General features: G+C 72.4%; 54 protein-coding genes, 1 tRNA gene and 1 pseudogene. 13 read left to right on the top strand and 43 right to left on the bottom strand.

The features are described 5' to 3' along the window. The coding region (locus tag WD250_00695; GenBank protein ID MEX2618712.1) for a hypothetical protein at positions 1-897 on the top strand (897 nt) is incomplete at its 5' end. 24 nt (positions 898-921) lie between these two features. Then, on the top strand, positions 922-1,305 hold the full coding sequence (locus WD250_00690; GenBank protein ID MEX2618711.1) for a J domain-containing protein: 384 nt from the start codon (positions 922-924) through the stop codon (positions 1,303-1,305). A gap of 288 nt (positions 1,306-1,593) precedes the next feature. On the opposite strand, the gene WD250_00685 is transcribed toward WD250_00690, so the two are convergent. From WD250_00685 to WD250_00675, 3 genes are read right to left on the bottom strand one after another with little or no spacing between them, the layout of a single operon-like run. After that, positions 1,594-2,058, bottom strand: coding sequence for a hypothetical protein (locus WD250_00685; GenBank protein MEX2618710.1), 465 nt, complete (start codon positions 2,056-2,058; stop codon positions 1,594-1,596). Beyond that, complete coding sequence (locus WD250_00680; protein MEX2618709.1) at positions 2,055-2,552, bottom strand: hypothetical protein; 498 nt, start codon at positions 2,550-2,552, stop codon at positions 2,055-2,057. The genes WD250_00685 and WD250_00680 overlap by 4 nt, the downstream gene beginning before the upstream one ends. Further along, positions 2,545-3,399, bottom strand: coding sequence for a 5'-3' exonuclease (locus tag WD250_00675; GenBank protein MEX2618708.1), 855 nt, complete (start codon positions 3,397-3,399; stop codon positions 2,545-2,547). Before WD250_00675 ends, WD250_00680 begins: the two co-directional genes overlap by 8 nt. A 68-nt stretch (positions 3,400-3,467) precedes the next feature. On the opposite strand from WD250_00675, the gene WD250_00670 reads away from it, so the two are divergent. The 3 genes from WD250_00670 to WD250_00660 all read left to right on the top strand — a co-directional run bounded on the left by WD250_00670 (position 3,468) and on the right by WD250_00660 (position 5,984). After that, positions 3,468-4,220: an SDR family NAD(P)-dependent oxidoreductase gene (locus WD250_00670; protein ID MEX2618707.1), complete on the top strand. Its 753-nt coding sequence runs from the start codon at positions 3,468-3,470 to the stop codon at positions 4,218-4,220. Continuing rightward, the gene (locus WD250_00665) at positions 4,217-5,272 is read left to right on the top strand and encodes an ATP-dependent DNA ligase (GenBank protein MEX2618706.1); all 1,056 of its coding nucleotides are present in this window, start codon (positions 4,217-4,219) and stop codon (positions 5,270-5,272) included. Before WD250_00670 ends, WD250_00665 begins: the two co-directional genes overlap by 4 nt. A 100-nt stretch (positions 5,273-5,372) precedes the next feature. Continuing rightward, a complete protein-coding gene (locus WD250_00660) occupies positions 5,373-5,984 on the top strand; it encodes a TetR/AcrR family transcriptional regulator (protein MEX2618705.1) in 612 nt (203 codons plus the stop codon). Between the two features lie 77 nt (positions 5,985-6,061). On the opposite strand, the gene WD250_00655 is transcribed toward WD250_00660, so the two are convergent. Together WD250_00655 and WD250_00650 are read right to left on the bottom strand one after the other, a co-directional pair. Then, positions 6,062-6,721: an HAD family phosphatase gene (locus WD250_00655; protein MEX2618704.1), complete on the bottom strand. Its 660-nt coding sequence runs from the start codon at positions 6,719-6,721 to the stop codon at positions 6,062-6,064. A 40-nt stretch (positions 6,722-6,761) separates the two neighbouring features. Beyond that, complete coding sequence (locus WD250_00650) at positions 6,762-7,709, bottom strand: acyl-ACP desaturase (GenBank protein MEX2618703.1); 948 nt, start codon at positions 7,707-7,709, stop codon at positions 6,762-6,764. Positions 7,710-7,812: 103 nt separating this feature from the next. Between WD250_00650 and WD250_00645 the strand changes: the two genes are divergently transcribed. Then, positions 7,813-8,424 (top strand): 2,3-bisphosphoglycerate-dependent phosphoglycerate mutase, encoded by a 612-nt coding sequence (locus tag WD250_00645; GenBank protein ID MEX2618702.1) that lies wholly within the window; start codon positions 7,813-7,815, stop codon positions 8,422-8,424. An 82-nt stretch (positions 8,425-8,506) separates the two neighbouring features. Further along, on the top strand, positions 8,507-9,991 hold the full coding sequence (locus WD250_00640; GenBank protein ID MEX2618701.1) for a leucyl aminopeptidase: 1,485 nt from the start codon (positions 8,507-8,509) through the stop codon (positions 9,989-9,991). Positions 9,992-10,025: 34 nt separating this feature from the next. On the opposite strand, the gene WD250_00635 is transcribed toward WD250_00640, so the two are convergent. From WD250_00635 to WD250_00570, 14 genes are all read right to left on the bottom strand, one after another. Continuing rightward, a complete protein-coding gene (locus WD250_00635; protein ID MEX2618700.1) occupies positions 10,026-10,811 on the bottom strand; it encodes a SurA N-terminal domain-containing protein in 786 nt (261 codons plus the stop codon). A 50-nt stretch (positions 10,812-10,861) separates the two neighbouring features. Continuing rightward, on the bottom strand, positions 10,862-11,638 hold the full coding sequence (locus WD250_00630; protein ID MEX2618699.1) for a DNA-formamidopyrimidine glycosylase family protein: 777 nt from the start codon (positions 11,636-11,638) through the stop codon (positions 10,862-10,864). Positions 11,639-11,641: 3 nt separating this feature from the next. After that, the gene (gcvPB, locus tag WD250_00625) at positions 11,642-13,126 is read right to left on the bottom strand and encodes an aminomethyl-transferring glycine dehydrogenase subunit GcvPB (GenBank protein ID MEX2618698.1); all 1,485 of its coding nucleotides are present in this window, start codon (positions 13,124-13,126) and stop codon (positions 11,642-11,644) included. A gap of 2 nt (positions 13,127-13,128) precedes the next feature. Beyond that, positions 13,129-14,463, bottom strand: a complete 1,335-nt coding sequence (gene gcvPA / locus WD250_00620) for an aminomethyl-transferring glycine dehydrogenase subunit GcvPA (protein ID MEX2618697.1) — start codon at positions 14,461-14,463, stop codon at positions 13,129-13,131. A gap of 92 nt (positions 14,464-14,555) precedes the next feature. Beyond that, a complete protein-coding gene (locus WD250_00615; protein ID MEX2618696.1) occupies positions 14,556-15,110 on the bottom strand; it encodes a MerR family transcriptional regulator in 555 nt (184 codons plus the stop codon). A gap of 137 nt (positions 15,111-15,247) precedes the next feature. Beyond that, positions 15,248-15,718: a bifunctional nuclease family protein gene (locus WD250_00610; protein MEX2618695.1), complete on the bottom strand. Its 471-nt coding sequence runs from the start codon at positions 15,716-15,718 to the stop codon at positions 15,248-15,250. 101 nt (positions 15,719-15,819) lie between these two features. Further along, positions 15,820-16,968 carry a D-alanyl-D-alanine carboxypeptidase family protein gene (locus tag WD250_00605; GenBank protein MEX2618694.1) on the bottom strand — a complete coding sequence of 383 codons (1,149 nt, stop codon included), beginning with the start codon at positions 16,966-16,968 and terminating at the stop codon, positions 15,820-15,822. Positions 16,969-16,975: 7 nt separating this feature from the next. Beyond that, the gene (locus WD250_00600; GenBank protein ID MEX2618693.1) at positions 16,976-17,755 is read right to left on the bottom strand and encodes a MerR family transcriptional regulator; all 780 of its coding nucleotides are present in this window, start codon (positions 17,753-17,755) and stop codon (positions 16,976-16,978) included. Positions 17,756-17,769: 14 nt separating this feature from the next. Next, on the bottom strand, positions 17,770-18,279 hold the full coding sequence (locus WD250_00595; GenBank protein ID MEX2618692.1) for an FHA domain-containing protein: 510 nt from the start codon (positions 18,277-18,279) through the stop codon (positions 17,770-17,772). A gap of 94 nt (positions 18,280-18,373) precedes the next feature. Further along, entirely contained in the window at positions 18,374-18,754 is a 381-nt protein-coding gene (gene gcvH, locus WD250_00590; protein MEX2618691.1) for a glycine cleavage system protein GcvH, read from the bottom strand. 63 nt (positions 18,755-18,817) lie between these two features. Next, the gene (locus WD250_00585; GenBank protein ID MEX2618690.1) at positions 18,818-19,591 is read right to left on the bottom strand and encodes a DUF881 domain-containing protein; all 774 of its coding nucleotides are present in this window, start codon (positions 19,589-19,591) and stop codon (positions 18,818-18,820) included. Positions 19,592-19,649: 58 nt separating this feature from the next. Beyond that, complete coding sequence (locus WD250_00580; GenBank protein MEX2618689.1) at positions 19,650-19,982, bottom strand: small basic family protein; 333 nt, start codon at positions 19,980-19,982, stop codon at positions 19,650-19,652. Further along, positions 19,979-20,803: a DUF881 domain-containing protein gene (locus tag WD250_00575; GenBank protein MEX2618688.1), complete on the bottom strand. Its 825-nt coding sequence runs from the start codon at positions 20,801-20,803 to the stop codon at positions 19,979-19,981. The genes WD250_00580 and WD250_00575 overlap by 4 nt, the downstream gene beginning before the upstream one ends. A gap of 30 nt (positions 20,804-20,833) precedes the next feature. Further along, positions 20,834-21,460 (bottom strand): CDP-alcohol phosphatidyltransferase family protein, encoded by a 627-nt coding sequence (locus WD250_00570; protein MEX2618687.1) that lies wholly within the window; start codon positions 21,458-21,460, stop codon positions 20,834-20,836. A gap of 69 nt (positions 21,461-21,529) precedes the next feature. Here WD250_00570 and WD250_00565 point away from each other — a divergent pair. After that, positions 21,530-21,605, top strand: a tRNA-Pro gene (locus WD250_00565). 703 nt (positions 21,606-22,308) lie between these two features. On the opposite strand, the gene WD250_00560 is transcribed toward WD250_00565, so the two are convergent. Both WD250_00560 and WD250_00555 read right to left on the bottom strand, forming a co-directional pair. Beyond that, the gene (locus WD250_00560; GenBank protein ID MEX2618686.1) at positions 22,309-22,944 is read right to left on the bottom strand and encodes a cation transporter; all 636 of its coding nucleotides are present in this window, start codon (positions 22,942-22,944) and stop codon (positions 22,309-22,311) included. 32 nt (positions 22,945-22,976) lie between these two features. After that, a complete protein-coding gene (locus WD250_00555; protein ID MEX2618685.1) occupies positions 22,977-23,309 on the bottom strand; it encodes a metalloregulator ArsR/SmtB family transcription factor in 333 nt (110 codons plus the stop codon). Between the two features lie 159 nt (positions 23,310-23,468). On the opposite strand from WD250_00555, the gene WD250_00550 reads away from it, so the two are divergent. The 3 genes from WD250_00550 to WD250_00540 all read left to right on the top strand — a co-directional run bounded on the left by WD250_00550 (position 23,469) and on the right by WD250_00540 (position 26,122). Further along, positions 23,469-24,296 carry a maleylpyruvate isomerase N-terminal domain-containing protein gene (locus WD250_00550; GenBank protein ID MEX2618684.1) on the top strand — a complete coding sequence of 276 codons (828 nt, stop codon included), beginning with the start codon at positions 23,469-23,471 and terminating at the stop codon, positions 24,294-24,296. Positions 24,297-24,416: 120 nt separating this feature from the next. Then, positions 24,417-24,776 (top strand): PadR family transcriptional regulator, encoded by a 360-nt coding sequence (locus WD250_00545; protein ID MEX2618683.1) that lies wholly within the window; start codon positions 24,417-24,419, stop codon positions 24,774-24,776. An 8-nt stretch (positions 24,777-24,784) separates the two neighbouring features. After that, entirely contained in the window at positions 24,785-26,122 is a 1,338-nt protein-coding gene (locus WD250_00540; protein ID MEX2618682.1) for a permease prefix domain 1-containing protein, read from the top strand. Positions 26,123-26,529: 407 nt separating this feature from the next. Here WD250_00540 and WD250_00535 read toward each other — a convergent pair whose 3' ends face one another. The 4 genes from WD250_00535 to WD250_00520 all read right to left on the bottom strand — a co-directional run bounded on the left by WD250_00535 (position 26,530) and on the right by WD250_00520 (position 29,103). Then, a complete protein-coding gene (locus WD250_00535) occupies positions 26,530-27,720 on the bottom strand; it encodes a phosphodiesterase (GenBank protein ID MEX2618681.1) in 1,191 nt (396 codons plus the stop codon). Then, entirely contained in the window at positions 27,654-28,235 is a 582-nt protein-coding gene (locus tag WD250_00530; protein MEX2618680.1) for a PAS domain S-box protein, read from the bottom strand. The genes WD250_00535 and WD250_00530 overlap by 67 nt, the downstream gene beginning before the upstream one ends. 32 nt (positions 28,236-28,267) lie before the next feature. Beyond that, positions 28,268-28,477: a hypothetical protein gene (locus tag WD250_00525; GenBank protein MEX2618679.1), complete on the bottom strand. Its 210-nt coding sequence runs from the start codon at positions 28,475-28,477 to the stop codon at positions 28,268-28,270. A gap of 467 nt (positions 28,478-28,944) precedes the next feature. Next, the gene (locus tag WD250_00520) at positions 28,945-29,103 is read right to left on the bottom strand and encodes a DUF6131 family protein (protein ID MEX2618678.1); all 159 of its coding nucleotides are present in this window, start codon (positions 29,101-29,103) and stop codon (positions 28,945-28,947) included. 155 nt (positions 29,104-29,258) lie between these two features. Here WD250_00520 and WD250_00515 point away from each other — a divergent pair, with 155 nt between their 5' ends. Further along, positions 29,259-29,975, top strand: coding sequence for a hypothetical protein (locus WD250_00515; protein MEX2618677.1), 717 nt, complete (start codon positions 29,259-29,261; stop codon positions 29,973-29,975). Positions 29,976-30,062: 87 nt separating this feature from the next. Here WD250_00515 and der read toward each other — a convergent pair whose 3' ends face one another. From der to WD250_00425, 18 genes and pseudogenes are all read right to left on the bottom strand, one after another. After that, a complete protein-coding gene (der, locus tag WD250_00510; protein MEX2618676.1) occupies positions 30,063-31,466 on the bottom strand; it encodes a ribosome biogenesis GTPase Der in 1,404 nt (467 codons plus the stop codon). Beyond that, positions 31,463-32,155: a (d)CMP kinase gene (cmk, locus tag WD250_00505; GenBank protein ID MEX2618675.1), complete on the bottom strand. Its 693-nt coding sequence runs from the start codon at positions 32,153-32,155 to the stop codon at positions 31,463-31,465. Before cmk ends, der begins: the two co-directional genes overlap by 4 nt. Next, positions 32,152-33,429: a 3-phosphoshikimate 1-carboxyvinyltransferase gene (gene aroA / locus WD250_00500; protein MEX2618674.1), complete on the bottom strand. Its 1,278-nt coding sequence runs from the start codon at positions 33,427-33,429 to the stop codon at positions 32,152-32,154. Before aroA ends, cmk begins: the two co-directional genes overlap by 4 nt. A 16-nt stretch (positions 33,430-33,445) precedes the next feature. After that, the gene (locus WD250_00495) at positions 33,446-34,558 is read right to left on the bottom strand and encodes a prephenate dehydrogenase/arogenate dehydrogenase family protein (protein MEX2618673.1); all 1,113 of its coding nucleotides are present in this window, start codon (positions 34,556-34,558) and stop codon (positions 33,446-33,448) included. 4 nt (positions 34,559-34,562) lie between these two features. Continuing rightward, positions 34,563-34,937, bottom strand: coding sequence for a chorismate mutase (gene aroH, locus WD250_00490; GenBank protein ID MEX2618672.1), 375 nt, complete (start codon positions 34,935-34,937; stop codon positions 34,563-34,565). Next, positions 34,934-35,725 (bottom strand): pseudouridine synthase, encoded by a 792-nt coding sequence (locus WD250_00485; GenBank protein ID MEX2618671.1) that lies wholly within the window; start codon positions 35,723-35,725, stop codon positions 34,934-34,936. Before WD250_00485 ends, aroH begins: the two co-directional genes overlap by 4 nt. Before the next feature lie 66 nt (positions 35,726-35,791). Beyond that, positions 35,792-36,448 (bottom strand): SMC-Scp complex subunit ScpB, encoded by a 657-nt coding sequence (gene scpB / locus WD250_00480; GenBank protein ID MEX2618670.1) that lies wholly within the window; start codon positions 36,446-36,448, stop codon positions 35,792-35,794. Next, positions 36,445-37,245 carry a segregation/condensation protein A gene (locus WD250_00475; protein MEX2618669.1) on the bottom strand — a complete coding sequence of 267 codons (801 nt, stop codon included), beginning with the start codon at positions 37,243-37,245 and terminating at the stop codon, positions 36,445-36,447. The genes scpB and WD250_00475 overlap by 4 nt, the downstream gene beginning before the upstream one ends. A gap of 58 nt (positions 37,246-37,303) precedes the next feature. Further along, positions 37,304-38,548 (bottom strand): thymidine phosphorylase, encoded by a 1,245-nt coding sequence (locus WD250_00470; protein MEX2618668.1) that lies wholly within the window; start codon positions 38,546-38,548, stop codon positions 37,304-37,306. A 30-nt stretch (positions 38,549-38,578) separates the two neighbouring features. Further along, on the bottom strand, positions 38,579-38,929 hold the full coding sequence (locus tag WD250_00465; GenBank protein MEX2618667.1) for a TraR/DksA C4-type zinc finger protein: 351 nt from the start codon (positions 38,927-38,929) through the stop codon (positions 38,579-38,581). Continuing rightward, positions 38,919-39,881, bottom strand: a complete 963-nt coding sequence (gene xerD / locus WD250_00460; GenBank protein MEX2618666.1) for a site-specific tyrosine recombinase XerD — start codon at positions 39,879-39,881, stop codon at positions 38,919-38,921. Before xerD ends, WD250_00465 begins: the two co-directional genes overlap by 11 nt. A 31-nt stretch (positions 39,882-39,912) precedes the next feature. Beyond that, positions 39,913-41,034 carry an alanine dehydrogenase gene (ald, locus tag WD250_00455; GenBank protein MEX2618665.1) on the bottom strand — a complete coding sequence of 374 codons (1,122 nt, stop codon included), beginning with the start codon at positions 41,032-41,034 and terminating at the stop codon, positions 39,913-39,915. Beyond that, positions 41,034-41,603, bottom strand: coding sequence for a DUF2269 family protein (locus tag WD250_00450; protein MEX2618664.1), 570 nt, complete (start codon positions 41,601-41,603; stop codon positions 41,034-41,036). Before WD250_00450 ends, ald begins: the two co-directional genes overlap by 1 nt. 10 nt (positions 41,604-41,613) lie before the next feature. Continuing rightward, positions 41,614-42,177, bottom strand: coding sequence for an NUDIX hydrolase (locus WD250_00445; GenBank protein MEX2618663.1), 564 nt, complete (start codon positions 42,175-42,177; stop codon positions 41,614-41,616). Between the two features lie 12 nt (positions 42,178-42,189). Continuing rightward, positions 42,190-43,881, bottom strand: coding sequence for a CTP synthase (locus tag WD250_00440; GenBank protein MEX2618662.1), 1,692 nt, complete (start codon positions 43,879-43,881; stop codon positions 42,190-42,192). 117 nt (positions 43,882-43,998) lie between these two features. After that, positions 43,999-44,769: a hypothetical protein gene (locus WD250_00435; protein MEX2618661.1), complete on the bottom strand. Its 771-nt coding sequence runs from the start codon at positions 44,767-44,769 to the stop codon at positions 43,999-44,001. Between the two features lie 249 nt (positions 44,770-45,018). Continuing rightward, the gene (locus tag WD250_00430) at positions 45,019-45,471 is read right to left on the bottom strand and encodes a hypothetical protein (protein ID MEX2618660.1); all 453 of its coding nucleotides are present in this window, start codon (positions 45,469-45,471) and stop codon (positions 45,019-45,021) included. A 96-nt stretch (positions 45,472-45,567) separates the two neighbouring features. Continuing rightward, a pseudogene (locus WD250_00425) lies at positions 45,568-45,774 on the bottom strand (IS3 family transposase). 345 nt (positions 45,775-46,119) lie between these two features. On the opposite strand from WD250_00425, the gene WD250_00420 reads away from it, so the two are divergent. After that, positions 46,120-46,309: hypothetical protein (locus tag WD250_00420; protein ID MEX2618659.1), on the top strand; the 190-nt coding region annotated here is incomplete at its 3' end.

Below are 46,309 nucleotides of genomic sequence, written 5' to 3'. Positions count from 1 at the left end.
GCCGATCCGGCCGTCGTCCGACAGCGGGGGTGGGCCGCGCGCGGGCCCGGGGGCACCGTCCGCCGGGCCGAGCCCGGCCCGTGCGGGCCCCTGGTGCTGGCGGCCCGCCCGACGCATGACGGCGTGGCCTGCGAGGTCTGGGGACCGGCCCCCACCCCGGCCGACGCCGTCGAGCAGGCGCTGGCGGCGGCGGTCGCCTGGACGGGCGGGCACGACTCGGCCGAAGGGTTCGGCGAGCTGGTCGTGCCGCACGTGACGCTGCGGGGGCTGTACGCAAGGCTGGGCGCGCCGGTGCTCTCGCGCATGCCCCGCGTGGGGGAGGCGCTGGGGCGGGCCGTCATCGCCCAGCTGGTCCAGAGCCTCGAAGCGGTCCGGTCGACCGCCCAGCTCGCGGCCATGGTCGGCGAGCCCGCGGCGGCCGGCGACCTGTGGTGCTGGCCGACCGCGGCCCGTCTGGGCGCGACACCGGCCTGGTCGCTGCGCCGGTGCGGGGTGTCGCTGCGGGGGGCGCGGGCCCTGCACGCCGGTGCCGTCGCCGACCACCGCCTGGAGGCGGTGGTCGGCGACTGGGCACTGCTGGACCGGCGCCTGCGCGCGCTGCCCGGCGTGGGCGTGTGGACCAGCGGGGAGACCCGTCTGGCCCTCGGTGACCCGGACGCGGTCAGCGTCGGCGACTACCACCTGCCGAGCCTGGTGGGCGGCGCCCTCGACGGCGGCCCGGGCGACGGCCCTGACGGCGCCTGGACGGACGCCGGCATGCTGGCGTTGCTGGCGCCCTACGCCGGCCAACGGGGGCGGGTGATCCGGCTCGTGCTGGCCGGCATGCGTGCGGGCCTGGTCCGCCGGCCCGCACGTCGCGCTCCACGCGCGGCGCTGTCGCGCCACCGCTACTGGTGAGGTCCGCCGCTACGCTGGCGCCCGATGCCGACCGACCACCACCTGGCCCTCGGGGTGCGCCCCGACGCCGGCCCCGAGGAGATCCGCGCCGCGTACCTGCGGGTCATGCGCGACCACCACCCGGACCGCCGTCCGGGGGACCCGGTGGCCGCGGAGACCGCTCGTCGCGCCAACGTGGCGTACCGGGCGCTGCGCGACCCGCCCAGGGCCCCCGCAACCGATGGCGGTGGCCGGCTCGGCGGGAGGGTGACCCCGGCGGGGGCGGCGGCCCTGCGGGCGACCGCCCAGGCGGATCGCGCGTACTCCGCCGCGCAACGGGAGTACCGGCAGACCTTCAGCCGCGCGTGCCTGCGCGTGGGCGTGGCGGTCCTGCTGGCCGGGGCGGCCCTGCTGTTCGCCGTGACATGACCGGGCACGCCACCAGCCGGGTATCGACCCGCCCTGGACGTCCGCCATCGCCCGGAGGCCCGGGATTCCCGCGCCCGCGCGGGAATCCGCATGGGAGGCGGGCGTCACGGACGGCATGGAGCGGCCCGAGGCCCGGGTTTCCCGCGGCCGGCTTCGGCGGGGCAGCTGACGGTCGCGCGACCGCCACACCGGGCACGTCCCGCCGGCGGCCCCGGCGACGAACGCGGCGACCGGCTCGGCCGTAGCCGGTGCCATCGTCCACCAGCGCCTCACCGGTCGGTCGGTCGGTCAGTCGGTCGGGAGCACCCCGCCGAGGGCATCGGGCGGCCCCGCGGCGTCCACCGCCTCTTGGAGCGGGGCGAGGAAGGGCATCGCCGCCGGGTCGAGCTCCTCGGCCGGGGTGAACGCACCGACGCCGTCGGTGTCGAGCGGCGCCGCGGTGACGTGGCCGTGATGGTGGCGGGCGGAGTAGGCCACGACCACGACGTCCACCTGAGCACCGTCACCCGCGTCGAGGGCCGCCTCCGCCAGGAAGCCGAAGCAGGAGGCGTTGGCCGGGCGCACCGCGTCGGCGGCGAAGCGCTCGAGCAGCGCGGCGCGTCCCGCGTCGTCGGCGGGGAAGTCGGGGAAGGTGGTGACCTTGTTGGTGTCGGGCAGAGGCAGCACCACCGCGGCGGGCACGGGCCGCCCCTCCCGCTCCACGACCCCCCGGGCCGCCTCCCGGCACACCGCCTCCAGCTCCTCGAGCCTCACTCGACCAGCTCGCGCTCGATCTCGTCGATGGCCATGGCGAAGACACCCGGCCAGTCGTTGACCTCGGCCAGCACCGGCGCCCGCTCCTCCGCGACGCGTTCGCGCAGCCCCCGCGGCACGGTGACGGTGCCGGCGGGCTCGAGGCCGAAGAACCGCTCACGGGTCCGGTCGTCGGTGCTGGTGAAGTTGTCGGGGGCCGCGACGGCGACCAGGGCGATGTCGGCGCCCCACTCCTCGACGACCAGCTGCCCGGCACGCCGGCTCTCCCCCAGGCTCGCCCGCGGCGTCTCGTAGGTGACCGCGACGATGTCCAGCCCCTCGTCGGCGAGCGCGTCCAGGCGCTCGGCGACGTCCGAGCCGTCGAGGACGCCGGCGGTGTCCAGGATGTGCTGGTCGGGCGCCCGTGCCGGCAGATCGAGGTCGACGTCGGGCTCACCGCACCCGCCCAGGGCCAGGACCGCAATGGCCAGCGCGGCCACCAGTCGCCTAGGCATCGAGCGCCTCCCGCAGGCGCCCGATCGGGCCTTCCAGGCCGTGGCGGGCGGCCAGGTCGTCCAGCAGGGCGTCATCACGGCGTCCCGCGCGGGTGGTGAGGGCCACCCCGGTCTCAACGGGCACGACCGAGCGCATCGCCTCGACGTAGGGCCCGGCGACGGCGAGCCGCTCGGCCATGCGGGGGGTCTGGGCCTGCGCATCGGCGAGCAGCGCCTCGAGGTCGGGGTAGGCCGCCACCAGCGTGCGCGCTGTCTTGTCCCCGATCCCGGGCACTCCGGGCAGCCCGTCGGAGGGGTCACCGCGCAGGATCGCGTAGTCCACGTATCGCGATGGCGGAACACCGTAGCGGGACTGGACGCCGGCCTCGTCGAAGTCGGCCAGCTCCGAGACCCCCTTGACGGTGAACAGCACCCGCACGTGGGGGTCGCGCACGAGCTGGAGGAGGTCACGGTCGCCGGTGACCACGGCGATGCGCTCGTCGCCCGCGGCGGCGTGGCACAGCGCACCGATCGCGTCGTCGGCCTCCCACCCCGGGGCGTGCACCTGCACCTGGCCGAAGGCGTCGAGCACCGTCGGCAGGAGCGCGAACTGGCCGGTGAGCTCGGCGGGCTCCTCGGCTCGGGCGCTCTTGTATCCGGCATACGCCGCCACGCGTGGCGCCGGCCGCCAGTCGTCGTCGAAGACGTGCACGACCTCGTCGGGTCCACGGTCGACAACCAGACGAGCCGTCATGTCCAGGTAGCCGCGGACCGCGTTGACGGGGGTGCCGTCCGGGGCGGTGATGGACGCCGGCAACGCGAAGAAGGCCCGGTAGAGCAGACTCGAGGTATCCAGCAGAAGCCGCATGGCGCCAGGATACGGTCACGCACGCACGGCGTTGTCCCCCCCGCCGTCTTATCGCTAGCATCATCGCCATGGCTGACACGATCACCTGGATCACCGGCGCGTCAAGCGGCATCGGCGCAGCGCTGGCCGCGTCCGTGCCCTACCCCGACGCCCGCATCATCGACGTCTCCCGCTCCGGGCCGTCGGCGACCCCGCCCGAGGGCTCGGTCATCGAACACCTGCCCGCCGACCTGTCGGACCCGCAGTCATGGGCGGTCGTCGAGGCGCACATGAGGGCGCAGCTGGCCGACTTCGCCGGGCAGCGCGCGGTGTTGGTGCACAACGCCGGCACGATCGACCCCATCGGGTTCGCCGGCGAGGTCGACTCGGCCGCGTACCGCCGCAACGTGCTGCTGAACTCCGCCGCGCCCCAAGCGCTCGGCCACGGCTTCCTCACCGCTGTCAAGGCGTCCGGCTTCGCCGGCGAGGCCGTCGTGGTCATGCTCACGTCGGGGGCCGCCTCGAGCCCCTACGAGGGCTGGACGAGCTACTCGGCGGGCAAGGCCGCCGTGGACATGTGGGTGCGGGCCGCCGGCGCCGAGCAGGATCGGCGTGGCGGCCGTACGCGCGTCCTGGCGGTGGCCCCCGGGGTGGTCGACACGGGCATGCAGGCGTACATGCGCACGATGGACGAGGCCGACTTCCCGCAGGTGGGAAAGTTCATCGACAAGCACGAGTCCGGCCAGCTCACCGAGCCCGCGGATGCGGCGGCCGGCATCTGGGCGCTGCTCGACCGCGACCTCGACAACGGGGCGATCACCGATCTGCGCGACCTGTCGTGACGTGGCCGTTCGAGGCGCCCCGCACGCCCATGGAGGCTCGGGTCCGCACCACCCTGCCCGATCCGCCGGGCTGGGCGTACGAACCGAAGTGGGACGGGTTCCGTGCCCTCGCCTGGGGCGGGCCCGAGCCGCGCCTGGACAGCCGCAAGCAGCGTCCGCTGCTGCGCTACTTCCCTGAGCTCGCGCCGGCGCTCGAGCGGCTGCCCGGCGGGGCGGTCGTGGACGGCGAGATCGTGCTCGTGGTGGACGGGCAGACCAGCTTCGATGCCCTGCAGCAGCGCATCCACCCCGCCGATAGCCGCATCCGGCTGCTCGCCGAGCAGACACCGGCCGAGCTGGTCGCCTTCGACCTGCTGGCCGTGGACGGCGAGGACCTGCGGGAGCGCCCCTTCGCCGAGCGCCGGGAGCGCCTCTCCGCCCTGGTCGCCGCCCTCGGGGAACCCGCCGAGGGGCCCGCCCGCTGGCACCTGACCCTGTCCACGACCGACGTCGAGGAGGGTCGACGCTGGTTCGACGAGTTCGAGTCGTCGGGCTGCGACGGCATCGTCGCCAAGGCCCTCGACGGGGTGTACCAGGAGGGCAAGCGCGCGATGGTCAAGGTCAAGCACCGCCGTGATGCCGACGTGGTGGTCGGCGGCTACCGCGTGCACAAGGAGGGCGACCGCATCGGCTCGCTGCTGCTCGGGCTGTACGACAGGGGTGATCTGCACTTCATCGGGCACTGCTCGGGCTTCGGTGACACCGACCGGGTTGCCCTGCTCGAGCGGCTGCGGCCCCTGACCGTCACCGCCGAGGACGCCGCCCTGGGCGGCGGCGGGGCGGTGCGCGCCCCGGGCGCGGAGAGCCGCTGGTCCGCCGGCAAGGACCTGTCGTGGGTCCCGGTGCGCCCGGAGCTTGTGTGCCAGATCAGCTACGACCAGCTGACCGGCGACCGCTTCCGCCACGCCACCCGCTTCGAGCGCTGGCGGCCCGACAAGGACCCGACCGACTGCACGCTGGAGCAGCTCGAACGTCCCGAGGGTCCCACGTTCGCCGACGTCGTCGCGACCTGACCGTCCACGGACCCCCGCTCGCACCGCCACACAGGGGCGGGTTGTGTGGGCATGATGGCCGTGGTCGGGGTCGGACACGCACCGGTGCTACGTTGCACCGATGAGCGAGGGGCGCATGACCGCGAGCCAGCGCCGCAACCAGCTCGTCGGCGTCGCCAAGCAGGTGTTCGCCGAGCACGGCTACCTCGGCGCCTCGATCGAGGAGATCGCCGCGCGGGCGAAGGTCTCCAAGCCGATCGTCTACGAGCACTTCGGCGGCAAGGAGGGCCTGTACGCGGTCGTCGTCGACCGCGAGACCCGCCGGCTGCTGGAGATGATCACCGCCCGGCTCGGCCCCGACATCGGTCCCCGCGACCAGGTCCAGGCCAGCGCGGCGGCCTTCCTCGACTACATCGAGGCCGACCCCGACGGCTTCCGGGTGCTGACCCGCGACTCGCCGTCGGGATTCGCCGGGGGTGGGTTGGCCGGACTGCTGTCCGACGTGGCGTCGAAGGCCGAGGACGTGCTCGCGGGCTTCTTCGTCGCGTCGGGTCTGGATCCGGCGACCGTGCCGCTCTACGCCCGTGCCCTGATCGGCATGGTCGTGCACGTGGGCGCATGGTGGAGCGAGGTGCGCGAGCCCGACAAGGAGACCGTGGCCTCGCACATCTCCGCGCTGGCCTACGTCGGGCTGTCCCGACTGCCGCGCGACCCCGCCACCCGCCCCGGCTGATTCGTGAATCGGCCGAGCTTGCGAGGCCGATTCTCAGCTGTGCCGGGTGGGGCGGTCGCGCAGCGACCGCCATGGAGTTACGGAGCCAGCACGGCCGCGTCGACGTCGGCGAGGCTCGCAACCACCACATCCGCTGCCGGCAGGACCACCCCCGGCAGGGAGGGGCAACCGATCACCCACAGGCCGGCGCGCTGGGCGGCGTGCGAGCCCGCCGGGGAGTCCTCCAGCGCCACCGACCGCCCAGGCCTGGCGTCGCAGTTGGCGCACGCGAGCAGATAGGGGTCGGGGGCCGGCTTGGGCGCCGCGACGTCGTCGGCGCACACCAGCGTCTCGAACCAGCTCGAGAGCGCCACCGATTCCAGCGCCCGCTCGGCCAGCACCCGCACGGAGTTCGTCGCCACCCCCAGCGGCAGGCGCCCGTGCAGGGCCCTGACCAGGGCCAGGGCACCCGGACGGGCGACCAGCCCGTTGGCGAACTCGGCCTCGGCCGCCGCCAGCATCCGGGCGGCGACCGCCTCCGGGTCGTGGCCGCCGCCGAGGTAGCCGGCGACGATGCGGGCGGCCTCAGCCGGCCCCGAGCCGAGCAGCCGACGGTGCACCGCGTCCTGCCAGCACCCACCGAGGTCCTCCACCACCCGGCGGCTGGCGCGCGCCCAGGCATCCTCGGAGTCGACCAGCAGCCCGTCGAGGTCGAACACGACAGCGTCGGGGGGAAACGGGGGCGCCGGCGGCGGCATGGCCGCACAGCCTAGCCGAGGTGCTCACCCTGCCCTGCGGTCAGGCAGACGCCTTCTCGGCGGCCCTGGCGGCGCGGGCGGCGCGCTTCTCCTCGAAGCGGGTGGCCGACTTGTCCAGGCTCTCGAGGTGCGCAGCCAGCTCCTGGCGGGCCTTCTCGCCACCCTCGTCGAGACCCTCGAGGCCGAAGATGCCCCAGTGGCGCAGCAGCGGCCACAGGATCTCGTCGTGGTGGATGCGCAGGTCGTAGATCCCGGCGTTGGCGATCTGCACGGCCTTGCGCTGGAAGCCCTCGATCACCGCACCGGGCATCGCGAAGTCCAGGACCTCGGCCGTGACGGCCTCGACCGTGCGCGAGGGGTCGATCCGCAGGGCAGCGTGGAGCATGTCGCGGTAGAAGATCATGTGCAGGTTCTCGTCGGCGGAGATGCGCGACATGATCCGGTCGGCGACGGGGTCCTGGGAGTACATCCCGGTGTTGCGGTGGCTGATCCGGGTCGCGAGCTCCTGGAAGGCCACGTAGGCCATGCCGCGCAGCGCGTCCTTGTCCTCGCGGTCGTAGCCGGCCTCCATCGTCTTCATACGCTGGCGCTCGAGCTCGACGGGGTCGATGTTGCGGGTGACGACCAAGTAGTCGCGCAGGACGATGCCGTGCCGGTTCTCCTCGGCCGTCCAGCGGTTCGCCCAGTTGATCCACGCACCGTCGCCAGCACCGAACATCTCGTGGATCTCACGGTGGTAGCTCGGCAGGTTGTCCTCGGTCAGAAGGTTCACCTCGAACGCGGTCTGGGCCACGCCGGTCAGCCGAGGCTGATCGGGGGTCCAGTCGTCGCCGCCCTCGAAGAAGGCGGGGAAGTCCCGACCCAGGCTCCATGGGACGTACTCGTGGGGGAACCACTCCTTCGCCACCTTCTCGTGGCGGTTGAGCAGCTCGGCCGCTTTGGGCTCCAGCTCGACGAGCAGGTCCCGGTCGGTGGTTCGCGTTGGCATGTGGGGCGCCTCCTGGCGTGGGGCGGAAGAAGTGGTTACGCAACCGTAACCTACGCGTCCGTAGGTTCGCGCGCAACCGCCTACATGGGTAGGGTTCCCGTTCATGGCCCAACTCATCCTGATTCGCCACGGTCAGTCCACCTGGAACGCCGAGAACCGCTTCACCGGCTGGGTCGACTGCCCGCTGTCCGACACCGGCCGGCAAGAGGCGCAGGGGGCGGGCGCGCGGCTGGCCGCCGAGGGACTGCGCGTCGACGTGGCCTACACCTCGACGCTGGTCCGCGCCATCGACACCGGGCGCATCGTGTTGCAGGCACTGGGCCAGGACGAGCTTCCGCAGATCCAGGCGTGGCAGCTGAACGAGCGCTTCTACGGCGCCCTGACCGGACGCAACAAGGACGAGGCCCGCCGGGAGTTCGGCGAGGCGCAGGTCCACACCTGGCGGCGGGGCTACGACGTGGACCTGCCGGGGGGCGAGAGCCTCAAGGACACGACCACCCGGACGTTGCCGTACTTCGACACCGAGATCGTCCCCGCGACCATGGCGCACGACGTCGTCCTGGTCAGCGCCCACGGCAACTCCCTGCGGGCCATCGTGAAGGAGCTCGACGACCTGGATGACGAGGCGGTCACCAGCCTGGAGATCGCCACGGGCGTGCCGCTGGTCTACGAGATGACCGCGGGCAAGCCCGTGGGCAAGCGCATCCTGGCGTAGGTGGACGCCCGGCCCTCGGGCTGCGGCACGGTCGTCGCGCCTATACTTCCTCGCCCCCAACCGAGATCGAAGGGCCTGTGTCGTGCTGAAGGTGACTGCCGAGGCGGCCGACCCCCGCGAAGTGCGCGCCGACGTGGTCGTCGTCCCCGTCTTCAAGGGTGGGATCGAGGGGCCTGGCGCGAAGCTCGCCCTGGCGGCCCTGGGGCTCGAGGACCTGCCGATCACGCCCGACTTCCGCGGCGATATCGGCCAGCACCTGCTGCTCGCCGCGCCAGCTGACAGCGACGCGACGTTGCGGTGCCACGGGGTGCTGTTCGTCGGTCTCGGGCGGATAAACGAGACCGACCCGGCCCGCCTGCGCCGCGCCGCCGGGGTGGCGGCGAGCGCCTGCACCAGGTTCCGCCGGGTTGCCACCACCCTCGCCGAGGTCCACAGCACCAGCGCGGCGGTGGAGGCGGTGGCCGAGGGCTTCCACCTCGGCGCCTACCGCGACCTGCGGTTCAAGAGCGACCCGGAGCCCGTCCGGCTGCGGGAGATCATCATCCTGACCCCCTCCGGCCGCCTGTCGGAGGCCCGGCTGGCCGTGCGTCGTGCGGACATCTACGCCCGCGCGACCCTCGCGGCACGCGACCTCGTCAATCTCCCCCCGGATCGCAAGCGCCCGGCGGCGCTGGCCGCAGCGGTCGCCGAGCTCGCCGCCGAGTGCTGCGAGGCGGTGGTCCTCGACGAGGATCGCTTGGCCCGCGACGGGTTCGGAGGAGTCCTCGCGGTCGGGGCCGGGTCGGCTGCCCCGCCCCGGTTGGTGGAGCTGCGGTACCGCCCCCCCGACCCGCTCGGCCACGTGGTCCTGATCGGCAAGGGCATCACGTTCGACACCGGTGGCCTGTCGCTCAAGCGCGACGGCGCCATGGACGAGATGAAGGCGGACATGGCCGGCGCGGCAGCGGTCGCGGCGACCTGCTCCGCCCTGGGCGACCTCGGCATCCGCCTGGACGTCACGGCCGTGCTGCCCCTCGCCGAGAACATGCCCGACGGCACGGCCCAACGACCGGGCGACGTGGTCACCATCCACGGCGGCCGCACCGTCGAGGTGCTCGACACCGACGCCGAGGGACGCCTGGTGCTCGCCGACGCCCTGGACTACAGCGCGGGACTGGAGCCTGACGCCATGGTGGACCTCGCCACGCTCACCGGGTCAGCCGTCGGGGCGGTCGGGCGCTACGCGGCCGCGCTGATGGGCACCGATCCCGACCTCGTCGCCTCCCTGCGCCAGGCCGCGGAGATCGCCGGCGAGGACGTCTGGCCTCTGCCCCTGTGGTCGTCGCTGGAGCACCTGCTCGACAGCCCCGTCGCCGACTGCAACAACACCGGTGACGGCGCTGGGGGCGGCGCCATCATCGGCGGGCTGTTCCTGCGTCGGTTCACCGGGGACCGGGCGTGGGCGCACCTGGACATCGCCGGTCCGGCGTTCCTGCCGACCGAGCTCGCCGGGGGGCACCTGCCCCCGGGCGCCACCGGGTTCGGCGTGCGCACCCTGCTGGCCTGGCTGGAGCGCCGGGCGGCCTGAGGCGCCCGGGGCCCCTGGCGGCCCGCCCGCGTGCCTACTCCGGCGCGGGCGACTGCTGCTGCGGCTGCGGCTGCTGCTGCGGCAAACCACCCGGCGGCGTGACCTGGCCGGTCTGGGCGTCCCACGTGCCGATGTCGTCGTTGATGACGACGTCGGCGCTTTGCAGGCGCTCCTGGATGAACCGCTGCGCCAGGGTCTCGGGGTCGTCGCCCTCCTCGGCATCGCCCTCCTCGCCCTCCTCGGCATCGCCCTCCTCGCCCTCCTCGGCATCGTCCTCGTCGGCGTCGCCCCCCTCGGCGAGCGCGGTCTCGATGTTGCGCAGCGCGGCGAGCGCACGCAGCTGGACCGTGAGCTGGTCCTCGCTCATCCCCTCCGCCTCCAGGGCCGTCGCCAGGTTCTCCGCTCCACCCGTCTCGTCCTCGAGCTCGCCCCGAGCCGCGGCGATGTCCTCGTCGGTGACCGGGTTGTCGAGGTCCTCGGCTGCCGCGATGGCCAGCTTGTTGATGATCATCGTCGAGACCACCTGTGCCCGCAGGAGCTCCAAGGTCTGCTCGCCCTCGGGGCCCTCCAGCGCCTCGGCGACCTGCGGGTTGTTGGCGAAGGACTCGACCTGCTGCTCGACGTCATCGAGGCTGATCTCATCGTCGTTGACCACCGCCGCGACGTCGTCGTCGAGCCCGGCTGCGGGTCCGTCGTCCTCGGGCGCGGAGACCTCGTCGTCGTCGCCCGCGGGGGTCGTGTCGTCCGCGGCGTCGTCACCGCAGGCAGCGACCGCCAGTGCCAGCGCCGCGAGCACCGCGACGTACTTCGCCATACGCATGAACAAGCCTTCTATCGTGATCGGAGGGCCCACCGTACGCCAGGCCGCGCTCAAGTGCCGCGTTGGCAGGTGGGACACGAGAACAGCGTGCGACCTGCCACCGTGTGTCCGACGACCAGCGCCCCGCACCGACGGCACGGCTCCCCGGCGCGCTGGTACACGTAGCGCCCGTCGCGTCCGACGGTGGCGATGCGCCCCTGGCGGACGCCCTTGCGCAGCATCGCCACCAGGGTCGCCCACAACGCGTCGAACGCCGCGCGGTCCAGGCTGTTCGCCGGCCGGGCGGGATCGATGCCGCAGACGAAGAGCGCCTCGGCGCGGAACACGTTGCCCACGCCGGCGACCACCGCCTGGTCGAGCAACGCCGCGCCGATCGGGATGCGCCGGCGCTGCAACGCGGCGTACGCGACGGTGGGGTCGGCGTCGCGGCGCAGCGGATCCGGGCCGAGCCGTGCCCGCAGACGCGCCTCCTCGTCAGGATCGGTCAGCTCGCAGGCGAGCGGTCCCGTCAGGTAGACGGTCACCTGACCGCCATGCAGCGCGAGTCGGGTGCCCGCCGTGGGTGGCGGTGCCGGCCCGCAGAAGCTGCGGAAAGCGCCGATCAGCCCCAGGTGCACGTGCAGGGTGTCGTCGCCGGATCCGTTGCCCCCCGCCCAGCGGTAGAACAGGTGCTTGCCGTGCGCCTCGACGTCAACGAGCACGCGCCCGTCCAGGCGCGCGGCCCCCGCAGCGAAGCGTCCCTGCGGCGACGAGACCGCCACCGCACGACCTGCGAGGTCGCGGCGGTGGTCACGGGCCGCACGGTGGATCGTGTGGCCTTCGGGCACCGCCTACGGCCGGTCGGGTTGCCAGCGCAGCACGAGGTGTCGCGCCGCGCGGGCCACGTCCAGACGCGCGACCGGCGTCGTGGTCGGCGCGTCCCGCAAAAGGTCCGGGTCGGAAGCGGCCTCGTCCACGATCGCGCGCAGCGCGTCCGCGAACGCGTCCAGGGTCTCCGGGGTCTCGGTCTCGGTCGGCTCGACCATCAACGCCTCCTCGACGATCAGCGGGAAGTAGTTGGTCGGCGGGTGGAAGCCGTAGTCGATCAGTCGCTTGGCCAGATCGCTCACCCGCACGCCGTGGGCCTTCAAGGTCTTGCCGGTGGCCACGAACTCATGCATCGGCTGATGGTGAGCGAAGCCGAGGGGCAGCCGGTCCGCGACGCGCGCCGCGACGTAGTTGGCGTTCAGCACCGCCCGGGAGCTGGCCTCCCGCAGGCCCTCCAGGCCGTGGTAGAGCAGGTAGCTGTAGGCCCGCACGAGCACCGCCACATTGCCGTGGAACCCGTGCAGGCGGCCGATGGACTTGGGGCGCTCGCTGTCCCAACGGTAGGTGCCGTCGGCGTCGCGCACGAGCAACGGTGCGGGCAGGTACGGCGCGAGGCGCTCGCTCACGGTGACGGGCCCTGCACCGGGCCCCCCGCCCCCGTGGGGGGTCGCGAAGGTCTTGTGCACGTTCAGGTGCACGACGTCAAAGCCCATGTCGCCCGGGCGGACCCGACCCATGATCGCGTTGAAGTTGGCGCCGTCGTAGTACAGCAGCGCGCCCGCCCGGTGGCAGATCCCCGCGATCCGCTCGATCTCCACCTCGAACAGGCCGAGCGTGTTGGGGTTCGTCAGCATGAGGCCCGCGGTGTGCTCGTCCACCAAGCGCTCGAGCGCGTCCACGTCGACCAGCCCGTCGGGGCCCGACGGGACGGTGACGACGTCGTAGCCGCACATCGCCGCGCTCGCCGGGTTCGTGCCGTGCGCGGAGTCCGGGACGACGACGGTGCGCCGGGCGTCGCCGCGGTCCTCGTGGTAGGCGCGGATCAGCATCAGCCCTGTGAGCTCACCATGGGCGCCGGCGGCGGGCTGGAACGTCGCCGCAGACAGGCCTGTCAGCGCGCACAGCCAGTGCTGGAGGTCGCCGAGCAGGGCGAGCGTGCCCTGGCAGGCGGCGTCGGGGGCCCACGGGTGCTGGTCGCGGAAGCCGGACAGCCCGGCGATCGTCTCGGCCATCCGCGGGTTGTACTTCATGGAGCACGACCCCAACGGGTAGAACCCCACGTCGATCCCGTGGTTGCGGTGGGAGAGGCGGGTGAAGTGGCGCACCAGCTCCATCTCCCCCACCTCCGGCAGCGCGGGCATGGCCTCGGCCAGCTCGACACCCGGCAGCACGGCGGCCGGGTCGACCGCAGGAACGTCGAGCGCGGGGAAGGTCGCCGACCGCCGACCCGGGCGGGACTTCTCGAAGATGGTCGTCTCTGGCAGGGTGCGGTCGCCCATGACCGGCATGGCTAGCCCACCTCCTTCAGGACGCGGGCCAGTGCATCAGCCAGGCCTTCCACCTCGTCGCGGCTGCGCCGCTCCGTGGTCGCGACGAGCACCGCGCCCGCCGCCGGTCCATCGGCCACCACCGGTCCGACGAGGTAGCCGGCGTCGTGCAGCCGGCGGACGGCATCGTGGGGGTCAGGCACCGCGAGACGCAGGGCGAACTCCTTCAGGTACGGGCCGTCCACGGCCAGGGTGACGCCGTCCACGGCGGTGAGCCGTTCGGCTGCGTGGTGGGCACGGGCGAGACAGGTGATGGCGAGCTCACGCAGGCCCTGTGGGCCGAGCCACGTGAGGTAGATCAGGGCCGCCACCGCGGTCAGGGTCTGGTTCGTGCAGATGTTGCTCGTCGCCTTCTCGCGTCTGATGTCCTGCTCGCGGGGACGCAGGGTCATGACGTAGCCGCGGGTCCCGTGCGCGTCGACCGTCTCGCCGACCAGGCGACCGGGCAGGCGCCGCACCTGGTCCTCGCGGCAGGCAAGGAAGCCGAAGGTGGGCCCGCCGTAGACCAACCCCTGACCCAAGGGCTGTCCCTCCCCGATCACCAGGTCGGCGCCCTGGCTGCCCGGGGTCTGGAGCAGGCCCACGGCAGTCGGCTCCAGCTTGACGACCAGCTGGGCGCCCACGGCATGCGCCCGGTCGGCCCAGGCGGCCACGTCCTCCACCACGCCCAGCGCGTTGGGCTGGGCGATCACCACCGCTGCGGCGTCGGCGGGCACGTCGACGACCGGCGTGCGGCCATGGCTGTCGTAGGCCAGCTCCTCCACCTGACGGTCGACCGGATGACCGTAGGTCCGCACGATGTCGCGGCTGGGACGGTCGACGCCCATCGACAGCACGACCCGGTTGCGGCGGGTGGACGCGCAGGCCATGGCGACGGCCTCGGCGACGGCACTGCCGCCGTCGTACAGACTCGCGTTGGAGACCGGCAGCCCGGTGATCTCGGTGACGACCGTCTGGTACTCGAACAGCGCTTGCAGCAGCCCCTGGCTGACCTCGGGTTGGTAGGGGGTGTAGGCGGTCAGCAGCTCGCCGCGTGACACCAGGGCCCCGACGACGGCGGGGACGAAGTGGTCGTAGGCGCCCCCGCCGGCGAAGCACACCGCACGGGTGTTGTTGGCGGCGGCGAACCCGGCCAGCCGGGTGGTCACCTCGTCCTCGCTGAGACCAGCGGCGAGATCCCAGTCGTCGCCCGCGAGGACGCCTGGGGGCAGGTGGTCGAACAAGGCCGCCAGGGACGGCTTGCCGATGACGTCCAGCATGGTCCTGACGTCGGCATCGGTATGGGGGGCGAAGCGCAAGCGACGAACTCCTCGTGTGCGGCGGGCTCACGCCGCAACCTATCGCACCTGCCACGAACCGGTTAATGGCCGGGTCGTCGCGGGACCGGCCCTCAGCTGCCCCCGGCCGCCTCGCTCGCCTCGTCGGCGTCACGGGCCGGCGCAGCGGGATGGCCGCTGACCGCCGGGGTGGCACGCTCCGCCGGAAGGTCGGTGATCTGCGCTTCGAGCTCCTCGTACAACGGGTCCACCGCGATCGCGAAAACCCCCTGGCCGCGCTTGATGAGGTCGATGATGGCCCGGTTGTCGTCGAGGGCGTACACGCGACGGCCGTCGCTCATCAGGGTCAGGTGCTTGAGGGACAGCCCGCGCTCACGCACGAAGTCGATGGCCGAGCGGATGCGCTGCAAGCTCACCCCCGTGTCCAGCAGCCGTTTGATGACCTTCAGCACGACGATGTCGTCGAAGGAGTACAGGCGCTGGGACCCGGACCCGTCGGCGCCGCGCACCGAAGGGGAGATGAGGCCGGTGGTGGTCCAGTAGTCCAGCTGGCGATAGCTGATCCCCGCGATCTTGCAGACCGCCGGACCCCGGTACCCCGTCTGACCATCCTCGAGCCCCGGCAGGGGGATGTCCCGCAGGTACCGGTTCGAACGCGGCGTCGCCACGGGGGGTCCCTTCACATCGTCTTGCCCGTATATTTCATCGCCGTAGTTACGCGGACCCTAGCCCGTCAGCTGGTGCGCGGTCAACAGCATCCTCCGCCCCGGCGAGCCCGACGCCCCCGACCCGAGGCCCCGCGGCGCTACCGGAAGTCCTCGGGGGTGACCTGGTCGAGGAACTCCTTGAACCGCTCGACCTCGTCCTCGTCCTCGTCCTCGATCTCGATGCCGGCCTCGGTCAGCACGGACTCGTCGGCGAAGAGCGGCACGGTGGCGCGCACCGCCAGGGCGATCGCATCCGAGGGCCGGGACGACACCACGATCGAGTGGCCGTCCTGGGTCATCTGGATCTCGGCGTAGAACGTACCGTCGCGCAGCTCGGTGACGACCACGCGGTCGACCACCACGTGCAGGTTCGACAGGAGGTCCCGCATGAGATCGTGGGTCATGGGACGGGCGGTCACCACCCCCTGCAGGGCGAACGCGATCGACGTGGCCTCGACCGCGCCGATCCAGATCGGCAGGAACCGCTCGCCCGTGCGCTCCTTGAGGAGGACGATCGGCTGGTTGTGCGGCAGCTCGACCCGCACACCCACCAGCTCCAGCTCGATCACGGCGTCTCCTGACCCACAGGCCTTGATGGACGCCGAGTGTACGTTGCGCCCGCACCCCCCTCAATGAGTGCCCCCGCCGACGTTCGCGGTGCCCCAGGCACTCAGGCGGCGCGGTCGGTCTCGCGCAGACGCGCGAAGGCCCGCAGCGCCTCCTGCACCGCCGCGCCGGCCCGGATCGCCGCCGGTGCGGCTTCGGCATCGCCCACGTCGTTCGCGGCGCGCAGGGGCACGGTCCGCACGACGTCGCCGTCCACCAGCAGGTGCGCCTCGCCGAGCACCGCACCGGCTTGCACGGGACGGGAGCGGGCGGGGTCGACCGCGGTGCGCCAGGTGACGACCGACCCGTCGACGGGCACCGTGACGCCGAGGGCACCGTCGGCCACGAGCCCGACCGCGTCGTCGGCCCACCGGTAGACGGTGGCGGTGTCACCCGGGGAGAGCGGTTGGGCACGGCGAAAGTCGTCGAAACCGTGGTCGAGCAGCGCCCGTCCGTCGCGGAAGTTGTCCTCGCTGCCGAGTACCACGGCGTACAGGGTGCGCCCCGCACGGTTCGCGCTCGCAACCAGGCTGAGGCCCGACAAGGTCGTGAAACCCGTCTTCACCCCTGTGGCGCCCGGGTAACGGCCGATGAGCTCGTTGCGGTTCTCCATGGGCGGCAGCCCCGGGACCGTCAGGTGCCGGGAACCGGCCCACCCGGCGAAGTCGGGGTCTGCCATCGCGACCTCCGCCAGGCGCGCCAGGTCCAGCGGGCTGGCGTGGTGCGAGAGATCGTCGGTGAGCCCGGACGCGTTCAGGAAGTTGGTGGCAGTCAGGTCGAGCTCGGCAGCCCGACTGTTCATGCGCGCGACGAAGGCCGCCTCGCTGCCGGCGACGTGCTCGGCGACGGCCTGCGACGCGTCGTTGCCACTGCGGAGCATGAGCCCGGCAAGCACGCTGCGCATCGGCAGCCGCTGCCCGGCCACCAGCCCGAGGCTCGCGCCGGTCTGGCTGGCTGCCCCTGGGGAGACGGTGAGCATCTCGTTGGCAGCGCCGGCCTCCAGCGCCAGCAGGGTGGTCATGATCTTCGTGGTCGAGGCCATGGGTCGACCCACGGTCTCGTGGAGGCCGTAGAGCACCCGTTGATCGGCAGGGTCCCACAGCACCGCGCCGGTCGCGCTCACCTCCGGCGGTGCGGCACCCACCGGCGCGGCGGCAAGCCCCACCATCAGGAGGGCCGTCACGAGCAGACGGGCGCAGCGCGTGGCGGTCACCGTGCCACTATCCCCGATGGACGTAGACCCGCAGCGCACGCACGAGCAGCGCTCGCTTCATGCGCCCGGTCAGGCCGGCGAGCTCCTCCAGCTGCCGCGTCGCCTGGCGCCGGGCCTCCGGGTTGCGCTGGCGCAGCAGGGGGGTGACCAGCTGCTCGAACAACGCGAGCTCCCGGTCGACGAACTGTCGGTACATGCGCAGATGGCGTGGCTCCAGACCGAGGCGCAGCAGGTCGCGGGCGGCACGGGCGGCTAGCAGGTCGTCCGCATCGAAGGCGCCCCCGTCGTCGTCACGCTGACCGATGATCCCGTACTCCCGCAGGGACTTGACCACGTCGCTCTCCAGGCCGGTGGCGTCGCAGAACTCCCGGTAGGACAACGTGACGCGCGCAGCGGGCTGGTCGAGCAGCGGCTGGTCGTCGCCGCCCCCCGCAGCTTCCAGGGCCCGGGCGATGTCGGCGGCTCGCTTGGCCGACAGCCCGTCACCGTCCAGGGCGCCCAGCTCGGCCACCGGCCCCACCGACGTGTCGGGCGGCTCGCCGGCGTCGAGGCGTCCCAGCTGTTCGCGGATGACCCGCAGGGGGAGGTAGTGGTCGCGCTGAGCCGTCAGGATGAAGCGCAACCGGTCGATGTCGTCGGCGGTGAACTTGCGGTATCCGGACTCCGTCCGGTCAGGGTAGATCAGCCCTTCGCTCTCGAGGAACCGGATCTTCGAGATGGTGATGTCCTCGAAGTCCTCTTTGAGCTGGCTCAGCACCTCGCCGATCGTGAAGCCGTCAGCTGTCACGGCCTATCCACTGCTCACAGCGAGGGCTCGGCCACGAACGCGACGAGCTTGAACTTGCCGATCTGGACTTCGTCCCCGGTGCTCAGCATCTGGTCGTCGGCACGGTGGCCGTTGACGTAGGTGCCGTTCAGGCTGCCGACGTCGTGCACCCAGAAGCGCTGGGCGTCCCGCCGGAACTCGGCGTGGCGGCGGGAGACCGTGATGTCGTCCAGGAAGATGTCACTCTCCGGGTGCCGGCCAACCGCGATCACGTCGCGGTCCAGCAGGAATCGCGCACCCTCGTTCGGACCGCGCGCGGACATCAGCAGGGCGGTGCCCGCGTCGAGGTTGCGGACCAGCTCCGCGGCCACGAGCGCGTCGTCGTCGTCCTCTTCCGCGCTCGGCCCATCCTCGTGCTGGTCCTCGGTGGGGATGGCACCCGTGGTCGTGTCCGCCCCGTGCGCAGGGACGGTCAGGGGACGGCCGCAGTTCGCGCAGAAGTTGCTGTCAGGGGGGTTCTGGTGACCGCAGTGTGTGCAGTACATCATCTCCCCTACGCCGATCGACAGGTGTCGTCGAGTGTGGCGCGGCATGGTAGCACCGGAGGCCCGCCCGCGGCTGGAAGGGGGCCCTCGACGATTACGGCGTCTCGGTGAGCTTGGCGTACTCCTGCGCCCCGAGGAGCTCGTCGACGGCCGCCGGGTCGTCCGCATCGATCACGACCATCCAACCTTGGCCGTACGGGTCTGAGTTCACGAGCTCCGGGGCCGATTCGAGGTTCTCGTTGCGCTCCACGATGGTGCCGTTCACGGGCGCGTAGAGGTCCGAGACGCTCTTGGTCGACTCGACCTCCCCGAACGGCTGGCCCACCTCCACCCTGGTGCCGGCCGCCGGGAGGTCGACGTAGACCACGTCACCCAGCGCGTCCTGGGCGTACTGCGTGATGCCCACCGTCACATGGCTGCCGTCGCGGCGTGTCCACTCATGTTCCTTGGTGTACCTCAGATCGTCGGGGTTCAATGCCCCTCTCCTCCCAGCCGCCGGAACCTGCGGCGTGGATGCTACCGCCTCTGCACGGTGCACCTAATCGGCGCTGTCCGTGATCACCGGCTCCCCGAAAACGAACGGGGCCGGCTCGCCCCGGGCCGGCACGGTCAGGTCGGCCCTGGTGTCGACCGAGGCAACCACCTCGCCGCTGGCGCGTTCCAGGGTGTCGATGACCCCGTTCGGGATCGACAGCGCCCGGGCCATGGTCTCCGCGGGCCCCACCGCCGCGATGCGGAAGGGCGGGGCGATGGGCGTGCTGTCCACGACCAACCGGTTGTTGCGCACGCTGAACGCGGACGAGACGACCAGTCGGACCCCGTTGACGTCGATGGCCTCAGCGCCGGCGTCCCGCAGCTCTTGCACCGTGTCGACCATGTGCTCGGGACGCAGGTCTGCGCGTCCGTCGGCGATGGTGAGCACGATGCCCTCGCCCTCGGCAGCGACCGCTCCCGCGAGGATGCTGAAGTCGTCCAGGCGACGCTGGAGGTTGCGCAGGGCCAAGCCATCGCGCTCGGCCGAGCCCTCGAAGGCCAGCAGCGTCAACCGCAGGTCGGTGAACTCTCCCTGGAGCCGGTCGGTTTCGGTCGACAGGTTCGCGAGGATCGTCGCGAGGTCCTCCTCGCGCTCTCCCTCGAGCTGCGTCCCCAGGGTCTCGCTCGCACGGATCTGCGTCATGAGCACGAAGCCCAACAGCCCACAGGCCAAGGCCACGGCCACCGTCGTGGCGCCGCGGCCCCGCGGCTGGTCGGGACCGGAGGAAGCACGGGACTGCTCCTGCCGCTGCACGCGAGGTGGCACCGTGTCGGTCATTGCGGATCCATGGTAGGCGTCCCGCCCCCGCCCTGCGCCACTCGGCGACCCATGACCGTCACGCCCGGAACAGGTGGCGTCGGACGGCCGCGAGGTTCTGGAAGATCCGCACGCCGAAAACGAACAGCACGGCGGTCGACAGCTCCTGGCCGGCCCCCAGCTGGTCACCCAGGAAGACCAGGAAGACGGCGAGCACCACGTTGGTGAGGAACGAGATGAGGAACACCCGCTCGCTGAAGGTGCCATCGAATCGGGCCCGGGTCGCGCCGAAGATCGCGTCCAGGGCGGCAATGACCGCCACCGGCAGGTACGGCGCCACCACCGCAGGGATGGTGGGTTGCAGCAGCAGTCCCAGCAACGCCCCGACGAAGAGCGCGATCAGCGGGATCATGGGGCCTCGTCCTCGGCCACCCGAGCTTGTCTCCCGTCCCCGGAGGGCTGCGCGGTGCGCAGCTGCACGCTGCCGGCGTAGCCCGCGATCTCAAGCTCCCGGTGTGTCTCCATCTCGAACCCGAGTCCGTACACGTCGGTCCAGATCGCGAACTGGTGCGCGATCTCCGCGTCGGTGAACTCCGACACCAACCGGTCGGGGTTGCCCACCGCCTCCACCACGTAGGGCGGCGTCAGGACCTTGTAGTTGACGAGCACCTGGCGGCCCGCCCGGCGCACCGCCGTCGTGCCGATGATCCGCTCCCCGTTGATCGCGATCGCCTCAGCTCCCGCGGCGAACAGGGCGTTGACCGCCAGCTGCAGATCGCGGTCCTGGATCCTGCAGTCCTCTTCCGAGGAGCCACAGCCGGTCTGCGCGTCGCTCAGGGTGACGCGCATGCCGGGTCCGCGGATCCCGGTCACCCCGGCCGCCTGCTCGACCTGCCTGAGGTAGCCGGTCAGCGCCGGGACCCCCGCGGCGACTTCTGACTCCGCGGCCGACTGCGCCCGCAGCTCCTCGAGCTGCTCCGCCAGCTGCTCGGTGTGGCCCTGGCGGGCGTTGATCAACGCGATCAGCTCGGCCTTGCGGGCGTCCTGCTCGAGCGCCGACGTGCGCCCGGCTACGAGCCCGGCCACCAGCAGGAACCCCACGAGCAGCGCCCCCGCGGCGGTCATCGCGGTCACGACCGGCGTCGCCCACGGCCGTGACCACCGCGTGGGTGGACCAGCGGGGTAGTCAGTGGCGGGTTGCCCCAGCCCGAACACCGTGTCGGGGTCGCTCATCGCCCCTTCCACAGTAGCACCCGTATGGACCTAAACCTCCTGGTCAGACCGTCCCATGCCTGACCGCGTCACACGGGCGTACTGCACCCCGGCCACGTAGTAGGCAAGCACCCCGACGGCAGCCATGCCCCAGGCGCCCTGCATCACCAGCCGGGCCCCCGCCCAGTCCATGGCGCCCACCAGGAATGCGGGCAGGGCGACCAGCAGCGCTGCGGTCGCCGCCTTGCCGGTGCGGGTCACCGGGATCGGCGGGATGCCGTGGAAGATGATCGCCGCGGCGGCGAGCAGCGCCAGGTCGCGCCCGACCACGAGCGCGACCAGCCACCACGGGATGATGCCGGCGACGGCCAGCGTCACACCCGCGGTGGCCAGCAACGCCCGGTCGACCAGGGGGTCGAGGATCTTGCCGAGCCGCGTGACCTGGTCGAAGCGCCGGGCCACATAGCCGTCGACCCAGTCCGTGGCGCCGACGGCCGCGAGCGTGAGGAAGGCGAGTCCGAGCGCCTGCGCGCCGAGGACGAGCCAGACGAACAGGGGCAGTCCGAGCAGTCGCAGCCCGGTGATCACGTTCGCCGCGGTCAGAACGCGATCGTGGACCACCTGGTCCCCCTCACCGCGGGCGCCCCACTGGAACTGCCGGACCCGATCCGATCGCATTGCTGCGAGCCTAGCCGCAGACGGCACGCGCGGGTTCGCAAGCAGCGCGTGGTAACCTGCGGCTACCTGCGGGATGTGGCCCAGTTTGGTCCAGGGCGCCGGTCTGGGGGACCGGAGATCGGGGGTTCAAATCCCCCCATCCCGACTGAGAAGACCGCAGGTCAGCGCCTTCATGGCGGTCGCTGCGCGACCGCCTCACCCTGCACAGCGGAGAATCGACCTCGCAAGCTCGGGCGATTCACGCGTCAGACGGCATCTTCGCTCGCCAGAGGCCCCCGTCACCCGGGGGCCTCTGGCGTGAATGCTCACAGAATGCTCACGGCGCGGCGTCGGCTCACCCCTTCCCTCCCCGATGGTGTCGGCGTCGGGCGCTGTGTTGATGACCCGGGCGACGCGCGCGGCGGCCTCTGCCTGCATGCCGGGGGTGACGTGGCTGTACACATCGCCGGTGTGGCGATGGACGAGTGCCCGAACCGCTCCTGCCCGGCCTTGATGTGCACGCCGTCCTTCAGCGCGAGGGTCGCCCACAGCGGCAGCCCGAGACCCCGGGGACCACCATTGAGAGTTCCGGGGATCCCTGCACGCCTGCTCACGGCCCGGATCTCGTCGATCGTCGGGTCCACCCCCCGGGTTACCGGCCGGTAGATTGGGTCTCAGCGACATATCTGTCCCTCCCACCCCATCTACCGCCGGGTAACCTGCGTGCGTGCGGGCGGGCGCTCGGTTGGTGGATGCGGGAACCGTAGGAGTCCGCCGTACTACGGGGTTGGCCGTCGTGCCAGGTGCGCGGCCTGCGCGGTGACGCCAAGCGCGTCGGCGATTTGCGTCGAGCTCCTGCGGCGCGCGGTTCACAGCGCGGGTGGGACGGCGTCCGCGACGTCGTCGGTCAGCAGCGCGCTCGTGGCGGTGCAACACGTCTCACCGCGGAGCGCCTCCCGGCCCTCGCGCACCGCCACGGCGGCGATGACCAGGGCGGCGACTGGGTCGGCCCAGGACCAACCCAGTGTCGCGTTGAGTGCGAGCCCGACCAGGAGGGTGCCCGACAGCCAGGCGCAGAGCAGCGTCTGCTTGGAGTCGGCCACGACACTGGATGAGCCGAGCTCCCGTCCGGTGCGCCGCTCCAGCCACGACAAGGTGGGCATGATGAGAACGCTGGCAGCCGCCAGCACGATCCCCACCGTGGAGGGTGCCGGGTCGGCGTTGCCGAGCAGCGCCCGGACCGCCGCGAACCCGACGTAGCCGGCCAGCGCGAAGAAGGACACGGCGATCAGCCGCATAGCCGCCTGCTCGCGGTCGGCATGGTGGCGGGCACTGAACTGCCACGCGATCGCGGCGGCGGAGAGCACCTCGACGGTGCTGTCCAACCCGAAGCCGACCAACGCGGCCGAGGACGCGGCCATCCCGGCAGCGATGGCGATCGCCGCCTCGGCGACGTTGTAGGTGATGGTGATCGCGACGATCAGGCGGACACGCCGATGCAGCAAGGTCGACCGTGGGGCACGTGCCTTCGCGCCGCTCACGGGCGTCCCCGCCCGTCCGGGTCGTCGGGGCACGAGTCCTCCACGACCAGGGTGACCGCCAGCAGGTCCCGGAGGGCGTGCGCCAGGCTGCAGTCGGCCAGCTCGTAGCGCATCTGGCGGCCCTCGGGGGTGGCAACCACCAGACCACACCCACGCAGGCAACCAAGGTGGTTGCTGACGTTCGGGCGGGTCAGGTGGAGCTCATCGGCCAGGGCCGCCGGGTAGCGCGGCCCCTCGAGCAGCTTGAGCAGAATGCGGCTGCGCGTCGGGTCGGCCAGTGCCCTCCCCAACCGGTTGAGCACATCCAGACCAGCAGTGGTGTTCAGCATGGCATGAACAGTACATCAAGCACTGACGGGTCGTCTCGTCGCCCCGGTACTGACCCTGCGGGTCCACGGGGAGGCGGGGTGACGCCCTCGCCGGGCGGGACCGTGGCGTATCCTCCAGCGGTCGATCGATCACAGGGGTAGCGCGTGGGACGTCCGGCTGTGACCGCAGTGCATGACCATGCTGCGGCGCGCGCAGCGCTGGCGCGGGTCGCCGTCCGCACCCAGGGCCTGTTCGCCGGGTTGACCGAGACCGAGGTCATGGCCGACACGCGGTGGACGGTCGGCGACGTCGGCGCCCACCTGCTGATCGCGTTGCGGGGCTTCACCGACGCGGTCTCCGGTGACGGTGAGCGCTGGGCGGGCCTGGCTCCGCAGGTCGGGTCCTTTCACGACCGGCTGGCGGCGTTCAGCGCGCGGACGATCGCCGAGGAGCCCCCGCGTGACCTCGCCGCGCTCGGCGCTCACGTCGTGCAGGCCTCCGAGGAGTTCCTCGCGGCCAGCGCCGGGTGCCATCCCGACGAACGGATGCCGACCCCCTGGTACGGCGACGGTGCGTCCCTGTCGGTGTCGGCGGCGACCTGTCTCCTGCTGGCCGAGCAGGTGGTGCACGGCTACGACATCGCGCGACAGGTGGGCTCGCTCTGGCCGATGCGCCAGGACGAGGCGTGCCTGGTCTTCCACGCGGTGACGGCCATGATGCCGATGGTCGTGGACGTGGCGGCGGCCAAGGGGGTCAGCGCCAGCTTCGACATCCGCCTGCGCGGCGGGCAGCGGTTTGTCGTTCGCGTCGACGACGGCACGGCCCTGGTGGAGCCACCGGGACCGCAGCCGGTCGACTGCCACCTGTCGGTCGACCCGGTGGCGTTCCTGCTCGTCGGCTACGGGCGGGTCAGCCAGTGGCGGGCGATCGCCCGGGGCCAGCTGATGACGTGGGGGCGGCGCCCCTGGTGGGGGCTGCGGTTGAAGGGGCTGTTCTCCAACCCCTGAGCCGCGTGCCGGCGTACGCCGGTTGCGGGCGACGGGGGCGGGCCGAGCGTCCCGGGCTTGCGGCGGGGTTATACATTGCGCTTCTATGCATACCGGTACTAGCCAATGGAAGAGGTGGGCGTGCACATCGACAAGGACCTGGTCGCGGCCTCGGCGACGCCGTTGGTCTTGGCGATCCTGGCTGAGGGTGAGAGCTACGGCTATGCGATCCTGAAGCGGGTGCGTGAGCTCTCCGGGGGTGAGTTGGAGTGGACCGACGGGATGCTCTATCCGCTGCTGCATCGGCTGCGCCGCCTGGAGTACGTGACCACGGAGTGGCAGACGCCACCCGAGGGGCGTCGCCGCAGGTACTACACGATCACCGACGGTGGGCGTGCCGCGCTGGCCGAGCAGCAACGGCAGTGGGTGACGGTCACACGGGCGCTGGGTGGCGCCTGGCGAGGCGTCGGTTGGCTGCCGGCGGCGCCGGGTGAGGCGTGATGGATGGCGTGGAGTCCCAGATCGCCGAGTGGCGGGCCTACGTCGCCAAGGCCCCGGCGGTGAACGGCCGTGACGTCGATGAGCTGGAAGGCCACCTTCGCGACCAGATCGCGGAGCTGGACGCGGCCGGGCTCACCGCTGATGAGGGCTTCCTCGTTGCCGTGCGGCGCATGGGCGACGTGGACGCCCTGTCGCGGGAGTTCGCACGCGAGCACCGGGGCCGACTGTGGAAGCAGCTGGTCCTGGCGGGGCAGGACGAGCCCGAACGCCCGGCCAGCGGATGGTTGGAGGCGCTCGTCTTCGCCCTGGCTGCGGGCGTGGCCATCCAGGTCATCCGGCTCGTTGCCCAGGTCCCCGGCGAGGAACCACCCGTGTGGCTGCTGCGCAACGTCGGTCTGTTCGTGGTGCCGTTGCTCGCCGGGTACTTCGCGCGCCGACGCCACCTCGACATCCGCGAATGGGTGCGCACGACCGCGCCGTTCGCGGTCCTTGCCCTGGTCGTCAACGTCTATCCGTACCGGGCGGGCTCGGCGACCGAGCTCCTCGTCGCGCTGCATCTGCCCGTCCTCTTGTGGCTCATGGTCGCCTACCCCTACATGGGCGGCACGATCCGATCGCACGAGCGGCGCATGGACTTCGTCCGGTTCACCGGCGAATGGGCCATCTACTACGTGCTCATCGCGCTGGGCGGCGGCGTGCTGCTCGGGCTCACCGCCCTGATCCTCGAGCCGATCGGGCCCGACCTCGCCGAACGGGTCATCGAGTGGGTGCTGCCCTCGGGTGCGGCCGGCGCGGTGATCGTCGCGGCATGGCTCGTGGAGTCAAAGCAGCAGGTGGTCGAGAACATGGCACCGGTGCTCACCATGATCTTCACCCCCCTGTTCGCCGTGATGCTGACGGTCGCCGCGGCCACCTACGCCGTGACCGGGGTCGCCAGCGCGTTCGACCGTGAGCTGCTGAGCGTCTTCGACGCCCTCATGGTGGTCGTGCTCGGGCTCGTTCTCTACGCGCTGTCCGCGCGGGAACCGTCCCGCCCTGCCGGGCTGGTGGACCGCGTCCAGCTGCTCACCATCGCCAGCGCCCTCGTGCTCGACGCGATGGTGCTCGCCGCGATGGTGGCCCGCATCGGCGACCTCGGGTTCACCCCCAACCGCGCGGCAGCGCTTGGCCTGAACCTCGTCCTGCTGGTGAACCTGGTCGGTACCGCCTGGCTGTCCGCCCGATTCCTCACCGGACGCATCGCCTTCCACCGCCTCGAACGGTGGCAGACCTCCTACCTGCCCGTCTTCGCCCTCTGGGCAGCGACCGTCGTCACCGTCCTCCCCCTGCTCTTCGCCTTCACGTGATGGGCGCTGAGAATCGCCTCCGCAAGCTCCAGCCATTCACGTCTCAGGGTCCGAGGCAGCGCTGCGGTCATGCCCACGCACGGGTACGAGATCGTCTCGGGTGGTGGCCATCACCCCGTCGTCCCACAGGAAGAGTCGTCGCGCCTCGTCCTGAGGATGCTGCGCGGCCCCCGTGAGTGGTTTCCATCCCACGGTGTCACCGCTGCGCAGCCGGAGCGTGTCGCACCACGCCTCGAGACGGTCGAATCCGCCGGCGAGCGTCTGAGCGATGTCCCAGGCAAACGCATGGCTGTGCTCCCCTGCCGGGCATGTGTCGATGCGCAGATCACAGCGTGGACACCAGTCGATTCCCGACGCACTCCCCTCTACCGACGGGATGCTGACGCGTCGAGCCCGGGGCGCCACGCCTACTGCCCGCGCCCTGGGACGGCCGCCGCGAGGATGGGCGTGATGGCCTCAGCGATCTCGGGCCGAGCGTAGTGGTACCCCTGGGCGCTATCACAGCCGAGCTCGATGAGCCGGTCGCGTTGAGCCGAGCCCTCGACACCTTCCCCGATCGTGGCCAGGCCGAGGCTGCGCGCCAGGCCGATGATGGCACTGACGATCACGTCGTCGCCGTCGGCGTGCCCGAGCTGGGATACGAACAGCCGGTCGATCTTCAGGATGTCGACGGGCAGGAGCTTGAGGTACCCGAGGGAGGAGTAGCCCGTGCCGAAGTCATCGACCGCAAGACGGACCCCCAATGCCTTGATCGCGACCAGCCCATGGATGGTGTGGCTGATGTCATCCAAGAGCGCGGTCTCGGTCAGCTCGAGGATGAGTGCCCCGGGAGGCAACCCGGTGGCGTCCAGCGCACGCTTGACGTCGTGGAGCAGCTCGGGGCCGTCCAGCTGACGTGCGGAGACGTTGACCGCAACGGTCAGGTCGCTGCGCCCCAGCTCCTCGTGCCAGCTCGCCAGCTGCACGCACGCGGTGTCGATCGCCCAGCGTCCGATCGCCCCGATCATGCCGGCTTGCTCGGCGACGGGGATGAAGTCGCTCGGCGCGACCGTTCCCAGCCGTGGATGATGCCAGCGGATGAGGGCTTCGACACCCAGCGCTCGCTCGCTGGCGAGGTCGATGATCGGCTGATAGCAGAGCCCGAGCTGCCCCCGTTCCAGGGCGCTGTGCAAGGCGGCCTCGGTGTCCATCGCCGTCGCCGCCTGCTGGCGCCACGCGACGTCAAAGCTGGCGATCTTCGCGCTGCTCCGTTTGGCGTGGTGCACCGCGGCATGGACATCGCTGATGAGCTGGCCCGCGTCGCGATCGGTGTCGCGGGCGAGCGCCACCCCGATGCTGGCCGACAGGTGCACTTCGCCGTGGGCCATGAGGAACGGCTCATCGACCGCTTGCAACAGCCGCTCGCCGACCCGGCGGGCGACCTCGTGGCCGTCCACACCCGGGTACAGCACCGCGAAATCGGTCGTGGCGAACCGCGCGACCAGGTCGCCGGCCCCCATCTGCGCCGACAACCGCTCGGCAAACGCGGTGATCAGCAACTCACCGGTGTCCGGGCCGTAGCCCTCCTGGACACTGCCGAAGCGGTCGAGGTGGACCAGCAGGACGGCGGCGGCACCGCCGCCCTCCCCGCCGCGGAGGCCATCGTCGCCTGCAGCACCTGGACGAAGCGTCTGCGGTTGGGAAGGCCGGTGGCCAGGTCGTGCCAGACCTGGTGACGCAGCTCTGACTCGATGGCGCGCCACTCGGTGACATCGCGGCCGTTGCAGACCACGGCTGCCACGTCCGGATCGCCCAGCAGATCGTTGGCGACCATCTCCAGGTGCCGCCAGGACCCGTCGACGTGGCGCACGCGCAGCACCACCGGGGACCCATGCTCGACCGTGGGCGCCCGTGTCATCCGCTGCAGCGCCGACACGTCGTCGGCGTGGACCAGATCGGCCAAGGGTCGGCCCACCACCGACTCGACCGCGTAGCCCAGCACACGCGTGACCGACGGGCTGGCGTAGCCGACCAACCCGCGAGCGTCGCAAGCCACGACCACGTCCGGGGCGTGCTCGACCAAGGCAGCGAATCGGCGGCGCTCAGCGCGGGTCCGCGCCAGCTGCGCCCTCATCCGTTGGTGCAACCCGCCGCTGAGCGCATCGATCAAGGAGAAGGAGGCCAGACGGCACACCCAGCGATCACGCCACCACCGCCGCTCGCGACCCGGTCGAACACCCCGCCGCACGTGATCAGCCGCAACAGCGTGCGGTCGGTGCCCCCGTGGACCAGCTCCGTCGGAAAGTCGCCCTTCGAGGACCGAGCGACCTCGTCCACGCTGAAGACCGCCACCGCGCCGCCGGCCCGGGCGACCATGACCTCATCCCCCTGGCGGACGTTGCGGACGCCCGGGGGGGACGAGCGCTTGTCGCAGCGCCGGCACGCGCTCCAAGCACCAGCCGTGCCGGGCTCGGTCGCCGTACGGACATGCGGAATCCATTCCAGGGGTTTCCAAGCGCGACGCATGGTCGACTCGGTGGCGCCGATGGAGGCGGGACCGCCGACTCCCCTGCTCATGGAGTCGCATGTCGCGGCTCACACGTTGGCCGACCAGTCCAAATGGGATGGGACGGCGAGTCACCGAAAGCGAAAACGCATCTCAGATTTCGTGGACCGGTGTGATGGTAGCCGTTCTTCCTCGGTCGGCAACCGCGCGCGGTGAACAGGTTTGGGGATTGTTCATCAGATTCCCCGATCGGGGGAGGATGCTCACCCCCGAAGGAGCGGGTGCCATGAACTCAGCACCCTGCAAGTGGCCGACCGAACCCCCGGCGCGTCATCGGCTACCAGTAGTGGCGTCGCCCCCCGACGGCTCGACCCATCGAGCCGAGGATCCACAGGATGACACCGACGACGACCAGGACGATCCCGATCGTGTAGAGGACCGATGGGACGTCGAGGAGAGCTGTGAGCAGGATGAGGATGATGCCAAGGACGATCACCGGCGCTCCGATCAGGTCAGGACAGGCGCTCGACTGCTGGACACGGCAACCCTTCCCCGTCAGCCACGGTCACACACACCCCCGCCTGGCGGGCTCGGCACGTCACCTGGACCGCGTCGCCCAGCGCGTGGACTACCCTGCATGCGGGAGGTCACATGAGTGCACAGGTATGGCGGGTCGTCCGGTGGGTCGTGGCACTGGGCGCGTGTGGCGTGGTCGTGCTGGTGGCGGTGCCGATGACCATCGATGCCGTCTCCAACAGCCTGGTGTTCGGTGACGCCGCGGATGACGAGGGGGAACCCGACGACGGCGAGGGTGCCGAGCCGACCGAGCCCGGCGGCGAGGTCCCCACGGGGCCGGTCGAGGACGGGCACGCTCGTGCGACGGCCGACTTCGTCGTCCGAGACGGCGTGGTCAGCCAGGCCGCCGGCGAGAGCCTGGCCATCAGCGGGGGAGGTGACGTGGCCGTCACCGTCTTCCCGCTCATCGACGGCACTCCCGACTGTGTGGCCGCCGCCGAGCTCCAGGTGCACATGGAGGCGGGCGACGCCACGGAGCTCGGCGTGTACGCCGCCACCATCCGCGGTCCCCTGGAGGACGGCGACGAGGTCGCCGAGGTCAGCGTGGACGACAAACTGCGAGCGGTCGCGGTCACCGACGGAAGCCCCGGCCGCCTGCTCTGGGACGTCAGCGCCGCCTACCGCGCCTGGGCCTCGGGGGAGCTGGCTCCGGCCGGCACGCCGTTCGCGGTCGTGATCGCCCCGTCGGAGGCTTCCGCCGCACTCACGTTCTCCTCCGTGGAGGCCGGTGATGAGCAAGCGCCGACCCTGCGATGGGAGGGCGACCCCGACTGCGGCGACGAGGTCGTCTGACTCGTGAATCGCCCGAGCTTGCGAGGGCGGTTCTCTGCTGTGCCGGGTGTGGCGGTCGCGCAGCGACCGCCATGGGATGCTGACCCGTCAGCTGCGGTCCTCCCAGCGGGTGCGGACCCGCACCGCGATGTCCAGCGGGGTCCCGGCGAACCCGAAGGACTCCCGGAGCCGGCGTTCCAGGTACCGCACGTACCCGGGTGACAGCTCCCCGGTGGTGAACAGCCGGAACCGCGGTGGGCCGCTCGCGACCTGCGTCACGTAGCGCACGCGCACCGCCCGTCCGACGTGCAGGGGCGGCGGGTGGGCCGCCACCGCGTCGGCCAGCCACTGGTTCAGCCGTGCGGTGGGGATGCGGCGGTTCCACTGCTCGAGCGCGGCACCCACGGCGGGGAGCAGCCGATCAACGCCACGGCCCGTCGCTGCAGACGTCCGCACCAGCGGCGCGTAGTCGATGAAGGACAGCTTGCGATCGCGCTCCCGTTCGAGCATCTCGCGCCGGTACTCGTCGACGAGGTCCCACTTGTTCAGCACGAGCACGAGGGCGCGGCCCGCGTCCAGCACCTGTCGCGCGAGCTTCTGCTCCTGCTCCCCGACCGGCTCGCCCGCGTCGAGGACCAGCAGCGCCACCGCCGCGGCATCGAGTGCCTGCACCGTGCGCAGGGTGGAGTAGTACTCGGTCGCGTCACCGTGCCGGTGGGCCTTGGCCCGCCGCCGCAGGCCCGCCGTGTCGACGAAGCGATAGGCGGTCCCGTCCGGCAGGGCCACGACGGTGTCGACCGCGTCGCGCGTCGTGCCGGGCCGGTCGTCCACGATCGTGCGCTCCTCGCCCAACAGCCGATTGAACAGCGACGACTTGCCGACGTTGGGCCGCCCGATCAGCGCCACGCCCGCGGCTTCCGTGCCGGGGGCGGGCATGCGGGCGAACGCCCCCACCGCCTCGAGGCGGGTCACGAAGTCGTCGAGCAGGTCACCCGACCCGCGTCCGTGCAGGGCGCTCACGGGCACCGGGTCGCCGAGACCGAGCCCGTACAGCTCGGCGAGCTCGATGCTCGGCCGCCCACCGAGGTTGTCGACCTTGTTCGCCACGAGCAGCACGGCGTGACCCGCAGCGCGCAGCCACCCCGCGATCTCGGCGTCCTCCTCGGTGATGCCGACCGCGGCATCGACGACGAAGGCGATCAGGTCCGCCTCGGCGACCGCCGTCTCCGCCTGCGCGGCCACGGCGTCGTCCAAGCGCGACGCGCGGGCGCGGGTCGGCATCCACCCGCCGGTGTCCACGATGGTGAAGCGCCGGCGATCCCACTCCGCGGTGTGCGTCGTGCGATCCCGGGTGACCCCCGGGCGCTCCTCCACGATCGCGTCGCGCCGCCCGACGACGCGGTTGACGAGGGTCGACTTGCCGACGTTGGGACGCCCGACGATCGCGACGACCGGGAGGGCGGCCTCGACGATGTGACGCGCACGGGCGGCGCTGCGGGGGTCCGCGGTCACGGCTGCTCCTCGGTCGGGCTGGGGGGAAGGGGTGCTGGCGGTGATGACGGCAGCAGGGCGACGAGCTCCTCGACGATCACGGCGACGCTGCGCCCCGTCGTGTCGAGCTCGACCGCGTCGGCGGCCCGGACCATCCGGGCAGCGTCCGCCGCGTCGCGCTGGGCGATGTCGGCGGCGTGCGCGGCGACCACCTGGGGGTCGGTCTGGCCGAGCTGGGCTGCCCGGCGGCTGGCGCGCTCCTCCGGTGTGGCGGTCAGCCACACCTTGAGTATCGCGTGGGGTACCACCACCGTACCCGCATCGCGTCCCTCCACGACCCCGCCCTCCCCGCCGATGGCGTCGCGCTGCAAGGCCAGCAGGGCGGTTCTGAGCGCAGGGTGCCCGGACACGGCGGAGACCATCGCGGTCACGGCAGGCCCGCGGATGGCCTCCTCCACGTCCTCGCCGTCGATGCGCGTCCGCCCCCCGGTGCGCGAGATGGTCACACCTGCCAACAGGGCGGTGCAGGCGTCCGCGTCATCCGGGTCCACCCCGGCCCGCAGCACCAGCAGCGTGGCCGCGCGGTAGAAGGCCCCGGTATCCACGTGGGGCACGCCGAGCCGATCGGCCAACGCCGCGGCGACGGTGGACTTGCCCGAGGCGGCCGGCCCGTCGATGGCCACCACGGCCGGGCCCGGGTGACCGCTCATCGTTCGCGCCACCGCACACCCAGGCCGCGCAGGTCGGCCCAGAAGGCCGGGTAGGTCTTGCCGACGCACTGCGCGTCCTCGATCACCACGGCGGGCACCCGGGCCGCCAACGCGGCGAAGGCCATCGCCAGGCGGTGGTCGTCGTGGGTGGCCAGGCGCGCGGGGCCGGCGGCGGTGCCGCCGTGCACCGCCAGGCCGTCCGGGCGTTCCTCGACGCGCACACCGACCGCACCGAGCTCGTGGGCCAGTGCCGCCAGACGGTCGGTCTCGTGCCCGCGGCTGACGGCAACCCCGGTGATCGTGGTGGTGCCCTGAGCGAGCGCGGCCAGCACCGCCACCGTGGTGACCTGGTCGGGCATGGCGCCGAGATCGACGTGGACGGGGTTGAGCGCGCGCGGTCCGGTCAGGGTGAGCGTGTCCCCTGAGCGCTCCACGGTGCAGCCCATCGCAGCCAGCACGTCGGTCAACGCCGCGTCGGGCTGGCGGGAGCCGGGGGTGGCGTTGCGCACCGTCACGGCGCCGCCGGTGGCTGCCGCCATCGCGAGCAGGTGGGCGGCGGCGCTGGCGTCGTACTCGACGCGGTGGTCGCGGGCGGCGTAGCCCCGCCCGGCGGTCACCCGCCATCGGGACTGGTCCTCGCGCTCGACCTCGGCGCCGAACGCCCGCATCACGTCCGCGGTGAGGTCGATGTACCCGCTCGCGGTCGCCCCGTGCACCCCGACGGTCACGTCGGCGCGGGCGTAGGGCGCCACGAGCAGCACCCCGCTGGCGAACTGGCTGGACCCGGTCCCGTCGACCTGCACGGGCCCGCCGGCCAGCCCGCCCCCCGCGGCGACCACCGGCGGGTAGCCGGCGTCGTCACGAAGCGCGGCCCCGAGCCGGCCGAACGCGGTGACCAGCGGGCCGATCGGCCGGCGCAGGAGCGGCGCCGCCCCCGTGATCGTCGCCCCGTTCGGCGCCAGCGCCGCCAGCCCTGCCACGAAGCGCATCGTCGTGCCGGACAGCCCCGCCGAGACCGGCTGCGCCGGCGAGGTCAGCCGACCCGCCGTCCCGGTGACCTGCCAGGCCCCGGGCCGGGAGACCACCGTCGCGCCGAAGGCCGCGACGGCCCGGCGCATCGCGTCGGAGTCGTCGCTGTCCAGGGGGTCGCGCACGACGCTGGTCCCCTCGGCGAGGGCAGCGGCCACCAGCGCCCGGTTGGTGATGCTCTTGCTGGTGGGTGCGGCCAGCTCGCCGACCACCGGGCCAGAGGGCAGGACCTCGACCGCGATCATCGAGGTGCGGGGGAGGTCACGGTTCGTACTCCAGCACCTCGTAGCCGATGGCCGCCAGCGCCGTGTGGGCCTTGGCGGCGTTGCTCGGCCCGAGGATCGCGAGTCGCAGCAGGCCCCGCCCCCCCTCGGGGGCGTGCTCGATCCCGATGTCCTCGATGTTGACCCCGGCCAGGCCCACGGTGGTGGTCACCTCGGCAAACACTCCCGGGCGGTCGGGGATCGACAGGCGCAGCTCCACCAGCCGCCCCGTCACGGTCTCCTTGCCGGGCAGCGAGCGCCGCGCTTCGCGGGCCTCTCCGAGGGTGTGGCGCAGGCCGTCGTCGTCCGCACCGGCGAGCACCGTGCGCAGCCCCGTGATCCGTTCGCCGTAGTCGTCGAGCACAGCCACGATCGCGTCCCGGTTCTCCGCACAGATGTCCAACCACAGGTCCGGGTTGCTGGCCGCGACCCGGGTCGCGTCGCGGAACCCCCCGGCGGCCAGCAGCAGCAGCTCGGCATGCTCGTTGCGCGCGCGCTCGGCTGCCAGGTTCATGAGCGTCGTCGCCGCCAGCTGCGGCAGGTGGCTCACCACCGCCACGAGCACGTCGTGGCGTGAGGGGTGCACCGCCAGCACCCGCGAGCCCAGGCGGGCGACCAGGGCGTGCAGGCGGCGGTAGGCCTCCGGATCGGTGTGGGTGGTCGGGGTCAGCAGGTATGTCGCGCCGACGAACAGGTCGGCGGACGCGTGGGCGGCCCCGCCCTCGGCGGAACCGGCCATGGGGTGGCCGCCGACGACATGGACGTCGTCAGGCGCGGCGCATTGCAGCGCCTCCACCACCCGGGCCTTGACGCTCGCCACATCGGTCAGGATCGACCCTGGCTTCAGCGCCGGTGCCACGTCGGCTGCCACGGCGGGCACGGCGGACACCGGGACGGCCAGGATGACGACGTCACATCCGGTGGCGGCGTCCGCAGCCGAGGTCGCCGCCCGCGTGATCGCCCCCAGCCGGGTCGCCTCGGCCAGCTCGCCCGGGTCGCGGTCGTACCCGGCGACCTCGCCCATGTCGTCCAGCCGGTTGAGCGCGAGACCGAGCGAGGCCCCGATCAGGCCGGTGCCGATGATGCCCACGCGCAGGGGCTCGGATGCCATGCGCCTACTCCGGCAGGTCGTGGCGCAGCTGGCGCGCGCCCCGCAGGTACACATGGCGGCGGTCTGGGCGCGGACGGTCGGTGTAGACGTGGGCCATGACCCGGATGCAGAGGGGGACGTTGGAGCCCGCGTCGATCTCCAGCTCGCGTGCGCACAGCATCGGGACGTCCGAGATACCCGCCTCCCGCACGGCGGCCGCCGGGAACTCGGCGGTCACGTCGCCTGTCGCCGTGAACACCAGGCTCACGACATCGTCGCTGGTGAGGCCGTTGCGCACCATCAGCGTCTCGAGCAGCTCGGCCGTGCGCGCGAGAATCTCCTCGCGGGTGTCGGCGTCCAGGGTCGTGGCGCCCCGCAGGGCGCCGAGCTGGGCCGTCACCGACCCCCTCCGCTGCGAGCGCGCGCTTCGGCTTCGGCGGAGCGCTCTGGCTTGCCGAGGCCGACCGCCTTGTACAGGCCGCGGATCTCGCCGCCGGTGAGCGGACGGTGCTTGCCCGGAGACATGTCACCGAGGGCCAGCGGCCCGAGCTTCACCCGGGCGAGCCGTTCGACGGGGATGCCCACCGCCGCGAGCATCCGACGGACCTCGCGCTTGCGGCCCTCGGCCAGGACCAGCTCGACGAGCGTCCGGTCGGCGGCGGACCCGAGCTCGCGCACCGACCGCGCCCGCGCGGGACCGTCCTCGAGCTCGACGCCGTCGAGCAGCATGCGGGTGGCGCGGCGGCGGAGCTGGCCGCGGACCTGGGCGACGTAGGTCTTCTCGATCTCGTAGCGGGGATGAGCGAGGCGGTTCGCCAGCTCGCCGTCGTTGGTGAGCAGCAGCAGGCCCTCGGTGTCCTGGTCCAGGCGGCCCACCGGGTAGACCCGTGGGTTCTCCGGGACGAGGTCCATCACGGTGGGCCGGCCCTGCGGGTCGCTGACCGTCGTCACCACCCCGAGGGGCTTGTTCAGCATGAAGTGCACCAGGTCGGGGTTGGTGGCCACGCGCTCACCGTCGACGGTGATGACCTGCTGGGTCGGATCCGCCTTGCCGCCGAGGGTGATCGGCCGCCCGTCCACGGCCACGCGGCCCGCGGCGATCAGCTCCTCGCACGCGCGCCGGCTGCCGAGCCCGGCCGCGGCCAGGATCTTCTGGACCCGCTCAGGTTTGCGCTGTTCTTGGTTCACGAGGTGACCTTACCGTGAGCCGGAGGCGTGGGCTGCACCGACGTCAGGGGGCGCGCTGCCGTGCGCCTACGACGCCCGGTCGACCTCGTCGTCGTCGTCGGCGCCGGCGCCGGCCGACAGGGCATCGAGCTCGCGGCGAGCCGTCTTGTAGGTGCCCGGCGCGGGTTCGGCCGGCAGCGGACCCGAGGGCGACAGCGCCGGCAGCACCGGCAGCTCGCCGATGTCGGTGAGGCCGAGGCGCTCCAGGAACGTGGGGCTCGTGCCGTACAGGAGCGGCTGGCCGGGCACCGCCTGGCGTCCCAGCTCGGTGATGAGGCCGCGTCCCACGAGCGAGCGCACCGCGCCGTCGGCGTCCACGCCGCGGATCTCGGAGATCTGCGCCCGCGTGACAGGCTGCTTGTACGCGACGATCGCCAGGGTCTCCAGAGCCGCCTGGGACAACCGGGTCGAGCGGCCGTGCGCCACGAACCGCTCGACGTAGAGCGCCGCTCCGGGATCGGTGTACAGGCGCCACCCACCGCCGGCCTCGCGGAGCACGAACCCGCGGCCCTGGTCGACGTACTCGGCCCGCAGGGCCTGGAGTGTGGCGGTCACCGCCTCCGTGGGCGCCTCGAGGACCTGGGCGAGGGTGTTGGGCTCCACGGGCTCGGACACGACCAGCAGGATCGCCTCCAGGGCCTTGCGCAGGTCCGGCTCGAGCAGCTCCTCCTCACCGGGTGTCATGCGTCGACCTCCCGGTCACGGTGGCCCCGGTAGACGTCCATCTCGTCGAGTGCCGAGGCGTACTCGCCCCCGACCCACACGACGGCCAGCTCCGCGAAGGTCGCCGCCTGCTCCAGATCGACGCGCTCGAGCTTGTAGAGCTCCAGGACGGCGAGGAAGCAGACGATCACCTCCACACGGTGTCGGCAGCCGGCGGTCAGCTCCGTGAACGACGCCCGGCCGCCCGCCCGCACCAGCTCGTCGGCGAGCAGGCCCGCAGCCTCGCGCACGGTCATGTGCACCGGTTGCAGGTGGGTGGTGTCGACGGTTGGCTCCGGCTGCTCGGCCAGCGCCCGTGCGGCGAGCTCGGCGAGCTGGGCCGGCGTGATCGAGAGCGCCGCCTGCGGGGTGATGCCGACGAAGCGCTCTTCCAGCGCCACGTCGCGGGGCACGTAGCCGGCGTGCGCTTCGAGCCGGTCACGCAGGAAGCCGGCCGCCTCCTTGAAGGTCCGGTAGTCGAGCAGGCGGGCGTAGAGCAGATCGCGTGCCTCGAGTGCGAGCTCCTCCAGCTCCGGGTCGTCCTCGCCCGGCAGCAGCCGGGCGGCCTTCAGCTCGACCAGGGTCGCCGCGACGACCAGGAACTCGGTGGCCACCTCCAGGTCGAACCGGTCCATGCCGCGCAGGACGACGAGGTAGTCCTCGGTGATCTGGGCGAGCGACACCTCGTAGATGTCGACCTTGTGCCGCGCGATCAGCGCCAGCAGCAGGTCGAACGGGCCCTCGAAGGACCCGACGTGGACGGTATAGGTGCTCGACATGGGTTGCCGCGAGTGTAGACGCCGGGCGCCCGCGATCCTCGCAGGCTCGGGTGCACGGTCAGGGGGAGATCCGGTGCAGGACCGTCGCGGGCGGGCTGACCGGGCGGTCGGCGAGGACCACGAGCTCGCGCAGGTCGCCGGCCGCGTCCCGAGCCGCACGCTCCGTGCGCGCGTGCACCACCCCGAGCGGTTGGCCGGCGGCCATGCGGTCGCCCACCTCCACCGCGAGCACCAGGCCGACCGCCGGGTCGACCGGGTCGGCCTTGCCGCGTCGGCCTGCGCCCAGCCGGGCTGCCAGCTCACCGACCGCCCGGGCGGGCACCGCACGGACCCATCCGGCCCGGTCGGCCGGCACCGCCTCCTGCACCGGCGCCTGCGGCAGGACCGCCCGCGGGTCGTCGCAGACCGCCGGGTCGCCCCCCTGCGCGTGCACCATCGCCCGCAGCCGGGCCAGGCCCGCCCCCGTGTCCCAGAGCTCGCACAGCTCCTGCCGGGCCTGGGCCACGGCACCACCGCGCGCCAACGCCACCGCCTCGGCCGCCAAGTCCAGTGCGAGCGCCGCCAGACGCCCGGCCGGGGGTGCGCCGAGCAGCTCGACGGCCTCGGTCACCTCCAGGGCGTTGCCGACCGCCCGGCCCAGCGGCTGGTCCATGGCGGTCACCAGAGCCACGCACCGCCGGTCGGCCTCCACGGCGATCCGTACGCACAAGCGTGCCAGGGCGACCGCCACGTCCGTGCCCGGCAGGAACGCGCCGTCGCCGGCCTTCACGTCGAGGACGATCGTCCCCGCCCCGCCGGCAAGCTTCTTGGCCATGACGCTCGAGGCGATCAGCGCCGGGTCGGCCACGGTCCCGGTCGCGTGGCGCAGCGCGTAGAGCGCCCGGTCGGCCGGCACCATGCGGTCTGACTGCGCCCCCACGACGCAGCCGACCTCGCCGGCGACCGCCAGCAGCTGCTCGGGGGCGAGATCGGTGCGCAGGCCGGGGACGGCCTCGAGCTTGTCGACGGTGCCCCCGGTGTGGCCGAGCCCGCGCCCGGAGAGCTTCACCACCACGGCGCCGGCCGCGGCCAGCAGCGGCACGACCAGCAGCGTCGTGCCGTCGCCCACGCCGCCGGTGGAGTGCTTGTCCACGGTCAGCGGTCCGAGCGCCGACACGTCGAGGCGCTCGCCGCTGGCGGCCAGGAGGCCGGTGAGCGCGATGGCGTCGTCGTCGTCGAGCCCGCCGGCACGCAGCGCGGTCACGAGCGTGTCCTCGGCGACGGTCCCCTCGAGCCACCCGCGGACGAGCTCGACGATGGTCATCTGGTCATCGCCGGCGCGTCCGGGGGCTCCCTACGCCGCTGACGCGCACTGCACGCAGCGCACCGACAGCGGGCGCGCCTCCAGTCGGGCGGCGGGGATCTCCGCCCCGCACACCTCGCAGATGCCGTAGGTGCCCTGGTCGATCTTCTCCAGGGCGGCGTCCACGTGCGCGAGGCGCTCGCGCGCGTTCTCGATGAACGCGAGCTTCTCGCTGCGCTCGGCGGTGGCTGCGGCCAGGTCGGCGAAGTTGTCGTCGATCCCGGCGATGTGGTCGACCCGCTCGCTGTAGGGGTCCGCGCCGTACTCGCGCAGCTCGGCGAGGACCGACTCGCGCTCGGCCGTGAGCTCCTGGCGCAGGTTGGTGAGCAGTTCAGGCTTCATGGGGACGAGCTCCTTCGACTGCAGAGACGGTGGGCTCGGTGTCGGCGGCCGCCCGAGGGTGGGCCTGCTCGTACACGGCGCGCAACCGCGCGCGGGACACGAGGGTGTAGATCTGGGTGGTGTTCACGCTGGCGTGACCCAACAGCTCCTGCACCACCCGGACGTCGCCTCCGCCGTCGAGGAAGTGGGTCGCGAACGAATGTCGAAGGGTATGGGGCGAGACCTGCGCGGCGAGGCCGGCAGCGTGTGCGTGCTTCTTGATGATTTTCCACCCGCCCTGTCGCGTCAAACGGCCGCCCCGCCGATTCGTGAAGAGCGCAGCGCCGGTGGGGGGCATCGCCGGACGTCCCTGCACCAGCCACGCCTCCACCGCCGCGCGTGCGGGTCGCCCGATCGGCACGATGCGTTCCTTGCCGCCCTTGCCCGTGGCGCGCACCGTACGGTCGGTGAGGTCGACGTCGTCGACGTCGAGGTTCACCAGCTCGGTGATGCGCAGGCCTGCGGCGTACAAGACCTCCAGCATGGCCCGGTCGCGCAGGACGACCGGCTCCGAGCCGAGCGGCGAGGCCAGGAGACGGCCGATTTCGTCCGCGGACAGGGCCTTGGGCAGTGAGCGACTGGCGCGGGGCCCGGTGACCTCGGTCGTGGGGTCGGTGGCGGCCAGGCCCTCGCGCACGAGGAAGCGGTGCAGCCCCCGAACGCTGACGAGGGTCCGGGCGACCGTGGACTGGGCGTAGGGCTTGCCGGCCGCCGTGCGCTGCTCGCGGATCCAGGCGACGAACCCGGCCAGGTCCTCGGCCACCGCATCCAGCGGGTTGGCGATCCCCGCGGCGTCCAGGTACGTCGCGTACAGAGCCAGGTCACGCCGGTAGGCGGCGAGGCTGTGCGGTGACAGTCCCCGTTCCACGGTGAGGTGGTCGAGGTACCGGTCGGCGTGGCGTGGCAGGGCCACCGTCACCTCCTCCTTCACTCAATGGATGCACTCAGTGGATGTCGTCGAGGTCGCCGAAGGGCGTGTAGGCAAGGCCGTGGGCTTCGGACACCGCGCGATTCGTGAGCGCGCCACCGCTGGTGTTGATCCCCTGCGCGAAGCCGTGGTCCCGCCCCGCCACCCCCGCCACCCCGCGATCGGCGAGGCGCAGGACGTACGGCAGCGTGGCGTTGGTCAACCCGTAGGTCGAGGTCCGCGGCACGGCCCCGGGCATGTTGCCCACGGCATAGTGTAGCACCTCGTGCTTGACATAAGTCGCCTGGTCGTGGGTGGTCATCCGGCTGGTCGCCGCGCACCCGCCCTGGTCGATGGCGATGTCGACCAGGACGCTGCCGGTCGGCATGGACCTGACCATGTCCTCGGTGATCACCTGGGGTGCCCGGGCGCCGGGAACCAGCACCGCCCCGATCACCAGGTCCGCCGTGGTGAGCTGCTCCTCGAGGGTCAACCGGTTGCTGGCCATGGTCGTGATCCCGCCCTGGTGCACGCTGGCGATGGAGCGCAGCGTGTCGATGTCCAGGTCGAGGAGGGTGACCGAGGCGCCCATCCCGGCCGCGACCCACGCGGCGTTGCGCCCGGCTGTGCCCGCCCCGATCACCACCACGTGCGCCGGGACCACGCCCGCGATGCCGCCCATCAGCACGCCGCGCCCGCCCCGGGGACGTTCCAGGTGGTGGGCGCCGACCTGCGGCGCCATCCGGCCGGCGACCTCGCTCATGGGCTGGAGCAGGGGGAGGCCGCCGTCGGGGCCGGCAACCGTCTCGTAGGCCACGGCGGTCGTGCGGGCGGCGAGCAACGCGTGCGTCAGCGGCCCCGCCGCGGCCAGGTGCAGGAAGGTGAACAGCACGAGGTCGGCGCGCAGGTGCCCGAACTCCGCTGCGACGGGTTCCTTCACCTTCAGGACGAGCTCTGCCTCGCCCCAGGCGGTCGCGGCGTCGGCGACGACTCGTGCGCCGGCGCCGGTGTAGTCCGCGTCCGTCAGCGCCGATCCCCGCCCGGCTCCCGCCTCGACGAGCACGTCGTGCCCGGCCAGCGTCAGCTCCCGCACCCCCGCGGGGGTGATGGCGACCCGGTGCTCGGCTTGCTTGACCTCGGCCGGGACGCCGATGCGCATCAGGTCACCTCGTCGGCCGGGCGTGCGGCGACGACCGCGCCGGACACCCAGCCCGCCGCGAAGGTGAGCGCCAGGACCAGCCCGCCGACCAGCCAGCTCGGCTTGTAGACCATCACGGCGACCAGGCCCACGCCGACGCCGACCAGCGAGTGCACGGGCCCCCACAGCGCGGGGGCGCGCGCCTCCGAGCGCAGGGGAGCCGGCGCCGCAGCGTCGCCGACGGCCTCGGCGGCATCGACGAGCCGACGCAGGTGGGCACCGCCGACCATCGGCCCGACCGGGGCCAGCAGCACCAGCCCCACGAGCCCGAGGGTGATGAACGGGTTGGCGAAGCCGCCTGCGGCACCGCCCCAGACCGCACCGGCCAGGTGCCCGCCGGTCATCAGGGAGACCACGGCGGACCCCACGATCAGCAACCCGGCGCTGCGGGTGAACCGGGCCCACATCGCCATGTCGCGCCCGGTGCGCGCACGGCGCACGTGCACGCCGCTGAGGACCTGCATGGTGCCGCCGCCGACCAGGCCGATGGCGGCCAGGACGTGGAGGAACAGCGAGGATGCGTCGATCATCGGGTGTCCCTCACGCGTCGAGGCGGGCGGCGGCCAGCAGCAGGCCGATGACCGTCTTGGCGTCCGTCAGCTCGCCCCGCCGGGCGGCGTCGGCAGCCTCGGCCAGGGGCATCCGCACGACCTCCATGTCGGCCTCCTCGGCCTCGGCGGTGAAGTCGGCGGGAGCGTCCACGGCGCGCAGGTCCGTCGCCAGGTACACGGTCGTGGTCTCGTCGGTCCAGCCCGAGGAGTTGTGGAACGTCAGCAGCTCGGCCAGGGCACCGGCGGACAGCCCGACCTCCTCGGCGAGCTCACGCCGGGCGGCGGCGCCGGGCTCCTCCCCCGTCACGTCGAGCTTGCCGGCGGGCACCTCGAGCACCGTGGTCCCCACGGGGTGGCGGTACTGGCGCAGGAGCACGACCGTCCCGTCGTCCTGGACCGGCACGACCGCGACGGCGTCGGGATGCTCGACGATCTCGCGGGTGGCGAGGCTGCCATCCGGCATGCGGACGCGGTCCACGCGCACGCGCGACAGCTCACCGTCGTAGACGACGTGCGAGCCCTCCACGGCGTAGGCCACCGGATCGTCGGCCATCGTTGCCCTCTCCTACTCCGTGCGGCGCGCGGCCGCCGCGACGGGCCGGTCCCCCTCGTCGGGGACCCGACCGGGCTCGACGTCGGGCAGGCGCCCCGCCTGGGCCAGCATCCGCGCCTTGGCGGCCCCGACGAAGTCGCGGAACAGCGGATGTGGTCGGTTCGGCCGGGAGCGGAACTCGGGATGGGCCTGCGTGCCGACGTACCACGGATGGTCGGCCAGCTCGATGACCTCGACGAGGCGGTCGTCGGGGGACACGCCGCTCAGGGTCATGCCTGCGTCCACCAGCCGGGCGCGGTAGCGGTTGGCGACCTCCCAGCGGTGGCGATGGCGCTCGTAGACCACCGGTTCCCCGTAAGCGGTCCCCGCCCGGCTGCCCGCCGTCAGCTTGCAGGGGTACACGCCGAGGCGCATCGTGCCGCCGAGCTCGGTGACGTCGCGCTGGTCGGGTATCAGGTCGATGACCGCGTCGGGGGTGTCGGGGTCGAACTCGCTGGAGTTCGCCTCGGCCAGGCCGAGCGCGTGGCGGGCGAACTCGACGACGGCGACCTGCAGCCCGAGGCAGATGCCGAAGTAGGGGATCTCGCGCTCCCGGGCGTGCCGGGCCGCCGCCACCTTGCCCTCGATCCCCCGCACGCCGAACCCGCCGGGGACGAGCACGCCGTGGGCCCCCTGCAACGCCCGCTCGGCCGCCATGGGCTCCTGCAGGTTGTCGGCAGCCACCCACGTGATGTCGACCCCGACGTCGTGGTGGATGCCCGCGTGGGTCAGGGCCTCCACGACGGAGAGGTACGCGTCGGGCAGCGCCACGTACTTGCCCACCACCGCGATGCGCACCGTGTCGGCCGGGTGCAGCGCGCGGCGCACCGTCTCGGTCCAGTCGGCGAGTTCGGGTTCCACGGCGGGATCGAGGCCGAGCTTGCGCACGACGAAGCGGTCCAGGCCCTCGTCGCGCAGGATGAGCGGCACGCTGTAGAGGCTCTCGGCGTCGTGGGCCGACACGACGCCCTCGAGATCGACGTCGCTCAGCATGGCGATCTTGCGCTTCAGCTCCGGCGGCAGGGGGCGGTCGCTGCGGGCGACCACCGCGTCGGGCTGGATCCCGATCGAGCGCAGCTCGCGCACCGAGTGCTGGGCGGGCTTGGTCTTCAGCTCACCGGTCGGACCGATGAACGGGACCAGCGCGCAGTGCACATAGCAGATGTTCTCCCGGCCGACGTCGTAGCGCAGCTGCCGGATGGCCTCGAGGAACGGCAGGCCCTCGATGTCACCCACGGTCCCGCCCACCTCGGTGATGACCACGTCGACGCCGTCGGCCAGCGCGAGGATGCGCGACTTGATCTCGTTGGTGATGTGGGGCACGACCTGCACGGTCTCCCCGACGTAGTCCCCGCGGCGTTCCTTGGCGATGACCGTCGAGTAGATCTGGCCGGTGGACACGCTGGCGGAGCGCGGGAGGTTCTCGTCGATGAAGCGCTCGTAGTGCCCGAGGTCGAGGTCGGTCTCCCCGCCGTCCTCGGTCACGAAGACCTCGCCGTGCTGGAAGGGGTTCATCGTCCCCGGGTCGACGTTCACGTACGGGTCGAGCTTCTGCAGGGTGACGCGCAGCCCGCGGGCCTTCAGCAGCCGACCGAGGGACGCGGCCGTGATCCCCTTGCCGAGCGAGGACGACACGCCGCCGGTGACGAGGATGTGCTTGGCCACGCGGCACGACCTTTCGGGTTCACCCGCCGACCCGACGAGGCGGGCCGGATGGGACGGAACGGGAAGGGACCGCACGTGCGCAGCCTCGGCCACCGTACCAGCAGGACCGAAGCGGCCTCAACGACCCCGCACGCCGGCGGTCGGGATGGCGGCGGGCTCGTTCGGGTCGGCCGGATCCGGCTGGCTCGCGGGCTTGACCTCGACCCGCACGTACGGCAGGCGCTCCTCGAGGTGGTCGTCGATGCTGCGGTCGAAGGGCAGCAACCGGACGCGGGCGATCGGGGTGGTACCGGCCTCGACGGTGTCGCCGACCCCCACCGCGGGGTCGAGCAGGTTGGACAGCTGCACGTGCAGGCCCGGCCGGTCGGCGACCTCCAGGACCACCCGGTAGTCGCGGAGACCGCCCTCCATCGCGTAGTCGCGGACGCGGACGACCCGCCCGCTCACCGGGGCGAGCACGGTCGCGTCGACGGGCATGACCACGGTGGCGGCGCTGGTCGCCGGCCGGGCCCTGCCCTGGCCGGCCAGCACCCGGTACGCGGGGCCGCGGACGTCGCGGGGTGGCTCGAACCGCTCGTGGTCGTTGGCGATCAGCTGCCCGATGGGCTCCATCGCGAGCGCCTCGGCCCGGTCCCCCTCGCCGAAGGCCACGAGGGCCGGTTGCGCGTGCGGCAGCGTCAGCCGGACGTCATCGACGCGCGCGAACGCCGCTCCGGGCATGGCCCGCTGCTCCCCCCGGGAGGCGCGCTCGGGGTCCTCGCCCACGGGGCGAACGGGCACGTCGGCCTGGTCGGCGTCCGCCGCCGTCGGGGCGAGCACCTCGTCGGCGCCACCGTCGGCGAACGCCGTCCAGGCCAGCGCCGCCAGCACCACCACGATCAGCAGCACAACCGGCTTCGAGATGAGCGCGCGTCGTCGTGCCGGCCCCGGTCCCCGGCGGATTGGGACACGCCGACGGCGCGGGCGACGGCCACCGGATCCGCCTGCCAGCGACTCGCTCAGGCGGCCGAGCGCCCGGACATCGGAGGTCATGGAGCCATAGTGAACCACACGACCACGATCGGCGAATCGGCGGCGGGTCCCCGCCCTCGGCTCCCAGCTGCGACGTGGGACGTTGGAGTACTGCGTGCCGGCGCCTCACTGGTGCCGAGGCGGTACGCGAAGACCGTGGAGGAGCAGGTCGATGACGTGAGCCTTGCGTTCGGCGAGGAACGCCGCGCTGTCGGGGTCGAGACCCAGGGGGGCCACGAGCGTGCGCGCATGGGCGAGGGGGAAGAAGCACAACGCGATCACGCTGACGACGAGGTGGCGTGCATCGACCGGTCGAGACCCGGGGTCCGCCAGGCCGGTCGCCGCATGCGGATGCTCATGAAGGCCTCCTGATGTAGGAACGTAGAGCCGTACAGGGGCGACAATCTTCGCGCGGTTCAGGTCGCCGCTCCTACCGGCCTTCGTCGTCGTCACCTGATGTTGGTTACTCAGCGAGGCGCTGCACCGCATCGGCGAGGTCGCGGCCGTAAAGGTGTCGCCGCCGTGCGGCGCGCGGTGCGGACCGCTTGCCGCCGCGGCGGTAGCCCGCTCCACCGACACGTGGTGGGTGCACCACCCGGTACATCGGCGCCTGGAGCGCGACGGCGACGTCCCCCGCGCTGCCTCGGAACCTGTCAAGCCGTTTGAGACAACTGCTTACTCGGTTTGTATGAGTGCTTCTCGGGACGGGTCGTTGATCCACGCCACGGTGGGCAGCTTGGGCGGGTGGGGTCGGCGGTGGCGGAAGCGGGCGGGGTTGGCGGCGTAGGCGGCGTCAAGGGTCACCACGCGTTTGGCGCGGATGTCGGGGGCGGTGCCGTAGTGCACCGAGGCGGGGGTGTGCAGGCCGATGCCTGCGTGGCGGTCGCGCGCGAGCGTAGGGGCTCCGACCCCCCAAACCTTGACGCCCCGACGTCTGATTGTCGCATCGCCCCCTGGGCCGGTTCGCAGAATCTGGCACACAAACCAATCGCTGTCCGGGCAGCGCCCGAACAGGAGGTGTCATGACCCAACAATCGAGTTCACCATGAGGATGACGACATGAAGATTTTCCCCACCCGCCTCACCGGCATTGTGTCGGCCAGTGTCCTAACCCTCGCAGTCGCCGCACCAGTCGCCGCGGCCGCCTTGGACAACGGCCGCGTGAACGCGAGCGCCGGCGTCCCAGTTTCAGAACGAGACGACGCCTCATCCTCCGTCGGTGCGACGGTGGAGGCAGACACCGACTCGCGTGATGAGACCGACGCGCGAGGTCAAGTCGATGCGCAGGGCGAGATCGGCAACGACGATCGTGATCGTGACCGTGGGGTGCTCGACGACGTGCTCGGCACCAACGACCGTGACCGTGATCGTGACCGTGGGGTGCTCGACGACGTGCTCGGCACCAACGACCGTGACC

Source organism: Egibacteraceae bacterium (assembly GCA_040905805.1).
Lineage (GTDB): Bacteria > Actinomycetota > Nitriliruptoria > Euzebyales > Egibacteraceae > DATLGH01.
Note: the sequence above shows the minus strand (reverse complement) of the source record. Positions and strands in the feature narration are given on the sequence as shown.

Excerpts from the sequence above, each read along its gene's own strand:
- WD250_00495 (MEX2618673.1), bottom strand. The coding sequence starts at position 34,558 with ATGGCATCCGAGCCCCTGCGCGTGGGCATCATCGGCACCGGCCTGATC.
- WD250_00670 (MEX2618707.1), top strand. The coding sequence starts at position 3,468 with ATGGCTGACACGATCACCTGGATCACCGGCGCGTCAAGCGGCATCGGC.
- WD250_00650 (MEX2618703.1), bottom strand. The coding sequence starts at position 7,709 with ATGCCAACGCGAACCACCGACCGGGACCTGCTCGTCGAGCTGGAGCCC.
- WD250_00515 (MEX2618677.1), top strand. The coding sequence starts at position 29,259 with ATGAGTGCACAGGTATGGCGGGTCGTCCGGTGGGTCGTGGCACTGGGC.
- scpB (MEX2618670.1), bottom strand. The coding sequence starts at position 36,448 with ATGACACCCGGTGAGGAGGAGCTGCTCGAGCCGGACCTGCGCAAGGCC.
- WD250_00465 (MEX2618667.1), bottom strand. The coding sequence starts at position 38,929 with ATGAAGCCTGAACTGCTCACCAACCTGCGCCAGGAGCTCACGGCCGAG.
- WD250_00580 (MEX2618689.1), bottom strand. The coding sequence starts at position 19,982 with ATGATCCCGCTGATCGCGCTCTTCGTCGGGGCGTTGCTGGGACTGCTG.
- WD250_00570 (MEX2618687.1), bottom strand. The coding sequence starts at position 21,460 with ATGCGATCGGATCGGGTCCGGCAGTTCCAGTGGGGCGCCCGCGGTGAG.
- gcvPB (MEX2618698.1), bottom strand. The coding sequence starts at position 13,126 with ATGCCGGTCATGGGCGACCGCACCCTGCCAGAGACGACCATCTTCGAG.
- WD250_00585 (MEX2618690.1), bottom strand. The coding sequence starts at position 19,591 with ATGACCGACACGGTGCCACCTCGCGTGCAGCGGCAGGAGCAGTCCCGT.
- WD250_00450 (MEX2618664.1), bottom strand. The coding sequence starts at position 41,603 with ATGATCGACGCATCCTCGCTGTTCCTCCACGTCCTGGCCGCCATCGGC.
- cmk (MEX2618675.1), bottom strand. The coding sequence starts at position 32,155 with ATGAGCGGTCACCCGGGCCCGGCCGTGGTGGCCATCGACGGGCCGGCC.
- WD250_00645 (MEX2618702.1), top strand. The coding sequence starts at position 7,813 with ATGGCCCAACTCATCCTGATTCGCCACGGTCAGTCCACCTGGAACGCC.
- WD250_00530 (MEX2618680.1), bottom strand. The coding sequence starts at position 28,235 with ATGAGGGCGCAGCTGGCGCGGACCCGCGCTGAGCGCCGCCGATTCGCT.
- WD250_00525 (MEX2618679.1), bottom strand. The coding sequence starts at position 28,477 with ATGGTCGCCCGGGCCGGCGGCGCGGTGGCGGTCTTCAGCGTGGACGAG.
- WD250_00635 (MEX2618700.1), bottom strand. The coding sequence starts at position 10,811 with ATGCGTATGGCGAAGTACGTCGCGGTGCTCGCGGCGCTGGCACTGGCG.
- WD250_00555 (MEX2618685.1), bottom strand. The coding sequence starts at position 23,309 with ATGCTGAACACCACTGCTGGTCTGGATGTGCTCAACCGGTTGGGGAGG.
- WD250_00690 (MEX2618711.1), top strand. The coding sequence starts at position 922 with ATGCCGACCGACCACCACCTGGCCCTCGGGGTGCGCCCCGACGCCGGC.
- aroA (MEX2618674.1), bottom strand. The coding sequence starts at position 33,429 with ATGATCGCGGTCGAGGTCCTGCCCTCTGGCCCGGTGGTCGGCGAGCTG.
- WD250_00680 (MEX2618709.1), bottom strand. The coding sequence starts at position 2,552 with ATGCCTAGGCGACTGGTGGCCGCGCTGGCCATTGCGGTCCTGGCCCTG.
- WD250_00445 (MEX2618663.1), bottom strand. The coding sequence starts at position 42,177 with ATGGCCGACGATCCGGTGGCCTACGCCGTGGAGGGCTCGCACGTCGTC.
- WD250_00475 (MEX2618669.1), bottom strand. The coding sequence starts at position 37,245 with ATGTCGAGCACCTATACCGTCCACGTCGGGTCCTTCGAGGGCCCGTTC.
- WD250_00575 (MEX2618688.1), bottom strand. The coding sequence starts at position 20,803 with ATGAGCGACCCCGACACGGTGTTCGGGCTGGGGCAACCCGCCACTGAC.
- WD250_00655 (MEX2618704.1), bottom strand. The coding sequence starts at position 6,721 with ATGCCGCCGCCGGCGCCCCCGTTTCCCCCCGACGCTGTCGTGTTCGAC.
- WD250_00660 (MEX2618705.1), top strand. The coding sequence starts at position 5,373 with ATGAGCGAGGGGCGCATGACCGCGAGCCAGCGCCGCAACCAGCTCGTC.
- ald (MEX2618665.1), bottom strand. The coding sequence starts at position 41,034 with ATGCGCATCGGCGTCCCGGCCGAGGTCAAGCAAGCCGAGCACCGGGTC.
- WD250_00675 (MEX2618708.1), bottom strand. The coding sequence starts at position 3,399 with ATGCGGCTTCTGCTGGATACCTCGAGTCTGCTCTACCGGGCCTTCTTC.
- WD250_00470 (MEX2618668.1), bottom strand. The coding sequence starts at position 38,548 with ATGACCATCGTCGAGCTCGTCCGCGGGTGGCTCGAGGGGACCGTCGCC.
- WD250_00595 (MEX2618692.1), bottom strand. The coding sequence starts at position 18,279 with ATGTACTGCACACACTGCGGTCACCAGAACCCCCCTGACAGCAACTTC.